The following is a 57,671-nucleotide window of genomic DNA, read 5'->3' on the forward strand; positions in this document are numbered from 1 at the left end:
ACCTGGTGGAGGCGTTCTGGCCGGGGGCGCTGACCATCCTGGTGAAACACTCGGCGAGCCTGCGGTGGGATCTCGGCGACGACAGCGGCACGGTGGCGGTGCGGATGCCGCTGCACCCGGTGGCGCTGGAGGTGCTGCGCGAGACCGGGCCGATGGCCGTGGCCTCGGCCAACAAGACCGGCCAGCCGGCCGCGCTCACCGCCGACCAGGCGCGCGACCAGCTGGCCTACTCCGTGCGGGCCTACCTGGAGGCCGGGCCGGCGGTGGATCCGGTGCCGAGCACGATCGTGGATCTGACCGGCGACGCGCCGGTGCTGGTCCGCGAGGGGGCCATCGACCTGGCCCGGCTGCGCGACGTGGTGCCGGAGCTGCGCGAGAGTCAGGTGGCGTAGGTGCCTCCCTTCACCGTCCTGCACGTCTGCATGGGAAACATCTGCCGCTCGCCGATGGCGGAGCGGCTGCTCAGCCTCGCCGTCGGCGAGCGGCTGGCCCGGCGTGAGGTCGATCCGGCCCGGGCCGAGGAGTTGCTGCACAGCCACAGCGCGGGCACCGGTGGCTGGCATGCCGGCGAGGAGATGAACCCGCCGGCGGCCCGCCAGGTGCTCACCCGGGGCGGCAGCGTCGCCGATTTCGCCGCGCGCAAGCTGCGTTCGGACCACATCGACGCCGCCGACCTGATCCTGACCGCCACCGCCGACCAGCAGGAGTACGTGGTCGCGTTGCGGCCGGACGCCGCCGCCCGCACATTCGTGCTGGGCGAGTTCGGCCGGCTGCTGGCCGTCCTGGATCTGGCCGCGTTGCCGGCGGCCGAGGCCACCGCCGATGCGGTCCACGGCCGGGGCGCGGCGCTGGTCGCGGCGGCGCACGCGGCTCGTCAGGGGACCACGTCGCTCGCCACCGACGATCTCGACGACCCGTGGGGACGCGGTGACCAGTGCTTCAGCCGGGTGGCCGACGAGATCGAGGAGACGGTCCATCCGCTCGCGGCGGCCCTGCTCCCCTGATCGGTGAATTTCATCCAGGTTTGAGGGAAAAGCGCGGCACAAAGGGTCATTAGCCCCATTCTGGGGGAGTCCTGACGGCTCCTGCGGGGAGAGCGGATGACCCGGGCATTCCTGCCGAAGATGTTCACCGTCCTGCTGGCCGGCGCGCTGGCCGGCCTGGTGCTGGCGGCGGCGGCCCTGCCGGCCGCGCTGGTGTTCGGCGTCGGCTTCTCGGCACTCTCCGCGCCGTACGCGGAGTTGCCCAACACGCTGCGTACGCCGCCGACGGCCCAACGATCCAACCTCTACGCCAACGACGGCACCACCCTGATCACCTCCTTCTACCAGGAGGATCGGGTGGACGTGCCGTTGGGCGAGGTGGCCACGGTGATGCGCCGGGCCATCATCGCCGCCGAGGACGCCCGCTTCCACGAGCACAGCGGGGTGGACCTGCGGGGCATCGTGCGGGCCTTCACCGTCAACCGGCGCGACGGCGCCACCCGGCAGGGCGCCTCCACGCTGACCATGCAGTACGTCCGAAACGTGCTCAGCAGCGATCCCCGGCTGACCGAGGCGCAGCGCAGCGCGGCGACCGAGGTGAGCACGGTCCGCAAGCTCCAGGAGATCCGGTACGCGCTGGCGTTGGAGCGGGAGCTGACCAAGGACCAGATCCTGGCCCGGTACCTCAACATCGCGTACTTCGGTGCCGGGGCGTACGGCATCGCCGCCGCCAGCAAGCGCTACTTCTCCACGTCACCGGCCGAACTCACGCTGGCCCAGGCGGCGCTGCTGGCCGGGCTGGTCCGTTCGCCGGACAGCGACGACCCGATCAACGGTGACGCGGACAGCGCGATGGTGCGCCGCGGGTACGTGTTGGACCGGATGGTCGAGTCGGGCCACGTCGCGCCCGAGGCGGCGGCCCGGGCCGGGGCCGAACCGCTGGACCTGCGCCCCAGCGAGACCCCGAACGACTGCACCGGGGTGCCCGAGGGGCACAACGACTGGGCCTTCTTCTGCGACTGGTTCACCCGCTGGTGGAGCGACCAGAAGGCGTTCGGCGGCAGCGTCGACGAGCGGCAGCGCACCCTGCGCCGGGGCGGCTTCACCATCGTCTCCTCGCTCGACCCGGGCGTGCAGCGGGCCACCACGGAGCAGGTGCGGCGGATCTATTCGGTCGAGCACCCGCACGCCATGCCGACCGCCGTGGTCGAGCCCGGCACCGGGCGGGTGGTCGCCATGTCGGTCAACCGCGTCTACAGCGTGGCGGCCAACCCGGCCGGCCGGAAGAACCACCCCAACACCGTCAACCAGCTCGTCGCCGGTGGTGGCACCATCGTCGGCTATCAGGCCGGCTCCACGTTCAAGCTCTTCACCGTGCTGGCCGCCCTGGAGGCCGGGCTGCCGCTGCGTACCCTGTACGACGCCCCGCAGCGGATCCTCACCGACTACCGGATCGACGGCGAGCCGAGTTGCGGCGGGTACTGGTGCCCGGAGAACGCCAGTTCGTCGTCGAGCGGCGAGCACGACATGTGGTCCGCGTTCGGCAACTCGGTCAACACGTACTTCGCCTGGCTGACGGAACGGGTCGGCGCCGACCGGGTGGTGGAGATGGCCGAGCGGCTCGGCATCGTCTTCCGGGCCGAGGACGACGCGCACCTGGCCCGGCACGGCGCACGCGAGTGGGGACCGTTCACCCTGGGCGTGGCCGCCACCACCCCGCTCGACCTGGCCAACGCGTACGCCACGCTGGGCGCCGAGGGAACGTGGTGCGCGCCCACGCCGGTCACCTCGATCACCGACTCGGCGGGCCGGCGGGTGGCCGCCGGGCAGCCGGACTGCCGGCAGGTCCTCGACGTCGACGTGGCCCGGGCGGCGGCGGACGCGGCCCGTTGCCCGGTCGGCGACCAGTCCATGTACCACGGCTGCGACGGCGGCACGGCGGCCGGGCTGCGGGTCCAGCTCGGCCGGCCGGTGGCGGGCAAGACCGGCAGCTCCGAGCGGTACGCCACGGAGACCGTGGTGGCCCTCACCCCGCAGCTGGCGGTCGCGGCGATGGCGGCCAACCCCGACGAGCCGCGCGACGCGGTCGGTCGGGCGGTGCAGGCCGCCATGGTGGAGGGAGTGGGGGAGATCCTCGCCTTCGCGCTGCGCGACGAGCCGGTCCGCGACTTCGTGCCGCCGAGCGAGGCGACCGCCTGGCGGGCCGCCGGGCAACGCACCGGCAACTGAGCCGCCACCGAACCGGGGTGCCGGCGGCCGGCCGGTGACCCCGGGTGACCCGCCTGGGCCGCCAGTCAGCGCGGCTGCCGCTGCCGGGTCTCGGCGGCGACCTGCTCGGCGCCCCGGCGATGTTGCGGGCCATGCCGCCGAAGACCAGGGCGTGAAACGGCGCCACCGCGGCCCAGTACGCGTGCCCGGCCAGCCCACGGGGCAGGAACACCGCCCGCTGCCGGTACCGGACCTGCCCGGCGTCGTCGCGCTGCACCCGCATCTCCAACCAGGCCCGGCCCGGCAATCGCATCTCGGCGCGCAGCCGCAGCAACTCGCCGGGCACGATCTCCTCCACCCGCCAGAAGTCCAGCGACTCACCGACCCGCAGGTGGTGCGGGTGGCGCCGGCCGCGGCGCAACCCCACGCCGCCGACCAGCCGGTCCAGCCACCCGCGCACCGACCAGGCCAGCGGGAACGAGTACCAGCCGTGCTCGCCCCCGACCCCCTCGATCACCTCCCACAGTGCCTCCGGCGAGGCCGCCACCGGCTGCTCCCGCAGGTCGGTGTACGCGGTGCCGCCGCTCCAGTCCGGGTCGCTGGGCAGCGGCTCGGCGGGCGCGTCCGGTCCGGCCGCGTTCGACCAGCGGGTCTCCACCTGGGCGTCGCGGACCATCGCCAGGGCCAGCTCGACGGCCCGGTCGAAGCCGATCAAACCGCCCGGCGGGTCGGGCAGGTACGCCGCGATGTCGCGCTCGTGCGCGACGGCCTCGTGCACCAGGCTCTCCACCAGCGGGCGGGCGAGCGCGTTGGGTACCGGGGTGACCAGTCCGACCCAGTACGACGAGAGCGTGGGCGTCAGCGGGCGTACCGGCAGCAGCAGCCGGTGGGAGAGCCCCGCCACCCGCGCGTAGCGCTGCATCATGTCGCCGAAGGTGAGCACGTCCGGCCCGGCGATGTCGAAGCCGCGGTGGACCTCCGGTGGCAGCTTCGCGCAGCCGACCAGGTAGCGCAGCACGTCGCGGACCGCGATCGGCTGGATCCGGTTGGCGACCCAGCGCGGCGTGACCATCACCGGCAGCCGCTCGGTCAGGTAGCGCAACATCTCGAACGACGCCGACCCCGATCCGATGATCACCGCCGCCCGGAGCACCACGGTCGGCACCCCGCTGTCCAGCAGGATCCGCCCCACCTCGCTGCGGGAGCGCAGGTGTGCCGAGGAGGCGTCCTCGCCGGCCGCCGGCGCCGGCCCGCCCAGATAGACGATCCGGCGTACGCCCGCGGCGCGGGCCGCCGCCGCGAAGGCCGTCGCGGCCTGCCGGTCGGCGGCCTCGAAGCCGGCCTGCCCGAGCGAGTGCACCAGGTAGTACGCCACGTCGACGCCGTCGAAGACCCCGGTCAGCGACTCCGGCCGGCTCAGGTCGCCCTCGGCGATCTCGACCGCCGGGGCCCACGGCACGTCGCGTAGTCGCCCGGCCCGCCGGGCCAGGCAGCGCACCTGGTATCCCTCCGCCAGCAGGCGGGGCGCCAGCCGCCCGCCGATGTATCCCGTCGCACCGGTCACCAGGCATCTCACGGTGTCCAGTCTGCGGCCGAATAGACTCTGGCGCTGTGGAGATCGCCGAGGGCACCTTCTGGGGGCCGGATTTCGAGCAGCTCAGCACGACCGACCCGGAGATCGCGGAGGTGGTGCTGGGCGAACTCGACCGGTTGCGCGGGGGCCTGCAACTGATCGCCAGCGAGAACCTCGCCTCGCCGGCGGTGCTCGCCGCCCTGGGCTCGACGCTGACCAACAAGTACGCCGAGGGCTATCCGGGCCGGCGTTACTACGGTGGCTGCGGGCAGGTCGACCGGGCCGAGGAGATCGGCGTCGCCCGGGCCAAGGACCTCTTCGGCGCCGAGCACGCCAACCTCCAGCCGCACTCCGGGGCGAGCGCCAACCTGGCCGCCTACGCGGCGCTGGTGCAGCCGGGGGACACCGTGCTGGCGATGGACCTGCCGCACGGTGGGCACCTGACCCACGGCAGCCGGGTGAACTTCTCCGGCAAGTGGTTCGATGCCGTGGGCTATACCGTCCGGCGGGACACCGAGCTGATCGACTACGACGAGGTGAGCGACCTTGCCCTCACCCATCGGCCCAAGATGATCATTTGTGGTGCGACGGCCTACCCGCGACTGATCGACTTCGCCCGGTTCCGGGAGATCGCGGACTCCGTCGGCGCGTACCTGATGGTGGACGCGGCACACTTCATCGGGCTGGTCGCCGGGCAGGCGATCCCGTCGCCGGTGCCGTACGCCGACGTGGTCTGCGCGACCACCCACAAGGTGCTGCGTGGCCCGCGGGGCGGCATGATCCTGTGCCGGGAGCCGCTGGCCGGGCGGATCGACAAGGCGGTCTTCCCGTTCACTCAGGGCGGGCCGCTGATGCACGCCGTCGCGGCCAAGGCCGTCGCGTTGCACGAGGCGGCGCAGCCGGACTACCGCAGCTACGCCGCACAGGTGGTCGCCAACGCGCGGGCACTCGCCGACGGGCTGGCGGCCGAGGGGATGCGGCCGGTCTCCGGCGGCACCGACACCCACCTGACGCTTATCGACCTGCGGGAGGCCGGGGTGACCGGGGCCGAGGCCGAGGCGCGGTGCGACGCGGCGACCATCACGTTGAACAAGAACGCCATCCCGTACGACCCGCAGCAGCCGATGGTCGCCTCGGGCATCCGGGTGGGCACCCCGAGCGTCACCACCCAGGGCATGGGCCAGGCGCAGATGCGCCGGATCGCGGAACTGATCGGCCGCGCCGTGCGGACCGACCCGGCGGTCGCGGGCGGGGCCGACGAACTGGCCCGGATCGCCGTCGACGTGGCCGAGCTGGTCGCCGAGTTCCCGGCGTACCCCCGATGAGCGCGCCCCGTGCGGGGGAACCCGGCGCGATCCGGGCCCGGCTGCCGTACCTGCGCCTGTCGTTGCTCGCCTGTGCCGCGCTGGCCGCGGTCGCGGTGCCGGCCGCCGCGCTGCTGCGCGGCCCGACCGGTGCGGCCGGGGTGGCGGCGGGGATCGCCCTGGTGATCGTCAGCTACCTGATCTCCGGACTCTCGGTGGCCTGGGCCGACGCGGTCCACCCGAGACTGATCATGTCGGTGGGCCTGGTCACCTATGTCACGAAGATCGTGATCCTGGGCGTGGTGATGGCGGCCGTCGCGGCCACCGGTTGGCCGGGTCTGCCCGACATGGGCGTGGCCATCATCGCGGCCGTGGTGGTGTGGACGGGTGCCCACCTGACCTGGGCGCTGCGCTCCCCGCTGCCCACCGTGGACCGATCGTCGGGTCACTGACCGTACGGCTGGCGTTTTCCCGGCGTTTCGTCGGCCTGCCCGGCGGGTGGGACAGGAGTAGGCTAGGTCCGGCTTGACGCGCCCGCACCCGCCGCCCGCACGCTGCTCGCAGTGTGGGGGGTGCCGCACACTCGCGAAACACCCGACTGATAGTGTTCGCCTCGTCATGGCCGACAACCCTCACCGCGAAAGCTCCGACGAACACTCGTCGGAAGGTGTGGCCGGAGCCGTTCTGGGCTACCTGCTCGCCGGCATCGTGGTGTGGGGATTCCTCGGCTGGTTGGCGGAGGGATTCCTCGGTTTGCCGACCGGCGCGGGGATCGCCGTGGGCATGATGCTCGGCGCAGCCGGAGCGATCTACCTGATCATGAAGAGGCTCGGTGCCTGAGTGCCGGCACGTGTGGGTCTGTCGAGTGCGGAGGATGACACGGTGAGCGGACAGCTTGTCGCCGCTGAGGGCCTTCCCTGGCCCCCCAGCGTCGGAGACTTCTACCCACCGGATCTCGCAGGTCCGTGGATTACCAAGTTCACCCTCATGGTCTGGCTGGCCGTCGGGCTTCTGATCATCTTCTTCATGGCGACCTACCGGAACCCGAAGCTCGTGCCGAGCAAGGGCCAGTGGTACGCGGAGTCGATCTACGGCCTGGTCCGGGACAACATCGCCCGCGAGCAGATGGGCAAGGACGGCATCCGGTTCGCGCCCTACTTCACCGTGCTGTTCTGCTTCATCGTGGTGACCAACCTCTTCGGCATCGTCCCGGGTTTGCAGATCTCGCCGAACTCGCACATCGCCTTCCCGATCGTGCTCGCCGTGATCACCTACGTGATGTACCTCTACCTGGGCGTCCGCAAGCACGGTCTGGGCCGCTACCTCAAGCAGAGCCTGATCATCCCGGGCGTGCCGTGGCCGATGCACGTTCTGCTGATTCCGATCGAGTTCCTACAGAACTTCATCAACCGACCGGTCACGCTGGCGGTCCGACTTTTCGCCAACATGTTCGCCGGTCACCTGATCCTGCTGGTCTTCACCGTCGGCGGCTTCGTGATGCTCGCCTCGGACAACATCTTCGTCCAGGTGACCTCGGTCTTCTCGTTCGCGATGGCGATCCTGATGGCCTTCTTCGAGGTGCTGGTCGCGCTGCTGCAGGCGTACGTCTTCGTCACCCTGACCGCCAACTACATCGGCACGTCGCTCGCCGACGAGCACTGATCCACACACCTCGGCGGGCCGCCCGGCCCGACCAAGCTTTCGGTACGACCGCGTACGCGTGAAGCCTCACGCGTCTACTAGGAGGAATACCCGCAATGAGCGCTATTGCCGCCATCGAGGGCAGCGTCAACACCATCGGTTACGGCCTCGCCGCCATCGGCCCCGGCATCGGTGTCGCCCTGGTCTTCGCGGCCTACATCCAGGCCAGCGCCCGCCAGCCGGAGTCCGCCGGCTACAACCGCACCTGGCTGGTCCTGGGCTTCGCGCTGGTCGAGGCGCTCGCCCTGTTCGGCCTGGTGCTCGCGTTCGCAGTCTGACACCTCGCCCGACGCGACCCGGAGGTCTGACATGAATCTCGCCGCCGAAGGCGTGGAGCACCACCCGCTCGTGCCGATCTGGCAGGAGCTCGTCGTCGGCACGATCGCCTTCGCCCTGCTCTGCTACGTCCTGATGAAGTTCGTGCTGCCGCGCATGGAGGCGATGTACCAGGCGCGGGTCGACGCGATCGAGGGCGGCCTCAAGCGTGCCGAGGCGGCTCAGGCCGAGGCCAACCAGCTTCTCGAGCAGTACCGTGCCCAGCTCGCCGAGGTGCGTACCGAGGCGGCCCGGATCCGGGACGACGCCCGCGCCGACGCCGAGTCGATCCGCACCGAGATCCTGGCCAAGGCCCGGGAGGAGTCCGACCGGATCATCGCCGCCGGCCGGGACTCGCTGGCCGTGGAGCGTCAGACCATCGTGCGCGAGCTGCGTGCGGAGATCGGCGGTCTCGCGGTCGACCTGGCCGGCCGGATCGTGGGCGAGTCGCTCGCGGACGAGGCCCGCCGCAAGGGCACCGTCGAGCGCTTCCTCACCGATCTCGAAAGCGCGGGGGCCCGCTGATGCGGGCTGCCAGCCGGGAGTCCTACTCCGTCGCGGTCACGCGGCTGGAGGAGTACGTCCGGGGGGCCGAGCCGCCGGCGGTCGCCACCACGGGCGCGGAGCTGCTCGCCGTCGCGGACCTGCTGCGGCGTGAGGTCCGACTGCGCCGGGCGCTGTCCGATCCGGCCCGTGCGGGCGAGGATCGGGCCGGTCTGTTGACCGGGGTGCTCTCCGGCAAGATCGGCGGGGATCCGCTCGACCTGCTCGGCACCCTGGTCGCCGGCCGTTGGTCGGTGCCGTCGGAGCTGCTCGACGCGGTCGAACGCCTCGGCGTGCAGGCCCTGCTCGGCAGCGCGGACCTGGCCGACGAACTCGGCGAGGTGGAGGACGAGCTGTTCCGCTTCGGCCAGGTGGTCGCGGCGGATCCGCAACTGTCCAACACGCTGTCCGACCCGATCGCCCCGGTGGCCCAGCGGGCCGAGCTGGTCGGGATGCTCCTGACGGGCAAGGCCCGGCCGGTGACCGTCCGACTGGTGGAGGCGGCCCTGGCCGGCTTCGGCGGCCGGTCGTTCTCCGCCGGGCTGACTCGACTGGTGGAGCTGGCGGCGGAGCGGCGCGACCGGCAGGTCGCGTACGTGACCGTCGCGGCACCGCTCACCGAGGACGAGGAACGCCGGCTGGGCGACCAGCTCTCGACCATCTACGGTCGGGCGGTCGCCGTGAAGTTTACGGTTGACCCGACGATCCTCGGCGGAGCGAGCGTCCGGGTGGGTTCGGACCTGTACGACGGGACGATCCTGCGCCGCCTCAACGAGACCCGTAACGCGCTCGCGAAGCGCTGACCAGCACTCCCGCGAAGTGCCCGGAATGACAGTCGACCCGAGGACCGGTCGGTACTAGGTATCCCGGGCCCCTGAAACTTAAGGAAGCAGAGGATGGCCGAGCTGACCATCTCGACGGAGGACATCCGCGGCGCCCTGGAGCGCTACGTCTCCTCCTACTCGCCCGACGTCTCCCGTGAGGAGGTCGGCACCGTCGCCGACACCGGCGACGGCATCGCCCACGTCGAGGGCCTGCCCTCGACCATGACCAACGAGCTGCTGGAGTTCGAGGACGGCACGCTCGGCGTGGCGCTGAACCTCGACGTCCGGCAGATCGGTGTCGTCGTCCTCGGCGACTACTCCGGGCTTGAGGAGGGGCAGCGCGTCAAGCGCACCGGCCGGGTGCTCTCGGTGCCCGTCGGCGACGGCTTCCTCGGCCGCGTGGTCGACGCGCTCGGCAAGCCGATCGACGGCCTCGGCGACATCACCGACGAGGGCTACCGCGAGCTTGAGCTCCAGGCCCCGAACGTGATGGCGCGGCAGTCCGTCTTCGAGCCGATGCAGACCGGCATCAAGGCCATCGACGCGATGACCCCGATCGGCCGGGGGCAGCGGCAGCTGATCATCGGTGACCGCAAGACCGGCAAGACCACGGTCGCCCTGGACACCATCCTCAACCAGCGGCAGAACTGGGCGTCCGGCGACCCGAAGAAGCAGGTCCGCTGCATCTACGTGGCCATCGGCCAGAAGGCCTCCACCATCGCCTCCATCAAGGGGCAGCTGGAGGAGGCGGGCGCGATGGAGTACACCACGATCGTCGCCTCCCCGGCGTCGGACCCGGCGGGCTTCAAGTACCTCGCCCCCTACACCGGTTCGTCCATCGGCCAGCACTGGATGTACAACGGCAAGCACGTCCTGATCGTCTTCGACGACCTGAGCAAGCAGGCCGAGGCGTACCGGGCCGTGTCGCTGCTGCTGCGTCGCCCGCCGGGCCGTGAGGCGTACCCGGGTGACGTCTTCTACCTGCACTCCCGGCTGCTGGAGCGCTGCGCGAAGCTCTCCGACGAGATGGGCGGCGGCTCGATGACCGGCCTGCCGATCATCGAGACGAAGGCCAACGACATCTCGGCCTTCATCCCGACCAACGTCATCTCCATCACCGACGGCCAGATCTTCCTGGAGACCGACCTGTTCAACCAGGGCGTCCGGCCGGCCATCAACGTCGGCACCTCGGTCTCCCGGGTCGGTGGCGCCGCGCAGGTGAAGCCGATGAAGAAGGTCTCCGGTTCGCTGCGGCTGAACCTGGCCCAGTACCGCGAGCTGGAGGCGTTCGCCGCCTTCGCCTCGGACCTGGACAAGGCCTCCCGCGCCCAGCTGGACCGCGGCGCCCGCCTGGTGGAGCTGCTCAAGCAGCCGAACTACTCGCCGTACCCGGTGCAGGACCAGGTGGTGGCCGTCTGGGCCGGTACCGAGGGCAAGCTCGACGACATCCCGGTCGGTGACGTGCGGCGCTTCGAGACGCAGTTCCTGGAGCAGTTGCGGCGCAAGCACAACGCCACGCTGCAGGCGATCGCCGACAACAAGTGGGACGACGACATCATCGCCACCCTCGAGACGGCCGTCGCCGAGTTCAAGCAGGGCTTCCTCGGCCGCGAGGACGAGCGCACGATCAACGAGGCGCCGGCGGCGCCGCTGGAGGGCGAGGCCGAGCACGAGACGGTCACCCGCTACAGCGGCGAGGCTCCGGCCCAAGAGCAGTAGGGTCGGGCCATGGCGGCGCAGGTACGTGTTCTTCGTCAACGGATCCGCTCGGCGAAGGGGATGAAGAAGATCACCAAGGCGATGGAGCTCGTGGCGACGAGCCGGATCGCCAAGGCTCAGGCCCGGGTCGGGGCGTCCCTGCCGTACGCCCAGGCGATCACCGGCGTCCTCACGGCGCTGGCGTCCAACGCCTCGGTCGACCATCCGCTGCTCACCCCGCGCGAGCGGGTGCGGCGGGCGGGCGTGCTGCTGGTGACCGCCGACCGGGGGTTGGCCGGCGGTTACAGCTCGAACGCCATCCGAACGGCGGAGTCGCTGATTGCCCGGCTGCAGGCCGACGGCAAGGAGCCGGTGCTCTATGTCATCGGGCGCAAGGGCGCGTCGTTCTACCGGTTCCGGAACCGGCCGCTGGAGGCCAGTTGGACGGGCTTCTCGGAGCAGCCGTCCTTCGCCGACGCGCGGGAGGTGGGCGAGACGCTGATCAAGGCGTTCGCGGCCGGGGCGGACGACGTCGACGGTGAGTCGGGTCCGGACGGGGTGCGCGGGGTGGACGAGTTGCACATCGTCTACACCGAGTTCAAGTCCCTGATGACCCAGAACCCGGTCACCCGGATCATCGGCCCGTTGCAGATCGAGGAGCGGCCTCGCTCGGAGGGCGCCCTTCCGGCGTACGAGTTCGAGCCGGACGCGGAGGCGCTGCTCGACGCGCTGTTGCCGAAGTACATCAACACGCGGATCTACGCAGCGTTGCTGGAGTCGGCGGCCAGCGAGTCGGCGGCCCGGCGGCGGGCGATGAAGAGTGCCACCGACAACGCCGAAGACATGATCGACAAGTACACGCGTGAGATGAACTCGGCCCGCCAGGCCGGGATCACCCAGGAGATCAGTGAGATCGTCGGCGGCGCGAACGCGCTGGCCGCGTCGGGAAGTGAAGTGTGATGACTGTATCCGCAGTTGCTGGTGGACCAGCTGAGACCAAGACGGCCACGGGTCGCGTGGTCCGGGTCATCGGCCCGGTCGTCGACGCCGAGTTCCCGCGCGACGCCATGCCGGACCTGTTCAACGCCCTCCAGGTGAGCGTGACCCTCTCCGGCGGCGAGAAGACGCTGACCCTGGAGGTCGCCCAGCACCTGGGTGACAACGTGGTACGCGCCATCTCGATGCAGCCCACCGACGGTCTGGTCCGCGGTGCCGAGGTCCGGGACACCGCGTTCCCGATCCGGGTGCCGGTCGGCGACGCCGTCAAGGGCCACGTGTTCAACGCGATCGGCGAGTGCCTCAACCTCACCGAGGGCGAGACCATCGAGGCCGACGACCAGTGGGGCATCCACCGCAAGGCCCCGGCCTTCGCGGACCTGGAGCCGAAGACCGAGATGCTGGAGACCGGCATCAAGGTGATCGATCTGCTCGCGCCGTACGTCAAGGGCGGCAAGATCGGTCTGTTCGGCGGTGCCGGCGTGGGCAAGACGGTGCTCATCCAGGAAATGATCACCCGGGTGGCCCGGAACTTCGGCGGCACCTCGGTCTTCGCCGGCGTGGGTGAGCGCACCCGTGAGGGCAACGACCTCATCCACGAGATGACCGACTCGGGCGTCATCGACAAGACCGCGCTGGTCTTCGGCCAGATGGACGAGCCGCCGGGCACCCGGCTGCGGGTCGCGCTCTCCGCGCTGACGATGGCGGAGTACTTCCGCGACGTGAAGAAGCAGGAGGTGCTGCTCTTCATCGACAACATCTTCCGCTTCACCCAGGCCGGTTCCGAGGTCTCCACCCTGCTGGGCCGGATGCCCAGCGCGGTGGGTTACCAGCCCACCCTGGCCGACGAGATGGGTGAGCTGCAGGAGCGGATCACCTCCGTCCGGGGTCAGGCCATCACCTCGATGCAGGCGATCTACGTGCCGGCGGACGACTACACCGACCCCGCCCCGGCCACCACGTTCGCCCACCTGGACGCCACCACCAACCTGGAGCGGTCGATCTCCGACAAGGGCATCTACCCGGCGGTGGACCCGCTGGCGTCCTCGTCGCGGATTCTGGCCCCCGAGTTCGTCGGCCAGGAACACTTCCAGGTGGCCAGCGAGGTGAAGCGGATCCTGCAGCGCTACAAGGACCTGCAGGACATCATCGCCATCCTCGGTATCGAGGAACTCTCCGAGGAAGACAAGATCACGGTCCAGCGGGCCCGGCGGATCGAGCGCTTCCTGTCCCAGAACACCTACGCGGCGGAGCAGTTCACCGGCGTATCGGGCTCGACGGTTCCGATCAAGGAGACCATCGAGGCCTTCCGCAAGATCAGCGAGGGTGAGTACGACCACTTCCCCGAGCAGGCGTTCTTCATGTGCGGTGGGCTCGACGACCTTGAGAAGAAGGCCGCTGAGCTGATGAAGGGCTGATCTCTCGACAGACCCGAACGAAAAGAGGGCCGTCCCGGTAACGCCGGGGCGGCCTTCTGTTCATGTTCACGACGTACCATCGCCGCTGCCCGGTCTCCCGTGCTCGGCGATCCCGCCGCCCGCGAGATACCGTCTAGCCACGCTCATGCGCCGATGAGCGGCGATCGTTAAACCATTCGGCCACGCGCGCCCGTATCTCCCCCGGGGGGCGCGACGAACGGAGATGCTTGTGGGTAAGGCCGGCAGACGCGGTAGGCGTGCTGGACGCTCGTCCGTGTGGCGCGGCGTGCCGCGCTGGGCACAACTCTGCACCGTCTTCGGCGTCATCCTGATGGTGCTCAGCGGGACGAGCCTGGTCGGCGCGGAGGCGCTGATGGCCCGCTACGAGGGTGCGGTCGGCAAGGCGGACCTCTTCGGCGACGAGGCGGCCGGCGCCACCCCCAAGAGCGACATCAAGGGCCCGCTCAACATCCTGCTGGTCGGCATCGACCCCCGCGACGACGACACGCCGCCGCTGGCCGACGCGATCATGGTCCTGCACGTGCCCGAGGAACTGGACCGGGCATACCTCTTCTCCCTGCCGCGTGACCTCTACGTCGACATTCCGGCGTTCCGCAAGGCGGATTTCCCTGGGCAGACCACCAAGCTCAATGCCGCGATGTCCTTCGGCAGCCGGGTGCCCGGCGAGAAGCCGGACGCGGCGCGTGGCTTCGAACTGCTCGCCATCACCGTGCAGAACGTCACCGGGATCGAGCGCTTCGACGCCGGTGCGATCATCAACTTCGCGGGCTTCCGGAAGATCGTCGACGCCATGGGCGGTGTCACGATGAACATCGAGCGGGAGGTCCGCTCCGAGCATCGTGAGCCGGACGGCAAGCACCGCCAGCTGGACCCCAACGGCGGGGGATACGTCGGCCCGCAGGCGGTCTACCCGAAGGGCAAGCAGCACCTGACCGGCTGGCAGGCGCTGGACTACGTCCGCCAGCGGTATCCGGAGAACGGCGTGCCGGACGGCGACTACGGCCGGCAGCGGCACCAGCAGCAGTTCGTCAAGGCGATGGCCGGACAGGCACTCAGCGCCGACGTGGTGACCAATCCGATCAAACTGGACAAGGTGCTCCGCGCGGCCGGCGAGTCGTTGATCTTCAGCGGTCGGGGGCACGGCGTCGTCGACTTCGGCCTCGCGCTCAAGGACATCCGCCCGGGCAACATCCAAATGATCAAGTTGCCGGGTGGTGGCATCGAGGAGAACGGCAAGTACCTCGGCGAGCGCTTCGCACCCGAGGTCGACGACTTCTTCGTCGCGTTGGAGCGGGAACTGCTGGATCCGTTCCTCCTCGAACACCCCAAGCTGGTGAGCAAGGGTTGACCGTGGCGCGGGTCTTGGCACCCGCCTGAAGAACACGTCCGGGGCGGGACTAGACTTTTCCCAATCCGCCGCCTCAGCAAGGAGACAGCGTGGCAGAGCAGCTCAACGTCCAGCTCGTGGCCGTCGAGGAGAAGGTCTGGTCCGGCCAGGCCGAGATGGTGATGGCCCGGACGACCGAGGGTGAGCTGGGTGTGCTGCCGGGGCACGCGCCCCTGCTCGGCCAGCTTGCCGAGCCCGGCCAGGTGCGCATCAAGCTCCCCGGGGGCGAGCAGGTCGCCTACGAGGTGGCCGGCGGGTTCCTGTCGGTCAGCGAGCAGGGTGTCACCGTGCTGGCCGAGAGCGCCACCCCGACCTCCGCCGCCCAGGGCAGCTGAGTCGACCCGCCGATGGAGATCGTCGAAGGGGTCGCGATCGGCTGCGCCGTGATCCTCGGCGCGATCCTGTTCCTCTTCGTCCGGCGGGCTCTGGTCACCCGTAGCGGTGGCATCATCCGGCTCAGCGTCCGGACCTCCACCATGCTCGACGGCCGCGGCTGGTCACCCGGCTTCGGCCGGTTCGCCGGTGACGAACTCCGCTGGTACCGGATGTTCAGTTTCGCCGTACGCCCCAAACGGGTGCTCTCCCGGGACGGGCTGACCGTGGAGCGACGGCGGTTGCCGGAAGCGCAGGAACGAATGTCCATGCCGGCCGACTGGATCATCCTCCGCTGTACCAGTCGACACGCCCCGGTCGAGATCGCGATGGCACGATCTACCGTCACCGGGTTTCTCTCCTGGCTCGAGGCCGCCCCTCCGGGGGCGGTCTCGCCGCGTATGGCCGCCCAGGACTGGCCCGCCGCCTGACTCGCGGCCGGTTCGCGGCCCGTGGTGGCGTCTTTCCTGACTCGCACCCGGTCCGCCGGGCCGGCCCTCGGTGTGGGCTGGGGCCGCTGGTGTGGGCTGGGTCCGCCGTTTCCGGCTGGCTCCGCATGTCCGCAGCTCGCTGCCGGCTTTGGCCGGCCTTGCTGGCTCAGTCCGCGGCGTCCGGATTGGCCAGCTGTGTCCGGGTCAGCTGGCGGCCGGCTCAGCTCGGGCATCGCCTGCCGTTCCGGATGCGGTGGAAGGGCTTGATTCGAGTGCCCATTGCGAGTGGTTCCACCCGCCCAGTGAGCAGATCTTGGACATTTCCTGTCAGTCGCTGACGGGAAATGTCCAAGATCCACGTTCTGGGTTCGGGCGGTGGGCGTGGGTGTGGTGCCGATCGTCCGGGTTCGTCGGGGCGGGCGGCGTCCCGGGATCGGAATGGTCGGGGGGTGGGTGGTGTTGTGGTGGGGTGGCTGGCCGTGGTGGCCGTCCCTGCCTGCGTCTTCGCCTTCGGGTGGGGGGCCGGGTGGGGGAATGGTGTGGGCGGGTCGGTGGTTGTATCAGGTTCCGGCGTTGCGGTAGCAGCCGTTGGCCCCGCCCCGCCGGTCAGCGAGTTCCCCTTCTTGTGAATCTTCTTTTCCCCCTTTTGTTTGGGCGCCTGTCGGTGCTTGCGTGCGCGTGCCTTCTCCCCCTTGGGGTGCGTGTGCGTCGACCCCCGAATGGAGCTTGGTGATGAACACGATCATTCGTAGGAGTGTGCTGGGTGTGGCGGGTGTGGCGTTCGCCGGTGGCGTGTTCGCCGGTCCGGTGGCCGGCCACGCCGATGTCACGGCGGTCCGGGCCGCGCCGGTCGCGGTGGTGCAGGCGGACAAGCCCGACGTGGGCAAGCTGTTGCCGCACGGCGTTCCGGGCGGCCAGTCGCGGATCGAGTTGAACGACGAGCAGACGGCGAACGCGAAGGCGATCGTCGCGGCGACGAAGAAGGCCGGGATGGACGAGCGGGCGGCCGTGGTGGCCATCGGTACCGCGTTGCAGGAGTCGAAGTTGGAGAACCTGGGTCATCTGGGTGACCGTAACGACCACGACTCGCAGGGCCTGTTCCAGCAGCGTCCGTCGAGCGGGTGGGGCACGGTGGAGCAGATCACCGACCCCGAGTACGCGACCCTGGCGTTCCTGAAGGGCCTGAAGCAGGTCGACGGCTGGCAGGACATGCCGCTGACCGAGGCCGCGCAGACGGTGCAGGTGTCGGCCTACCCGGACCACTACGCCCAGTGGGAACAGCAGGCCGCCGACCTGGTCGCCGCACACTGGACCAGCTGACCACCGACGACATTCCTCCACCGGGGGAGCAGGAAACCGCTGGCCGGCACCCGTACCCGGGGTGCCGGCCAGCGGCAGCTTCTTCTCCCGAGCCGGACGTTCAGGAGGAGGCGACCAACTCGACCTCGTACCCCTGCCCGTCGGCCAGGTATCCGGCGTATGTGTCGGACCCACCGGCGTACGGGTGACGGTCGGCGAAGAGCAACTCCCACCCGTACCCGGGAGCCTGCGCGACCAGCCGGTCCACGGCGGCGGGCGAGCCGGCGTGGAAGGCCAGGTGGTTGAGCCCCGGAGCGCGCCGGTCGTGCTGCCGGCCGGAGAGTGCCGGTGACTCCTCCAGCACCAGGTAGGTCGGGCCGAGCCGCCAGGACCGACCGGCCGGCCACTGCTGGAACGACGTCCAGCCCAACTCGCCGAGCAGCCAGCCCCAGCTACGCATCGCGGCGCTCAGGTCGGGTATCCAGACCTCCACGTGGTGCAGTGCACCGAGCGTCACCGGCCTCCGCCCGGCACCCATAGCACGTCTCCGGCCGGATTTGCCGTCCTTGCCAGGATAAAGAGCAGATCCGACAGCCGGTTGAGATACTTTGCCGGGAGGTGGCTGGTCCGGTCGGGGTCGTGTGCGACGAGAGCCCACGCCGACCGCTCGGCGCGCCGGGCGATCGTCCGCGCCGCGTGTAGCAGCGCCGCGCCCGCGGTGCCGCCGGGGAGGATGAAGGAGTCGAGCTTGCTCAGGCGCGCGTTGTACTCGTCGCACCAGCCCTCGATGCGCTCGACGTACCCCTCCGTGACCCGCAGCGGCGGGTACTTCGGCTCCGGCTCGACCGGGGTGGACAGGTCGGCGCCCACGTCGAACAGGTCGTTCTGGATCGGCCCCAGCACCGCCCGCAGTTCGTCGTCGAGCTGGCCGATGGCGAGCGCCACGCCGATGGCGGCGTTGCACTCGTCGACGTCGGCGTACGCGGCGATCCGTGGATCGTTCTTCGGCACCTGCTCGTTGTTGCTCAGCCTGGTCATGCCGGCGTCGCCGGCCTTGGTGTAGATGCGCGTGAGGTGGACGGCCATGACGCACAGCCTACGGATACCGGACCTGACGATCCCGGCACGTCCGGACGCCGGCACGGGGTGGTCCCACGGGGTCGGCCCTGGCGACGCGGGTGACGCCGCGGTCGCCGACATCGACGTCATCCGGGTACGCGGCGGTGCCCGGCTGGCCGGCACCGTGCACGTGGTCGGCGCGAAGAACTCGGCACTGAAGCTGATGGCCGGCGCGCTGCTCGCCCCGGGTCGCACGGTGATCACCAACGTTCCCCGGATCACCGACATCGCAATCATGGGTGAGGTGCTGCGTCGCCTCGGCTGCGGTGTCCGGTTCGACGCCGACGACCCGGTGGATCCGATGGTGGCGGTCGGCGGGGTGGCCCGATCCCGTTCGGTCACCATCGACGTGCCGGAGCAGCCGGGCGTGGAGGCCGACTACGACCTGGTCCGCCGGCTGCGTGCGTCGATCTGTGTGCTCGGTCCGCTGCTGGCCAGACGCGGATACGTGCGGGTCGCCCATCCGGGCGGCGACGCGATCGGCTCCCGGGGCCTGGACATGCACGTCTCCGGGCTGACGAGGATGGGCGCCGACATCTGCGGCGAGCACGGCTTCGTGATCGCCTCCGCCCCCGACGGTCTGCGCGGCGCGGAGATCATGCTGGACTTTCCCAGCGTCGGCGCGACCGAAAACCTGATCATGGCGGCGGTGCTGGCCGACGGCACCACCGTGATCGACAACGCGGCCCGCGAGCCCGAGATCGTCGACATCTGCACGATGCTCCAGCGGATGGGCGCGTTGATCGATGGCGAGGGCACGTCCACCATCACCATCGTCGGCGTGTCCCGGCTGCGGCCGGTCCGGCACGCCACGGTGGGGGACCGGATCGTCGCCGGGACCTGGGCCTTCGGCGCGGCGATGACCCGCGGCGACGTGACCGTGACCGGCCTCGACCCGGCGTTCCTGGAGGTCGCCCTGGACAAGGTGGTCGCGGCCGGTGGGCTGGTGGAGACCTGGGCGGACGCCTTCCGGGTCCGGATGGACGACCGGCCCCGGGCGGTGGACGTGGTGACGCTGCCCTATCCGGGGTTCGCCACCGACCTGCTGCCGATGGCGATCGGGCTCGCGGCGCTCAGCGAGGGCGCCTCCCTGATCACCGAGAACATCTTCGACGGCCGGTTCATGTTCGCCAACGAGATGGTGCGGCTGGGCGCGGACATCAAGACCGACGGCCACCACGCGGTGGTACGCGGCCGGGAGCGGCTGTCCGGCGCGCCGGTGCGCGCCACCGACATCCGGGCCGGCGCCGGGCTGATCATCGCCGGGCTCTGCGCCGATGGGCTGACGGAGGTGTCCCACGTGCACCACGTCGACCGCGGCTACCCGGACTTCGTCGCGGACCTGCGGGCGCTGGGCATCGAGGTCGAGCGGGCCACCGCGCCGGAGGAACCCGAACTGACCATCTGAGTCGAGGTCTCCTTAGCTGTCGTTCAGGCTCGCCGACTAGGGTGCAGGCAGACACTGAAATCGCAGCGAGGGAGAGGCAGATGGCGGGTCGACTCGCGGTCGTCGGCGCCGGGTTGATGGGCTCGGGCATCGCTCAGGTGGCGGCGCAGGCAGGCTGGCAGGTGACGCTGCGGGACCTGGACGACACGGCGACGCGGCGCGGCGTGGACGGGATCCGGAAGTCGCTGGAGCGGTTCGCCGAGAAGGGGACGATCTCCACGGACGACGTCGAGGCGGCGCTCGGGCGGATCACGCTCACGACCGACCTGGAGGCGGTGGCCGACGCGGATCTCGTGGTCGAGGCGGTCTTCGAGCGGCTGGAGATCAAACACGAGGTGTTCCGCTCGCTGGACAAGATCTGCAAGGCGGACGCCGTCCTGGCCACCAACACCTCCGCCATCCCGGTGACCCAGATCGCGGCGGTCACCGAGCGCCCCGAGGCCGTCGTCGGCACCCACTTCTTCTCGCCGGTACCGATGATGAAGCTCTGCGAGCTGGTCCGCGGCCACCGGACCAGCGACGCCACCCTGGACACGGCGAAGTCGTTCGCCGAGGGGATCGGCAAGACCGTCGTGGTGGTCAACCGCGACATCGCCGGCTTCGTCACGACCCGGCTGATCTGCGCCCTGGCCATGGAGGCGGTCAGGCTCGTCGAGGCGGGCGTCGTCTCCGCCGAGGACCTGGACACCGCCTGCCGGCTCGGCTTCGGGCACGCCATGGGCCCGCTGGCCACCGTGGACCTGACCGGGGTCGACGTGCTGCTCAACGCGACCCGCAACATCTACACCGACACGGCCGACGAGAAGTTCTTCCCGCCCGAACTGCTCCAGCGCATGGCCACCGCCGGCGAACTGGGCCGCAAGACCGGCCAGGGCTTCTACCCGTACTGACGCGAGGGGGGAGGCCGCCAGCGGGGCGGCCTCCCCGCGGCTCAGCCGTCGCGGCTGGTGGTCCAGCGGAAGGTGGTGAGGCAGAGCACCAGGCCGATCACGCACCAGGCACCGAGCACCAGGGCGACGCGGGTCAGCTCGAACGAGCCGCCGGGCTCGTCGGCGGCGAAGCTCTCCGGCAGGAAGACCGCGCGCAGCCCCTGGCACATCCACTTGAGCGGGAAGAGTGCCGCCACCTGTTGCATCCAGTCGGGCAGCCGGGTGAAGACGAAGAAGACCCCGGAGGTGAACTGGAGCACCAGCGCGATCGGGGTGACCACCGCCGAGCCGCTGCGGGCGGTGCGGGCCAGCGACGAGATCGCGATGCCGCAGAGGGTGCAGGCGGTGATCCCCAGGGTGGAGACCCAGGCGAAGGTCAGCCACGCCGTCGCGGTCCCCGGCAGGTCGAGACCGAACAGGGCGACCGAGACCGCGAGCAGCAGGGCGGTCATCACGACGCCGATCACCAGCACCATGATCACCTTGCCGGCGAACCAGACCCACTTCGGCATCGGCGTGCCCCGGTAACGCTTGAGCACACCCCGGTCCCGCTCGATCGGGATCCAGATGCCGAGGTTCTGGAAGCTGACGGTCAGCAGGCCGGTGGCGATCATTCCGGTGATGAAGTACTGCGTGTAGTCCACCCCCGGCGCGATCTCCTCGTCGAAGATCGAGGCGAAGATCAGCACCATGATGAGCGGGAAGCCCAGCGTGAACACGACGGACTCCCGGCTGCGCAGGAACTGCCGGATCTCCAGCCGCCCCTGACGCAGGGCGAGACCGGTCGGCCCGAGCCGACGGGCTGCCGCGGTGGCGGGCGCCGGCGCCGCCGGCTTCGTCGTGGTGGTCATCGGTGTCCGATCATCCTCAGGTAGATGTCTTCCAGGGTGGGTCGGGTGACGGTCAGGCCGGGGACCTCACCGTCGAAGCGCGCGCCCAGTTCCGCCACCAGCGCCGTCGGTGTCGCGCTCTGCGCGCTGGAGACGCGGCCGTCCGGGGTACGCCAGGAGACCGTGGCGAGCGCCTCCTGCCGGTCGCCGAGCCGGTTCGGGGCGGCCACCTCGACCAGCCGGCCGCCGGCGATCACGCCGACCCGGTCGGCGAGCGCCTCGGCCTCGTCCAGGTAGTGCGTGGTGAGCACGATGGTGGTGCCGGCGGCCGAGAGATCCCGGATCAGCTCCCAGAACTCGCGCCGGGCCTCCGGGTCGAAGCCGGTCGTCGGCTCGTCCAGGAAGAGCAGCTCCGGGCGGCCGATGATGCCGAGCGCCACGTCGAGGCGGCGCTTCTGCCCGCCGGAGAGGGTGTGCGTACGGGCGCGGGCCTTGCCGGTCAGCCCGACCCGCTCGATCACCTTGTCCGGGTCGTCCGCAACCGGATAGAAGCCGGCGAAGTGCCGCACCACCTCGGCGACGGTCAGCTCGTCGAACTCCCCGGTGCCCTGCAGGACGATGCCGACCCGCCCTCGCCAGTCACGGGTCGGCAGGGCCGGGTCGCTGTCGAGCACGCGTACCTCGCCGGCGTCGCGGTGGCGGTAGCCCTCCAGGATCTCCACGGTGGTGGTCTTGCCGGCGCCGTTCGGACCGAGCAGGGCGAAGACCTCGCCCCGGCGGACGTCCAGGTCCAGTCCGGCCACCGCGACGGTGTCGCCGTACGCCTTGCGAAGCCCTCGGACCTGGATCGCGACGTCGTCACTCATGCCGTCAAGTGTGCGGCCCGCGGCTACCCACCGTGCGCACCGGGGTGGTGGTCCGCACCACCGGGGGCCGCTCCGGGCGTCACCTCCACCGGGCTGTGGGTTTTGGCACAACCCGTTTTACTGAACGGTAACTTAAACTCCGGCCATGGACGAGAAGGCACTGCCGGGCCGGCTGCCGGAGCGCGACCGCCCCTGGGTGATGCGCACGTACGCGGGCCACTCGTCGGCCGCCGCGACCAACGCGCTCTTCCGCCGCAACCTGGCCAAGGGCCAGACCGGCCTGTCGGTCGCCTTCGACCTGCCCACCCAGACCGGCTACGACCCCGACCACGAACTCGCCGCCGGCGAGGTCGGTCGGGTCGGCGTCCCGGTGTCGCACCTGGGCGACGCGCGGGCGCTGTTCGACGGCCTCCCGCTGGCTGGGACGAACACCTCGATGACGATCAACGCGCCGGCCATGTGGCTGCTCGGCCTCTACGGCACGGTCGCCACCGAGCAGGGCGCCGCGCTCGCCCGCTGTGCGGGCACCACCCAGAACGACATCATCAAGGAGTACCTCTCCCGGGGGACGCACATCTTCCCGCCGGCCGCCTCGTTGCGGTTGACCGCCGACGTGATCGCCTACACGCTGCGCGAGATGCCGCGGTGGAACCCGGTCAACATCTGCTCGTACCACCTCCAGGAGGCCGGTGCCACGCCGGTGCAGGAGGTCGGCTTCGCGCTCGCCACGGCGGTGGCGGTGCTCGACTCGGTACGCGACTGCGGTCAGGTGTCGGCCGAGCGGATGGGCGACGTGGCGCAGCGGATCTCGTTCTTCGTCAACGCCGGTGTGCGGTTCGTCGAGGAGATCGCCAAGATGCGCGCCTTCGGCGTGCTGTGGGACGAGATCACCCGCGACCGGTACGGCGTGCGGAACCCGAAGCAGCGCCGCTTCCGGTACGGCGTGCAGGTCAACTCGCTCGGCCTGACCGAGGCCCAGCCAGAGAACAATGTGCAGCGCATCGTGCTGGAGATGCTCGGCGTCACCCTCTCCCGGGACGCGCGGGCCCGGGCGGTGCAGTTGCCCGCCTGGAACGAGGCGCTCGGCCTGCCCCGCCCGTGGGACCAGCAGTGGTCGCTGCGGATGCAGCAGGTGCTCGCGTACGAGTCGGACCTGCTGGAGTATCCGGACCTGTTCGCCGGTTCGCACGTGATGACCGCGCTGGCCGACGGGATCGTCGGCGGTGCCCGGGTCGAGTTGGCCACGGTGTTGGAGATGGGCGGCGTGGTAGCCGCGGTGGAGTCCGGCTATCTCAAGAGCGCCCTGGTCGCCTCGCTGGCGCGGCGGCGGCGCCGGATGGAGGCCGGCAGCGAGGTGGTGGTCGGCGTCAACCGGTTCACCGAGACCGAGCCCTCCCCGCTGACCGCCGCCGGTGCCGAGGCGGTCCAGCAGGTGGACCCGGCGGTGGAGGTGGCCGCCTGCGACGCCGTACGCCGGTGGCGGGCCGACCGGGACGCGGCGGCCGTGGACGCGGCACTGGCCCGGCTACGCGCCGACGCGGCGAGCACGACGAACCTGATGGCCGCCACCCTGACATGTGTCCGTGCCGGGGTGACCACCGGCGAGTGGGCGGCGGCGCTGCGGCAGGTCTTCGGCGAGTACCGGGCGCCGACCGGGCTGGCCGGCGGGGTCACCACCGGCGGTGACGACTCGCTGGTCGAGGTCCGCGCGCGGGTCGCGGCCACCGCCCGCGAGCTGGGCGGTGGGCGGCTGCGACTGCTGGTCGGCAAGCCCGGTCTGGACGGTCACTCCAACGGCGCCGAACAGATCGCGGTACGCGCCCGCGACGCCGGCTTCGAGGTGGTCTACCAGGGCATCCGGCTCACCGCCGGGCAGATCGTGGCCGCTGCGGTGGAGGAGGACGTGGACCTGGTCGGGCTCTCCGTGCTCTCCGGCTCGCACCTGGCGGTGGTGCCCGCGGTGCTCGACGGCCTGCGCTCCGCCGGCCGGCCCGACCTGCCGGTGGTGGTCGGCGGCATCATCCCCGCCCCGGACGCCGAGCGGTTGCGGGCCGCCGGGGTGGCCCGGGTGTTCACCCCGAGGGACTTCGCCCTGACCGCCATCATCGACGAGTTGGTCACCGTCGTCCGCGAGGCCAATGACCTCTGACTGCGACTCCGGGCCTCGGGGCGGCGATCCGGCTGTGGCGGCCGGTGAGCGGATCAGACGCGGAAGCCCGCCTCACGCGCCGCCTGCCGCTCCCGGCGCCGCTCGGCCCGTCGGCGCAGCAACCAGGGGAGGAAGAGCACCGACCCGACCAGGAACACCAGCACCAGCACCGGCAGGATGATCGCGACGAGCGACATGACCACGCTGGTGGCGTCCTCGGCGGTGCTCGCCACCGGGGCGCCCAGCCCGGCCGTGGTCGCGTTGATGACCGGCCGGGCGGCCGACTTGAGCAGATGCACGCCGAGCGCGATCAGCACCCCGACCAGCACCGGCAGCCACTGGCCGCCGCCGGCGAAGAAGCTGTCCGGGTCGCTGACCGTCACCGTCTCCGACGCCGAGCCGGCGCCGAACGCCAGGCCGCCGGCGGTCGGTCGGACCACCGTCTGCACCACGTCGTTCACGTGGTCCACCACCGGTACCTTGTCCGCGACCACCTCGACGGCGAGCAGCACCGCGAGGATCCCCAGCACCCAGCCGTTGCCGAGCCACTGCCAGCCGCCGGGCAGGTCGATGACGCTGGTGTAGCGGGCCAGCAGGCCCGTGATCAGCAGCGGGATGTAGGCGTTCAACCCCGCCGAGGCGGCGAGGCCGGTACCGGTGAGCACTTCGAGCACGATCTCAGCATCGCACCGGCACGCCAGTGCCGCTCGATGGCGATGCCCGGTGACTCCGCTACCCTCTCTCGGGTGCGGTTGGTGATTGCGAAATGCTCGGTGGACTATGTCGGACGGCTCTCGGCTCACCTGCCGCCGGCGACCCGGCTGTTGATGGTGAAGGCGGACGGGTCGGTCTCCATCCATGCCGACGACCGGGCGTACAAGCCGTTGAACTGGATGAGCCCGCCGTGCCGGTTGGAGGAGGCTCCCGGCGTCTGGCGGGTGGTCAACAAGGCCGGCGAGGAACTGCGGATCACCCTGGAGGAGATCTTCCAGGACACCTCCTACGAGCTGGGCGTCGACCCGGGGCTGCGCAAGGACGGCGTCGAGGCGCATCTGCAGGAGTTGCTGGCGGCCAACCCGGAGACGCTGGGCGAGGGGTTCACCCTGGTCCGCCGCGAGTACATGACCGCCATCGGCCCGGTCGACCTGCTCTGCCGGGACGCCGGCCTGGGCGCGGTCGCGGTAGAGGTGAAACGCCGTGGCGAGATCGACGGTGTGGAGCAGCTCACCCGCTATCTCGAACTGCTCAACCGGGATCCGCTGCTCGCTCCGGTCGCCGGGGTCTTCGCCGCCCAGGAGATCAAGCCGCAGGCCCGGGTGCTCGCCACCGACCGGGGAATCCGCTGCGTGGTGGTGGACTACGACCGGCTGCGCGGCATCGAGCGCGACGAGCTGACGCTCTTCTAGTCACCGGCCGTAGAGCAGCTTGACCGCCTTCACCAGGCGGGCGATGTCGGCCGGGGTGCGCTCGAACGTGGTCGACGGCAGCAGTGACCGGGCCCGGCGGCGGGTGATCGCCTTGGCCCGGCCGAACTCACGCAGCCCGTCCTCGCCGTGGACCCGGCCGAAGCCCGACTCGCCGACCCCGCCGAACGGCAGGGTGGACATGCCGGCGAAGGTGAGGGTCGAGTTGACCGACGCCATGCCGGAGCGCAGCCGCCGGGCGATCGCGACCGCGCGCCGCTGGCCGAAGACCGAGCCACCCAGCCCGTACGGCAGCGCGTTGGCCCGGGCGAGAGCCTCGTCGGCGTCGCGGACCCGGTTGATGGTCAGGGTGGGGCCGAAGGTCTCCTCGCGGACCGCGGCGGCATCCTCCGGCACCTCCACCAGCACGGTCGGGCGGGCGTACGGGGCTGCACCGCGTCCGGACCGCCGAGCACGGCACGGCCGCCCCGGGCCAGCGCGTCCTCGATGTGGCGCCGGATGACGTCGAGCTGACCGGGCATGGTGATCGGGCCGAGGTCCGCGCCGTCGGGGCCTACGGTGAGGCGGCCGGCGCGTTCGACGACCCTGCCGACGAAGGCATCGAAGACCGGCTCCACGGCGTAGACCCGCTCGATGCCGACGCAGCTCTGCCCGGCGTTGGTCATCGCACCCCAGACGCACGCCTCGGCGGCCGCGTCCAGGTCGGCATCCGTGTCCACGATCATGGCGTCCTTGCCGCCGGCCTCCAGCAGCACCGGTGTCAGCGTCTCGGCGCAGGCCGCCATCACCTTCTTGGCGGTGGCGGTCGAGCCGGTGAAGGCGAGCTTGTCGACGCCGGCGCGGCACAGTGCGGCGCCGACGTCGCCGAGCCCGTGCACGGCGGTGAACACCGGCTGCTCGGGCACCACCTCGGCGAAGGTGTCGACGAGCCACTGACCGACGATCGGCGTGTACTCGCTGGGCTTGAAGACCACGGCGTTGCCGGCGGCCAGCGCGTACGCCACGGAGCCGAGGGGGGTGAGGACCGGATAGTTCCACGGCCCGATGACGCCCACCACTCCGTGGGGTTGGTACTCCAGGTGGGCCGAGAACTCGGCCAGCACCAGCCGTGAGCGGACCCGGCGGGGGCCGAGCACCCGACGGGCGTTGCGGGCCGCCCAGTCGACGTGCTCCACGGCGCCCACGATCTCGACGAGTGCGTCGGCGACCGGCTTGCCGCTCTCGGCGTGCATCAGCTCCGCCAGCTGTTCCATCCGCTGGGCGAGCAGGCGGCGCCAGCGCAGCAGGCGGTCCCGCCGCCCGGCGAAGCCGAGCCCCGCCCACCACTGGCCGGCGGCGCGCCCGCTCGACGGCACGTTCCACGTCCACCGCGGCGGCGACCGGGACGCGACCCGCCTCGTCTCCCGTCGCCGGGCTGGTCGAGACCAGCTCGGCGGCCTCGATGGCCGGGGTGCCGGGGGGTCGCACAGCCGTCATGGCGGAAGTCTAGACCCGAGAGCTACTCGCCGGTAGGGGTGCCGAACCCGGGCGAGTCCCGAGGGAGCGGTTGGGAGTTTCGCCGTATGTTCGCCGAAAGGGGCGAGCGGAAGGTGCCCGCCCGGTCACCCAGAGACGGCCGGCCGGTGGTGGAGACGGCCACCTGGTGGTGACAGGCTGGCCGGGGGTGGCCGCGCGGGGTGGAGGTGTGACTGTTCATGGAGAAGCATCCGCAACTGGTTCCGCTGCTTACTGTCGCCGCCGGGCCGATGAGAGGGCTCAGCTTCCGGCTGGGCCACCGGCCGCAGGTGATCGGCCGCGACCCGGCGGTCGACATCGTTGTGCACGACCCGCACCTGAGCCGTCGGCACGCGGAGATCTGGCTGGCCGGCGAGGGCGTGTCCCTGGTGGACCTGGGATCCACGAACGGCACCTGGGTCAACGATCTCCGGGCTGCCGGCGTGGCCCGGCTCACCGACGGTGACGTGATCCGCATCGGGCATACCGAGCTGAGGTTCGTCGACCCGGGTCTGGCCCGGACCGACCCGGTGGGCCTGAGCTTCGAACTGCCCCGCCAGGGGCGGCGACCGGCCGTGCCGCGGCCCGCCGCACCCGGCCCGGCAGCGGTGGTGACCGCGCGCCGCTGACGGCGACGGACGCCATCGGCCGGGCGTGGTTCGTGGCGGTCGGACACATGGACCGGTCGTGACGCCCGTGGCATCATCCGGCGGATGAAGACCGAGCAGCACGTCGTGTCCGTGAACGGGATCACCCAGGCCGTCCGGGTGGCCGGCCCCGCCGACGGGGCGCCGGTGCTGCTGGTCCACGGCAACTGCTCATCGGCTGCCTTCTGGGAGCCGCTGGTGCGGCGCCTGCCGGAAACGCTGCGGGTCGTCGCGCCGGACCTGCGCGGCTACGGCGGTACGCAGACCGCGCCGGTGGACGGCAGCCGCGGGCTGACCGACTTCGCCGACGACCTGGTGGCGCTGCTCGACGAGCCGTCCCTCTTCGCCCTGGGCGCCCGGCCCGTGGTGGTCGGCCACTCGCTCGGCGGAGGGGTGGCGATGCGGCTGCTGGTGGACCACCCCGACCGGGTGGCCGGGCTGCTGCTCGCGGCGCCCGTGTCGCCGTACGGCTTCGGCGGCACCCGGGACCTGGCGGGCACTCCCACGACGCCGGACTTCGCCGGCACCGGCGGCGGTACGGCGAGCGCCGACTTCGTCACGCGGCTCGCCGCCGGTGACCGCAGTGCCGAGGCGCGGACCAGCCCGCGCAGCGTGCTCCGGGCCGCCTATGTGGCGGACCCGTCCTGCCTCGGCGACGACGAGGAGATGCTGCTCGACAGCCTGCTCTCCACCGCGACCGGCACCGACAACTACCCCGGCGACGCGGTGGCATCGCCGAACTGGCCGGGGACGGCGGCGGGTCGTCGCGGAGTGCTCAACGCGCTCGCCCCGGCACATTTCCGGATCGCCGACCAACTGGTCGCCGTGGCGTCCAAACCCCCGGTGACCTGGATCCGCGGCGACTCGGACGTGATCGTCTCCGACACGTCCCTGTTCGACCTGGCCCAGTTGGGGGCGCTGGGCGCGCTGCCCGGCTGGCCCGGGCCGGAGGAGTGCCCGCCGCAGCCGATGGTGGGGCAGACCCGGGCGGTGCTCGACCGGTACGCCGCCGCCGGTGGCAGCTACCGCGAGGTGACGTTGCCCGGCTGCGGACACAGCCCGCACCTGGAACGGCCGGCGGAGTTCGTCGCGGAACTGCTCGCCCTCGCCGGCGTCGGTCCGGCCTGACCTCGTCGGCGGGCCGGCCGCACCACGCCGGCCCGCGGGGCCGGTGAAATATGCCACGCCGCCTCGACAACCATGCGGCGCGTGGCAGACTCGCGCGCATAACCTTAGCGGCCGTTCATGTCCGGCCGTACGGACGCGGACAGGGGAGGCCGGGTCGTGGCGCGCGAGTTCACCAGCGTGGGCGTGGTGGGTCTGGGCACCATGGGTGCCGGCATCGTGGAGGTCTTCGCCCGCAACGGCATCGACGTGGTCGCCGTGGAGATCTCCGACGCCGCCCTGGAGCGTGGCCGGGCCAACCTGACCGGCTCGACCGATCGCGCGGTGACCAGAGGCAAGCTCGCCGAGGCCGACCGGGACGCCCTGCTGGCCCGCGTCGACTTCCAGGTCGGGCTCGACGCGCTGCACGCGGTGGACCTGGTCATCGAGGCGGTGCCCGAGCAGCTCGACCTCAAGCAGCGGATCTTCGCCGAGCTGGACCGGGTGTGCCCGCCGGAGGCCATTCTCGCCACCAACACGTCGTCGCTGAGTGTCACCGAGGTCTCGGTCGCCACGGCCCGGCCCAAGCAGGTCATCGGCCTCCACTTCTTCAATCCAGCGCCGGTGATGAAGCTGGTCGAGGTCGTTCGCACGGTGGTCACCTCCGCCGACGTCGTCGCGGACGTGGAGGCGCTCTGCGGGCGGCTCGGCAAGGTCGACGTGACCATCAGCGACCGGGCCGGGTTCATCGCCAACGCGCTGCTCTTCGGCTACCTCAACCACGCGGTCGGCATGGTCGAGTCCCGGTACGCCACCCGCGAGGACATCGACGCCGCGATGAAGCTCGGCTGTGGGCTGCCGATGGGCCCGCTCGCGCTGATGGACCTGATCGGGCTGGACACCGCGTACGAGATCCTGGACACCATGTACCGCCGTGGCGGGCGGGACCGCCGGCACGCCCCGGTGCCGCTGCTCAAGCAGATGGTGACCGCGGGTCTGCTCGGCCGGAAGTCCGGCCGGGGCTTCTACACCTATCAGCGGCCGGGCTCACCGACGGTCGTACCGGACGAGCAGACGCCGGTCGCGGTGGGGCCGGTAGGCGCCGACGGCGGCATCGCGACCGCCGGTGCCGGCAGCGCGAGCCCCGTGACCAAGGTCGGAGTCGTCGGTTCCGGGACGATGGCCACCGGGATCATCGAGGTCTTCGCCAGGGCCGGGATCGAGGTCGTCTCGGTGACCCGGGGGGCCGAGAGGTCCGCCCAGGTCTTCGAGGCGGTCCAGACCTCGCTCGACAAGGGCGTCGTCCGGGGCAGGCTCGGCGAGGCGGACCGGGACGCCGCGCTCGGCCGGATCAACTGGTCGGCGACGCTGGAACACCTGGCCGACGTCGATCTGGTCATCGAGGCGGTGGTCGAGGAGTTGAGCGTCAAGAAGGCGATCTTCGCCAGCCTGGACGAGATCTGTAAGCCGGGCGTCGTGTTGGCCACCACCACCTCCTCGCTGCCGGTGATCGACGTGGCGATGGCCACCCAGCGCCCGGCCGACGTGGTGGGCCTGCACTTCTTCAACCCCGCTCCGGTCATGCCGCTGGTGGAGATCGTCCAGACGATCCGGACCTCGGCGGAAACCACGGCAACCGCCCGTGCGGTCTGTGCCGCGCTCGACAAGACCGCGGTGGTCTGCGGCGACCGGTCCGGTTTCGTCGTCAACGCGCTGCTGTTCCCCTACCTCAACGACGCGGTACGGATGCTGGAGACCAGCTATTCCACCGCCGACGACATCGACCACGCCATGAAGCTCGGCTGCGGCTACCCGATGGGGCCGTTCGAACTGCTCGACGTGGTCGGCCTGGACGTGGCGCTGGCCATCCAGCGGGAGTTGTACCTGGAACTGCGCGAGCCCGGCTTCGCGCCGGCACCGCTGCTGGAACACCTGGTCACCGCCGGCTACCTCGGTCGCAAGGCCGGCCGCGGATTCCGCGACCACACCCACCGGTGAGCCGGCCGTCGCTGGTACGCCCGTACCCTGGATGACGTGAGTCCTCGTCGCAACCGGCCCCGTCGTGACGACGCCGAGCGGTTGGACGCCGAGCGGGCCCGGCACGGCGTCGCCTCGGTGCAGCAGTGGCGTGACGGTGACTGGCAGGTGCGGGGCATCAGCGGCGGCGCGTCCACCAAGACGTACCGTTGCCCCGGTTGCGACCAGGAGATCCGGCCCGGCGTGGCGCACGTCGTGGCCTGGCCGGCGGACGGCCGGGGCGACCTGACCGACCGGCGACACTGGCACAGCGGCTGCTGGCGGGCCCGGGACCGGCGGGCCCCGGCGATCCAGCGCGGTCGGCGGGGCGGGAGACTGGAGGCATGAGCAAACCGATCCGTGCGTCCTCGATCCTGCCGGGGCACCGGGAGGAGATCGAGCTGCACACCGCGGACGGCCTGCGCCTGGTCGGCGAGCTGGCTCGCCCGGCCGACCGGGCGCCCGCGGCCACCCTCGTCTGCCTGCACCCGCTGCCCACCCACGGCGGGATGATGGACAGCCACGTGTTCCGCAAGGCGGCCTGGCGGCTGCCCGCGCTGGCCGACCTGGCCGTGCTCCGGTTCAACACCCGGGGCACCAGCAGCGTGCGTGGCACCAGCGAGGGGGCGTTCGACTCGGCCGTCGGCGAGCGCTTCGACGTCGCCGCCGCCATCGAGTACGCCGAGTTCCACGAACTGCCGAACGTCTGGCTGCTCGGCTGGTCGTTCGGCACCGACCTGGCGCTGCGCTACGGCTGCGACCCGGCGGTGACCGGGGCGATCCTGCTCTCCCCGCCGCTGCGCTTCGCCGGCGCCGCCGACCTGGGCCAGTGGGCCGAGTCGGCCAAGCCGCTGACCGCGCTGGTGCCGGAGTTCGACGACTACCTGCGCCCGGAGCAGGCTCGCGAGCGGTTCGCGGCGGTGCCGCAGGCCGAGGTGGTCGGCGTGCCCGGCGCGAAGCACCTGTGGGTCGGTGACGCCGAGACGGTCCTGGACGAGGTGGTCCGGCGGGTCAATCCGGCGGTGCCGGTGCCGTTGCCGACCACCTGGGACGGCCCGATGGAGACCGGCGACGCCAGCGCGTACGCAGACCGTACGGTCGCCGCGTTCGCCGACACGCCGGTGTCGGGCCCGCCGCAGCGCCGCGCCGACTGATTTCTCCGCCCGGTCCCGCAAGCCGGGTCGCCCGCGCCGCCGCGGATCGATCGCCGCCATCGCCACCGGCGTGCCCTGCCGCGCCTCAGTCGGAAGTGACCTTGCTCGGCTTGGCGCTGCGTTCGTCGATGGTCGGCTTGGTCGGGCGCTTGCCGTTCTCGCCGGTGCTGGTGATCTTGGTCGGGGTGGCGCCCCGGCCGCCTTCCCCGGGCACGGCCGCCACCGTCGGCTCGCCCTCCACCCCGCGCTCGCGGTGCCGCCGTCGACGCTGGTCGGCTCGGTGGCCGGCTTCGCCGCCGCGGAGTCCTCGACGGTGGTGACCGGCTCGCCGACCGGCTTCGTCTCGGGGCCGGCGTCGTCACCGGCAGGGCCGCCACCATCGGCCGGAGCGTCGCTGGGAACGGCGGCATCGTCCCCGGTCGGTCGTCCGCCGTTGGCCGAGGCCCCGGTGGGAACGGCGGTGCGATTCTCCCCGGCGGGACGTCCGCCGTCGGCCGGGACCGCAGTGGGGATCACGAGGGCATTCTCCCCGGCGGGGCGTCCGCCGTTGGCTGACGGGCTGCCGGCGGCCGCCGCGACCGAGCCGGCCGCCGTGGTCGGACCCGTCGGCGTGGTCGAGCCCGCCGGTGGCGGCGAGGTCGGCACCGGCGGAGCCGATGCCGACTGCAGACGCAGGTCGAGCAGTTTGCGCTGCAACTCGTCGGACTCCTGCCGGAACTTCCAGGTTTCCTGGCGCAGGTCGGCGAGCTGCTGCTGGGCCTTGGCGATCTCCAGCATCACGTGGGCGAGCTGCTGACGGCCGGACGCGGCCTCCTGCTGGGTCGCCGCCAGGTGCTGCTGGGTGGTGGCCAGGTGTTGCTGGGTGGTGGCCGCGTACTCCTCGAACTGGCGGCGGGAGGCGGCGACGTGCTCGTCCGCCTCGCGCCGCACGGTGGTGACGTGCTCGTCGGCCTCGCGCCGGGTCGTGGCGGCGTACTCGTCGGCGTCGCGCGCCAGCTCAGCGGCCTGTTCCTCGGCCCGCCCGCGCACCGTGGCCGCCTCCTGCTCGGCGGCCCGGCGGATCTGGTCGGCGCCCTGCTCGATCTCGTTCTTCCGCGCGGTGTACTCCGACTCCAACTGCGCACGGCGGGTCTCGAAGCCGGACTCCAACTCGGCGGTGCGGGTGCGGATCCGCTCGTCCAGCTCGGCGTTGCGGCTCTTGTACTGCTTCTCCAGCTGGTCGCGGCGGGCGGTGAACTCGCGTTCGATGGTCCCCTGGCGCTCGGCCAGTTCCCGGTCGACCGCCTCGCGCCGACCGTTGACCTCCTTCTCCACCCCGGCCCGCCAGGCACCCAGCTCCTGCTGGGCCTGCGCCCGAGCGTGCTGGACGTACGCCTCGGTCTCGCCGCGCATGCGTTGGGCGTACGCCTCGGTCTCGGCGCGGGTGCGCTTGGCCGCCTCGGTCGCCTGGGTGCTCAACCGCTCGGCCTCCTGGCGGGCCTTGTTGCGGGCCGCCCGACCGGCCTCGGAGGCGTCGTCGATGATCTGTTTGGCCTCCTGGCGAGCCTTGGCGTGGGTGGCCCGCCCGGCCTCGGTGGCCTGGTCGACCAGGCGCTTGGCCTCCCGCTGGGCGTTGGCGTGCATCTCCTTGGCCGCGTCGCGCAGCTGGGTCGCCTCCTGCTGGGCGGTGGCGTACGCCTCGCGGGCCGCGTCGCGCAGCTTGGTCGCCTCCTGCTGGGCCCGGGTGTGGATCTCCTTGGCCCCGTCCCGCAGCTGGGTGGCCTCCTGCTCGGCGCGGGCCAGCGCCTCCTGGGCGGTCTTGCGCAGCCGGGCGGCCTCCTCCTCGGCCGCCTTGCTGGCGGCCTCCGCCTCCGCCCGGCGTGCCGCGGCGTGCCGTTCCTCCTCGGATCGGCGGGCGGCCAGGGCGATCTCGAAGTCCTTGAGCGCCGTGGCCGCTTCGGCGCGGGCCTCGTCGATGATGTGCTCGGCGGCGGCCCGGCGCGCCTCGATCTCCTCGTTCGCGGCGGCGAGGATGTCCTCGGCCTGCTCCTCGGCGAGGGTGAGGATCTGCTCCACCCGCGGACCGAGGTGCCGGAATGCGGCTCGGTCGACGACCGCGACCTGCTTGCGTACCTGAGCCAGGTCGCGCTGCAACACCTCGACCTGGCCGGCCAGCTTGTGGATCTGCGTGTAGGCCTGTTCGCGTTCGGCCGCGAGCGCGGCGATCTCGTGCTCCGCACGAGCGACGTACCGGTCGACTTGCCGTTTCTCGTACCCCCGCAGGGCTGACTCGAAGCTGGGCTCCGTGGTCACGTCCCCGCCGAGCGCGAACAGTTCCTCGCCGTGCGACATGCTCCCATCCTCACACGCATCGGGCCCTCCTGGGGCGATACGGACGCCCCTGTTGGGACCTACTTCACGGCGGTGGAAGGGCGGCGCAGGTAGCCGCCGCGAAGGCAGGGCGACGCGGGGTGCCACCGGTCATCCCGGTGTCACCCCGCGCCGTGGATCATGCCCCGGTGGTCCTGGTCAGCTGGTGGTGTCGGCGGCCACCTTGTCGTCGGCGCCGTCCGCCTTCTTGGCCGGCTTGTCCGCCGCCGCGGCGGCGTTCGCGTTGGGCACGCCCGGAACGATGCCGGCCAGGCCGGAGAGCATCTGCCCGAGCTGCGAGGTGACGGCGTCCTTCTGCCGGGTGAGGTCCTCGACCTCGCGGCGGGCCGCCTGGGTGGTCAGCTCGGCCTCGGTGCGAGCCTCGTTGAGCTGGCGCTGCGACTCGGCGCGTGCCTCGTTCAGCGTCCGGTCCGCAAGCGCCTTGGCCTTCTCGACCGTCTCGGTGGCGTTGCGCTCCGACTCGACCCGGCGGGCCTCGGCCCGCTGCTCGATCTCCTTGGCGCGGTCCTGCGCGGCCCGAGCCCGCTGCTCGGCCTCGCTGACCAGCTTCTGGGTCTGCGCGACCTGCGCGGCGTGCCGCTCCGACTCCTCGCGCTCGGCCTTCTCCCGCCGCTCCGCGAGCTGCAGCTCCAGCGCCTGAAGATCCTTGTCGCGCTTGTCGCGGGCGTCGGTGAGCAGCTTGGTCGCCTCCGCGCGCTTGTCCTCGGCCTCGCGGGCGGCCTTCGCCCGCTGCTGGGTGATCTCGCGTTCGGCGGTGGCGCGCAGGGTGGCGACCTCCCGCTCCACGGTCGATTTCAGCTCGGCGACCTCGTGGGCGGTCACCGTACGCAGCTGCTTGGTCTCCCGCTCGGCGTCGGCGCGCAACGTGTCGGCCTCACGACGGGCCTGGACGCGCACCTCGGCGGCCTCCCGCTCGGCGGTGGTGCGGACGTTGCCCGCCTCCCGCTCGGCGGTGGCCTTCATCGCCGCCGCCTCGGCGCGCGCCTTGTCGGTGATCTCGCGGGCCTCGAGGCGGGCGGCGGAGAGGATCCCTTCCGACTCGCGCTTGGCCTCGTTGCGGTGGTCGTTGGCCTGCTCTTCGGCGAGCCGGAGGATCTGCTCCACCCGGGTGCCGAGGCCGGACAGCGTGGGCCGGCTGTTCTCCTCCAGCTGCTTGCTGGTGTCGGTGAGCTTCTGCTCGAGGGCGGTGAGCCGCTGCTCGGACTGCCGGAGCCGGCGCTGCGCGTCGTTGAGTGCCTGCTCGGCGTCGGCGCGGTCCTTGTTGGCCTGGCTGAGCGCGGCGTTCAGCCGGCCGATGAAGTCGTCGACCTGACCGGTGTTGTATCCGCGCAGGCCAACCGTGAAATCGGGCTGCGAGTTCGCGTTATCGAAGAACGCGAGAGGGGAGGACTGCTGCTGGGGCATTGGGACATACTGGCAGACCCCCCGGGGTGCTTCGCAAGAGCGTGCCACCCTTTGCCGTCCTCATTACATGGTCAACTCCGCAGGGTGTCGGGCCAACGGGTCGACCGGCGGATCTTGCCAGCTCCGGGGCGAGCCGGGCGGCACGGAGCGTGACATGGAAAAGGACCACGGGGCGTACCCGCGGTCCTTTGTTTCCATGCCGGCCCGATCACACGAATGGGCGCCCGGGCCGGGCATGTGGAAAGCCAATCGCGGTTCACCGAATGGCCATCGGTGCCTCGTCCGTCAGGTCAGCGCTCGCGGAACCGGTCGACGGCGTCGGCGTGTCGCGCGCGCAGTTCGCTCGACGAGCGGACGGGTTCAGTGCTCGGCCGCCGGCTGCACGAGTTCGACCAGGATGCCGCCGGCGTCCTTCGGGTGCACGAAGTTGATCCGCGAGTCGGCGGTGCCGCGCCTCGGCTGGTCGTAGAGCAGCCGCAGGCCACGCTCGCGCAGCGCCGCGCAGGCCACGTCGATGTCGGTCACCGTGTACGCCACCTGCTGCACGCCGGGGCCGTTGCGGTCCAGGAACCTCGCGATCGTCGAGTCCGGGGTCAACGGGGCGAGCAGCTGCACGCAGCCGCCCTCGGCCGTCGGCCCGACCGCCAGCATCGCCTCGCGGACACCCTGCTCGGTGTTCGTCTCGACGTGCACGCAGCGCATCCCGAAGGTGCGCCGGTAGAAGTCGATCGCCGCGTCGAGGTCGGCCACGGCGACCCCGACATGGTCGATGCGGCGCAGGCCGACGTCTGTGAGATAGTCGGCAGCGGGCTCGGCGGGGGAGTTCTCAGGCATGACGTTAGTCTGGCCGAGCAATCGTTAAGGCGTAAAGGTCGGCACCCCCTCGGAGGCAGGTATGGCTTCGGTGATCGTCAGCGGCGCGCGGACCCCGATGGGGCGCCTGCTCGGCAACCTCAAGGACGTACCGGCGACGAAGCTCGGCGGCATCGCGATCTCCGCGGCGCTGCAACGCGCCGGGGTCGCCCCCGACCAGGTGCAGTACGTGATCATGGGGCAGGTCCTCCAGGCCGGGACCGGGCAGATCCCCGCGCGGCAGGCGGCCGTGGAGGCGGGCGTCCCGATGTCCGTGCCGGCCCTGACGATCAACAAGGTCTGCCTCTCCGGGCTGGACGCGATCGCCCTGGCCGACCAGCTGATCCGGGCCGGTGAGTTCGACGTCGTGGTGGCCGGCGGCATGGAGTCGATGACCAACGCGCCGCACCTGTTGCTCGGGCAGCGTGGTGGCTACAAGTTCGGCGACGTGGTGGTCAAGGACCACATGGCGCTCGACGGGCTGACCGATGCCTGGGACTGCTGCTCGATGGGGGAGTCCACCGAGCGGCACGGCGGCACCCGGGGCATCACCCGCCAGGAGCAGGACGAGTTCGCCGCCGCCAGTCACCAGCGGGCCGCCGCGGCGCAGAAGAACGGCCACTTCGCCGAGGAGATCGCCCCGGTGGTCATCCCGCAGCGCAAGGGTGACCCGCTGGTGATCAGCGAGGACGAGGGGATCCGCCCGGACACCACCGCCGACTCCCTGGCCAAGCTCCGCCCGGCGTTCACCTCCGGCGGCACCATCACCGCCGGCAGTTCCTCGCCGATCTCCGACGGCGCCGCGGCGGTGGTCGTGATGAGCAAGGCGAAGGCGAACGAGTTGGGGCTGACCTGGCTGGCCGAGGTCGGGGCGCACGGCAACGTCGCGGGTCCGGACAACTCCCTGCACTCGCAGCCGGCCAACGCCATCCAGCACGCCCTGCGCAAGGGTGGACTGACCGTCTCCGACCTCGACCTGATCGAGATCAACGAGGCGTTCGCCCAGGTGGGTATCCAATCCGTGCGTGATCTCGGGATCAGCCCGACCAAGGTCAACGTGAACGGCGGCGCCATCGCGCTGGGTCACCCGATCGGCATGTCCGGCGCCCGGTTGGTGCTCACCCTCGCGCTGGAACTCAGGCGGCGTGGCGGCGGCACCGGGGCGGCGGCGCTCTGTGGCGGCGGCGGTCAAGGCGATGCGTTGATCATCCACGTGCCGGCCGGCGCCGAAAGTGATCTGTGAGCGGGGAGTCGAACGGCGGAAGCCCGGCCGCGGCCACCGGCTCGGTGCGTCGTAGTCGGGACGTACCCGTCCTGGTCGGGCGGGCCCGCGAGGGTGACCCTCGTGCGGTCGCCCGGCTGATCACGCTGGTGGAGTCGGGCGACGAGACGTTGCCGAGCATCGCCGCGGCGCTCGCCCCGTACGCCGGCCAGGCGCAGGTGGTCGGCCTGACCGGTTCGCCGGGGGTCGGAAAGTCGACCACCACCAACGAGTTGGTGCGTGCGCTGCGGGTCCGGGGCCACCGGGTCGGCGTGCTGGCCATCGACCCGTCCAGCCCGTTCACCGGTGGCGCGATCCTCGGCGACCGGGTGCGGATGCAGGATCACGCCACCGATCCGGGCGTCTACATCCGGTCGATGTCCAGCCGAGGACACCTCGGCGGCCTGTCGGCGGCCACCCCGCAGGCGGTGCGGGTGCTGGAGGGCGCCGGCTGCGACGTGGTGCTGGTGGAGACCGTCGGTGTCGGGCAGGCCGAGGTCGAGGTGGCCTCGCTGGCCGACACCACGCTGGTGCTGCTCGCCCCCGGCATGGGCGACGCGATCCAGGCGGTGAAGGCCGGCATCCTGGAGATCGCCGACATCTTCGTGGTCAACAAGGCCGACCGGGACGGCGCGGACGCGACCGCCCGCGACATCCAGGGCATGATCGCCCTCGGCGAGCGCGGGCCGGGCCAGTGGCGCCCGCAGGTGGTGCGGGCGATCGCCACCCGGGGCGAGGGGATCGACGACATCGCCGCCGCGATCGACAAGCACCGTGGCTGGCTCGTCGAGCACGACGAGCTGCGCCGTCGCCGCGAGGCCCGGGCCGCCGCCGAGATCGAGGCGATCGCCCTCGGTGCGCTCCGGTCCCGGATCGGCTCGCTGCGCGACGGTACGCAGCTGCCGGCGCTGGCGGCCGAGGTGGCGGCCGGCGCGCTCGACCCGTACGCCGCGGCCGACGCGTTGCTGGCCCAGCTCGCCGCCTAGTTGCTAGGCCCTGGGCCGAAGTCCCAGGCCGGCCGGCCTGCGGTCGTCGACCGCCGGCCGTGAGGCGGGGCGGGTGTCCACTGCGGACCGGCTGGGACGGTTACGCTCGCACCGTCCCGCGGATGCGGGTGGGGTGGTGCGACGGCCGCTGGGGGAAGCATGGATGCCGCTGGGGGAAGCATGGATCACGAGATGACGCAGGAGTTGCCGATGACGCCGGACGCGGTGACGGGTGGTCGTACGCACATCGCGGACGAGGTGGTGGAGAAGATCGCGGTGGCCGCGGCGAAGGCGGTTCCCGGCGTGGTCGAGCTTGGTGGCGACGTGGCCCGGTTCTTCAACGCGGTGCTCGACCGGGTCGGGCTGGACCAGGTGGGTGACGCCCGACGGGGCTGCTCGGCGCACGTCACCGACGGCGCCGCGCTGATCAACCTGGTCATCGTGATCGACGCGGGGCATCCGGTGCCCGAGGTGACCACGGCGGTACGGGTCGGGGTGACCCAGGCCGTCGAGTCGTACGGGGTGCGGGTCGATGAGATCAACATCCGGGTGGACGACGTGGCCATCGGCGGCCCGGTCGCCTGAGTCCACGCAGCTCGGGTTACCCGTCGGTACGGACTGCCTTATCGATCGTTCAGGTGGGGGCTCTAGACTCGACGTGCAGTCGAGGACTCGAGGAGGAGCCCGGGGATGAACGCCGACGAGATCGCTGCCGGGCGGGCCCGCTGGCAGGCCCGCTACGACGCGGCACGCAAGCGGGACGCCGACTTCACCACGCTGTCCGGCATGCCGGTCGAGCCGGTCTACGGGCCGCCGGAGGGGACCGCCTACCCGGGCTTCGAGCGGATCGGCTGGCCGGGCGAGTATCCGTACACCCGGGGGCTGCACCCGACCGGCTATCGCGGGCGGACCTGGACCATCCGGCAGTTCGCCGGCTTCGGCAACGCCCGGCAGACCAACGAGCGTTACAAGATGATCCTGGGCGCCGGCGGCGGCGGGCTCTCGGTCGCCTTCGACATGCCCACCCTGATGGGCCGCGACTCCGACGACCCGCAGGCGCTCGGCGAGGTCGGCCACTGCGGCGTGGCGATCGACACCGCCACCGACATGCAGGCGCTCTTCGACGGAATCGACCTGGCCGGTGTCACCACCAGCATGACCATCTCCGGCCCGGCCGTGCCGGTGTTCTGCATGTACCTGGTCGCCGCCGAGCGGCAGGGCGCCGACCTGTCCAAGCTGGACGGCACCCTCCAGACGGACATCTTCAAGGAGTACATCGCGCAGAAGGAGTGGCTCTTCGACCCCGAGCCGCACCTGCGCCTGATCGGCGACCTGATGGAGTACTGCGCCGCCGAGATCCCGCGCTACAAGCCGCTGTCGGTCTCCGGCTACCACATCCGCGAGGCCGGCTCGACCGCCGCGCAGGAGCTGGCGTACACCCTCGCCGACGGTTTCGGCTACGTCGAGCTGGGGCGCTCCCGCGGGCTGGACGTCGACGTCTTCGCCCCCGGGCTGAGCTTCTTCTTCGACTCGCACCTGGACTTCTTCGAGGAGATCGCCAAATTCCGGGCGGCCCGCCGGATCTGGGCCCGGTGGCTGCGCGACGTCTACGGCGCCACCAGCGAGAAGGCGCTGTGGCTGCGGTTCCACACGCAGACCGCCGGGGTGTCGCTGACCGCGCAGCAGCCGGTCAACAACGTGGTACGCACCGCCGTGGAGGCGCTGGCCGCGGTGCTCGGCGGCACCAACTCGCTGCACACCAACGCCCTGGACGAGACCCTCGCGCTGCCGACCGACTCCTCCGCCGAGATCGCCCTGCGTACCCAGCAGGTGCTGATGGAGGAGATCGGGGTGACCAACGTGGCCGACCCGCTGGGCGGCTCGTGGTATGTCGAGGCGCTCACCGACCGGATCGAGGCCGAGGCGGAGGAGATCTTCGCCCGGATCCGCGCCCTCGGCGGCGAGGGCCCGCACGCCATCGGCCCGATGACCTCCGGCATCCTGCGCGGCATCGAGGACGGCTGGTTCACCGGCCAGATCGCCGAGTCGGCGTTCGTGTACCAGCAGGCGCTGGAGAAGGGCGACAAGAAGATCGTCGGCGTCAACTGCCACACCGGCACCGCCGCCAAGGAACTGGAGATCCTCCGCATCTCGCACGAGGTGGAACTGGAGCAGCGGCGGGCACTCGCCGAGCGCAAGAGCGCTCGGGACGACGCCGGGGTGCGTGCCGCGGTGGCGGCGATGGTGGCGGTGAGCCGCACCGGAGAGAACATGATCCCGGCGATGCTCGACGCCGTCCGGGCCGAGGCCACCCTCGGCGAGATCTGCGACGCGCTGCGCGCCGAATGGGGCGTTTACCGCGAGCCCGCACGTTTCTGAACTCCGCCCGGCCAGGGCGGATGGGCAGGGGTGACAGTGGCAACTGTGCGGGCCGGGGGTGATCTGAGTTCGGCAGATTGCGTGCGAGACTAGGTAACCATGAGCGACCCACGGATCACCTCGTCGATCTTCACCCGCGGCGCGGTCGACCTCAGCGCGCTGCGCACCCCCGCAACCGGTTCCACCTCTGCTCCGGTCCAGGCCGGTCCCCCCGCCGGCGTACCCGGCGGAGCCGTCGGCGGAGCCACCGCCGTCGACGTGACGGAGGCGACCTTCCAGTCCGAGGTCCTGGAGCGCTCGCTGACCACACCCGTCGTGGTGGACTTCTGGGCCGAGTGGTGCGAGCCCTGCAAGCAGCTCTCCCCGGTGCTGGAGCGGCTGGCCGTGGAGGGCGGCGGCGCCTGGGTGCTGGCCAAGGTCGATGTGGACGCCAACCCGCGACTCGCGCAGATGTTCCGGGTGCAGGGCATCCCGATGGTGTACGCGGTGGTCGGCGGGCAGCCGGTCGACGCCTTCTCCGGCGTGGTGCCCGAGGCGCAGCTGCGCCAGTGGATCCAGGCGGTGCTCAAGGCCGGCGGGGTCACCGTGGCCGAGGCGGAGGATCCCCGCCTCGACGAGGCGGACGACGCCCTGATGAGCGGCGACCTGGACGCCGCCGAGCGGGCGTACCGGAAGATCCTCGCCGAGACACCGGCGGACGCCGCGGCGGAGGCCGGGCTGGCCCAGGTGGGGCTCGCCCGCCGGGTCGCCGGAGTCGACCCGCAGGCGGCACTCGCGGCGGCGGCCGACCCCGACGACGTCGACGCCCAGCTGCTCGCCGCCGACATCGAGGTGCTCAGCGGCCTCGCCGAGCAGGCGTACCAGCGCCTGGTCGGGCTGGTCCGCCGCACCGCCGGCGACGACCGGGAAAAGGTCCGCCAACACCTGGTCGGCCTGTTCACCATCGCCGGGCCGGAGGATCCCGCGGTCGCCTCGGCCCGCCGGGCCCTGGCCAGCGCCCTGTTCTGAGCCACCTGCCACGCCAGCGCGGGCCGGTGTGCCGCCGGCCCGCCCGAGACCAGAGGACGGGAGCCCATGACGCGCCGGATCGCCGTCCTCGACGCGCCGAGCAACCTCGGCCTGCGTCCGCCCACGCCGACGTCGGTCCCGGGCTGTGGCAAGGCGCCCGGCGCACTACGTGACCAGGGTCTGCTGCCCCGGCTACGGGCCCGCGACGCCGGTTGCCTGACCGCACCCCGCTACGACGCCGGTGACTGGCGCCCGGGTGACGGCGTCTGCCACGCGCGGGAGATCGCCGACTACTCCGCGGTGCTGGCCGACCGGGTCGGCGCGATCATCGACCGTGGAGAGTTCCCGGTGGTGCTCGGCGGCGACTGCTCGATCCTGATCGGCTCGGCGCTGGCCATGCACCGACTGGGCGAGGCGGTCGGCGGGCGGATCGGGCTGATCTTCGTCGACGGCCACTCCGACTTCCGGCACCCCGGCAACGCGTCGTACGTGGGCGCGGCGGCGGGCGAGAACCTGGCCCTGGTCACCGGCCGGGGCCAGGCCGACCTGGCGGCCATCGAGGGGCGGCGCCCATACTTCCGCGACATCGACGTGGTGGTGCTCGGCATCCGTGCGCAGGACGAGTACCGGCTCGACCTGCAGGCCGCCGGGATCACCACCAGACCGGTGCCGGCACTGCGCGCCGAGGGGGCGGCGCGTACCGCGCAGTGGGCGCACGAGCAACTCGCCGACTGCGTCGGCTACTGGGTGCACATCGATGTGGACGTGCTCGACCCCGCCGTGATGCCGGCGGTCGACGCACCCGACCCGGGTGGCATCGCCTTCGCCGAACTGGAGATCCTGCTCGCCGGGCTGGTCGACACGCCGCACTGCCTCGGCGTCGAGTTGACCGTCTTCGACCCCGACTACGACCCGGACGGCGAATACGCCGCCGAGATCGTCAACACCGTGGTGGCCGGCCTGCGTCCGGTCACCGCCCCCGGCTCCATGCCGCCCCGGTTGCGCCCCGAACAGCCCGAGCGTCCCGCACCCGCTCCCCGCCGGGCCGGTGGCCGCCCGGTCGTGCCGCCCGTGCCGGACGGGCACGCCCCGGTCGCCGGGGATCCCGGCCGGACCGGCACCACCACCACCGAGGCGGACGGCGCCCGCCCCGCGCCCGCCCCGGGTGGCCTGACCGCCTGACCGTCGCGGCGGCGGGTGCTCCGGTAGGCCCCGCGGTGCGGGGCCCGACCCGGTCAGCCGGCCAACGCACGCAGGAAGCGTTCCGCGATCGGTACGGCGGTGCCGCTGCCCGAGCCGCCCTTCTCCACGAAGACCGCCAGGGCGAGGTCGCCCTGCCAGCCGACGAACCAGGCGTGGGTGTTCTCCGGGTTGTTGTCGTACTCGGCGGTGCCGGTCTTGCCGTACACCGGCCCGCCCGGGGTGTCCTTCAACGCGGTGCCGGTGCCGCTGACGACCACCGCGCGCATCATCTCCCGCACGGCCGCCACCGCCTCGGGCTGCAACTCCGGGCCCGGCTCGGCCGCCGGCTCCGGAGCGGGGTCGAGGAGCAACTTCGGCGGGACGAAGCCGCCTTTGGCCACCGCCGCGGTCGCCGCGGCCATGGCCAGCGGGCTGACCACGGTCGTACCCTGCCCGATCGCCGCGGCGGCCTGCTCGGTGGCCCCACCACCCGCGGAGACCTTCCCGGTGTACGCGTCGAGCCCCACCTCCCACTGCCCCTCCAGACCCAGGGTCCGGCCGGCGACGGCGAGCCCGTCGGCGCCCAGCTGTGGGGCGAGCGCGGCAAAGGCGGTGTTGCACGACTTGGCGAAGACGGTGCGGAACGGCACTTCGCCGAGTTCGAAGTCGTTGGAGTTCTTGAAGGAGCGCCCGTCGACGGTGCGCGTCCTTGGGCAGTCGACGGTGGTGTCGGGGGTCACCGCGCCGCGCTCCACCAGCCCGAGCGCGCTGACCATCTTGAACGTGGAGCCCGGCGGCACCTGCGCGGTGAAGGCGAGATTCTCGCCGGCGGCACCGGGCCCGTTGGCGACGGCGAGCACCGCGCCGTCGCTGACCCGGACGGCCACCAGGGCGGCGCGGCGGCGCTCCCGCGCAGCGCCTGGTCGGCGGCGTTCTGGGTGGCCACGTCGAGAGTGGTGCGTACCGGCTGGCCCGGCTGCGGCTCACGCCGGAAGACCTCCGTGCCGGTGGGCTCCAGCGTGCCGTCCGGCCCGGCGTGTTTGATGATCACGGTCAGCCCCGGTACGCCGCGTAGCCGCTCGTCCCACCGACCCTGGAGCCCGCCGTGCCCGACCAGGTCGCCGGGGGAGTAGCGATCGGGATGGTCGGCGAGGTCCTCGGCGTAGGCGGGGTCGACGGTGCCGAGCACCGCCCGGGCGAACTCGCGGGTGGGGGCGAGGTTCAACGTGTCGGTCGGAAACTTCGTCCCCGGCAGGTGGTGGATGCGTGGCTTGATCTGCCGGTACGCCTCGTCGCGCAGGGTGACCACCTCGACGAGAGCGTCCGGTTTCGCCTCGTCGAGCCGCTTGGGGAGGTCCGACAGGTCGACTGGCGGGGTGATCGCCGGCCGAATGGCGCGGAAGGCGGCGTCCAGTTCGCGGATCATGGCCTTGACGTCGGTCACCTCGTTGGGCTGCAACCCCACCCGGACCACGTCACGCGGCGCCACGATCGGCTCGCCGGCACCGTCGAGCACGGTGGCCCGGGGTGCCCGGTCCCGCCGCAGCCCCAGCCGGTCACCCCGGGTGAGCTGTTCCTGGACGATCTGTGGCTCCCAGATCACCTGCCACTGGTCGTCGCGGCCCTGGGCCAGCCGCACCGGCCGGTCGTACCCCCAGGTCGTCTCGTCCGGTAGCGCCCACTCCACCCGGATCGTGGCGGTCGCGGTGTTCTGGACCACCTCGGGGTCACCCTGCCGGGTCAGCCTGGGCGGTGTGCCGGCCAGCTCGCCGGACAGATCCTTGATCTCCCGCGCCACGTCGGCGGCGGCGATCTTCGCGCCGGTCGGGTCGACGAAGCCGACCGACTGCAGGTCGCCCGAGCGCCAGCCGGCCAGGAAGGCGTCCACGCTGCGCTGCGGCCCGTCCTCGCCCGAGCAGGCGACCAGGCCGGCTGCGGCGATCAGGCAGGCGGCGACGGTGGCGATTGGTGACCTGGCGTGGCCGTATCGGTGCGGACGGTGCATGGGGGTGCTTTCCTCCTGGTCGGGCTGCCCTGCACGCTAGTACGCCGAGCCGCTCGGCACTGTCCCGCGCCGGGCCGACCGGGCGAAAGACGGTCCCGTGACGGTGTGATGAACAACATCAGGCTGGGTACTCCGGACCCGGCCGAACCTCGTACCGCAACGGGGGAAAGGACGGCGTCGGAGATCCGGACGTCCGGCCGGTGGTCCGCCGACGGAGGAACTGGTCGGTCGGCCTAGGCTGGCGGCAGAGTGACCCACAGCGTTGTGGGTCGAGGGGAGTGGCACCGATGGACCGGCGTCCGGCGATCAAACCGGGACCCGACCTCCGGCAGACTGACGACGGCCGGGACGACAGCTTCGACACGGCGACCGACGGGGACGGGCTCGACACGGGGGTGACCGGGATGACCGGTTCGAGTATCGACACCCTCTACGACCTGGGTCTGCCGCCGGAGGCGCTGGCGGACGACGTGGAGGACGCCGAACTCGACGAGCCGGTGCCCAACGCCGAGCGCCTGGTGGCCCAGGCGGTCGCGCTGGCCGGCGACGACCACGACGTGGCGACCCTGGTGGGCCGGTTCTGGCGGTTCGCGCCGGACGAGGAGCTGATCGGGTTCACCGCCGAGGAGATGCTCGACGCCGCCCGCGCGCATCGCGAACTCGCCCGGCAGCGGGTACCGGGTGAGTTGAAGCTGCGGATCCACTCACCCGACGCGGAGCAGCATCACAGCGTCGTCGAGATCGTCACCGATGACATGCCGTTCCTGGTCGACTCGGTGACCGCCCTGCTCAACACCCACCACCTGGACGTGCACCTGCTGGTGCACCCGCTGGTCGTGGTGCGCCGGGAGCCGTTGGGCCGGCTGGTCGAGGTCGCCGCCGACGTGGAACCGGACGACGCGATCTCCGGCGACCTGGTCGAGAGCTGGATGCGGATCGAGATCGACCCGGTCCGCGCCCCGGAGGAGCGCGACAAGCTGCGCCGCGAGTTGCAGCGGGTGCTCACCGACGTGCGGGAGGCCGTCGAGGACTGGCCGAAGATGCGCCAGCGGGCGCTGGCCCTCGCCGAGGAACTCGCCGCCGCGCGGACCAGCGACAACCGTCCGCCGGTGCCGGAGAAGGACATCACCGACTCGGTGGAGCTGCTGCGCTGGCTGGCCCACGACCACTTCACCTTCCTCGGCTACCGGGAGTACCGTCTCCTGCCGGACTCGGCCCAGGGCGGCCCCGCCCTGGAGGCGGTGCTCGGCACCGGGCTCGGCATCCTGCGGCAGGACTCACCGGAGGCCCGCGCCCTGTCGTCGATGACGCCGGAGGCGCACGAGAAGGTCACCGAGAAGCGCCTGCTGATCATCACGAAGGCGAACTCGCGGGCCACCGTGCACCGCTCGGCGTACCTCGACTACATCGGTTTCAAGATCTTCGACGGCAACGGCGAGGTGGTGGGCGAGCGGCGGTTCCTGGGGCTGTTCTCCACCGCCGCGTACCGGACCAGCGTCCAGGAGCTTCCGGTGGTCCGGCGCAAGGTCGCCGAGGTGCTGGACCGTTCCGGGCTGAGCCTGCGCAGCCACTCCGGCAAGGATCTGATGCAGATCCTGGAGACCTACCCGCGCGACGAGCTGTTCCAGATCAAGACCGACGACCTCTACCACGCGGTCATCGGTGTGCTGCGGATGGCCGGTCGCCGGCAGCTGCGGGTGTTCCTGCGCCGGGACGCATACGGGCGGTTCATCTCCTGCCTGATCTACCTGCCCCGGGACCGCTTCACCACCCAGAACCGGCTGCGCATGCAGGACATCCTGCTGCGCGAGCTGAACGGTGTCGGGGTGGACTACACCACCCGGGTGACCGAGTCGATGCTGGCGCGGGTGCACTTCATCGTCCGCACCGACCCGACCAGCCCACCCGGCGACATCGACGCCGACCTGCTCGCCGAGGAACTGGCCGACGCCACCCGGCTGTGGGACGACGACTACCGGCTGGTGCTGGAGCGCAAGCTCGGCGACGAGCAGGCCAAGCACCTCTTCGGCCGGTACGCCGACGCGTTCCCGGAGGGCTACAAGGACGGGCACACGCCGTACGAGGCGATGAAGGACCTGGCCAAGCTGGAGCTGCTGGAGGAGCCCGGCCAGCTGGAGATGCACCTGTTCCGCAAGCAGCAGGCACCCCGCCCCGCCGATCGGGTGGCGGACCTCGACGAGTCGATGGACGTCCGGTTCAAGGTCTACCGCTACGGCGAGCCGATGATGCTCTCGGCGGTGCTGCCCGTGTTGCACTCGCTCGGTGTGAAGGTGGTCGACGAGCACCCGTACGAGGTGGAACGTCTCGACGGCCGGATCTGGCTGTACGACTTCGGGCTGCGTCTGCCCGAGGGGCACCAGCAGTTGGCCGAGGTGCGCCCGCACGTGGAGAACGCCTTCGCGGCGGCCTGGCGGGGCGAGGCCGAGGTGGACGGCTTCAACGAGCTGGTGCTGCGCGGCGGGCTCACCTGGCGTCAGGTGGTGGTGCTGCGGGCGTACGCGAAGTACCTGCGCCAGACGGGGACCGTGTTCTCCCAGGACTACATGGAGTCGACCTTCATCGCCTATCCGGGCGTCGCCACGCTGCTGGTGCAGCTCTTCGAGGCGCGGTTCGAGCCCGGCCGGCTCACCACCGAGCAGCGGCAGCACCGCAGCGCGGAGCTGGTGACGGAGATCCGGGCCGCGCTCGACGACGTGGCCAGCCTCGACCAGGACCGGATCCTGCGGTCGTACCTGAACCTGATCCAGGCCACCCTGCGGACCAGCTTCTACCAGAAGCCGGTCGGTGGACGACCCAAGCCGTACGTGGCGTTCAAGCTCGATCCGCAGGCGATTCCCGAGCTGCCCGCACCGCGGCCGAAGTTCGAGATCTTCGTGTACTCGCCACGCTTCGAGGGCGTACACCTGCGGTTCGGGCCGGTGGCCCGGGGTGGCCTGCGCTGGTCGGACCGGCGGGAGGACTTCCGCACCGAGGTGCTCGGCCTGGTCAAGGCGCAGATGGTGAAGAACGCCGTGATCGTGCCGGTCGGTGCCAAGGGTGGCTTCGTGCTCAAGCGGAAGCCGGGCGACCGGGACGAGGCCGTCGTCTGCTACAAGGAGTTCATCTCGGCGCTGCTGGACGTGACCGACAACATCGTGGCCGGTGAGATCGTGCCGCCCGAGGACGTGGTGCGGCACGACGGTGACGACCCGTACCTGGTGGTGGCGGCGGACAAGGGCACCGCCACGTTCTCCGACATCGCCAACGAGATCTCCGTCGCGCACAGCTTCTGGCTGGGTGACGCCTTCGCCTCCGGCGGTTCGGCGGGCTACGACCACAAGAAGATGGGCATCACCGCCCGGGGGGCCTGGGAGTCGGTCAAGCGGCACTTCCGCGAGCTGGGCCACGACACCCAGAGCCAGGACTTCACCGTGGTCGGCGTCGGCGACATGTCCGGTGACGTGTTCGGCAACGGCATGCTGCTGTCGGAGCACATCCGGCTGGTGGCCGCCTTCGACCACCGGCACATCTTCCTGGACCCGGACCCGGACGCGGCCAGCTCGTACACCGAACGGAAACGGGTGTTCGAGATGTCCCGCTCGACCTGGGAGGACTACGACGCCGAGCTGATCTCCGCCGGTGGTGGGATCTATCCGCGTACGGCGAAGTCCGTGCCGGTGTCACCGCAGGTCCGTGCCGTGCTCGGGCTGAACGACGACGTCGAGCAGCTGAGCCCGCAGGAGTTGATGAAGGCGATCCTCACCGCGCCGGTCGACCTGTTCTGGAACGGCGGCATCGGCACCTACGTCAAGGCCGCCAGCCAGACCAACGCCGAGGTGGGTGACAAGTCCAACGACGCGATCCGGGTGGACGGCCGCAGCATGCGCTGCCGGGTGGTCGGTGAGGGCGGCAACCTCGGCTTCACCCAGCACGGCCGGATCGAGTACGCCCAGGCGGGCGGCCGGATGTACACCGACTTCATCGACAACGCCGCCGGAGTGGACTGCTCCGACCACGAGGTGAACATCAAGATCCTGCTGAACACCGCGGTGGCCGATGGTGAACTGACCGTTCCCGAACGGGACGAACTGCTCGCCCGGATGACCGACGAGGTCGCCGAGCTGGTGTTGCGGGACAACTACGACCAGGCCCGTGCGATCAACAACTCCCAGGCGCAGGCCACCTCGCTGGTGCCGGTGCACCGACGGATGATCACGGACCTGGAGCGTTCCGGAACGCTGGACCGGGCGCTGGAGGCGCTGCCGCCGGACGAGGAACTGGCGATCCGGGCCGAGTCCGGCCTGACCGCGCCGGAGTTCGCGGTGCTGCTCGCGTACGTGAAGATCGCCTTGGAGAAGGAGATCCTCACCGACGGGCTGGCCGACGAGGAGTGGACCAACGAGGTGCTGGTCAAGTACTTCCCGACGCCGATGCGGGAGCGGTTCGCCGACCGGATGGGCCGGCACCGGCTACGCCGCGACATCGTGACAACGGTGCTGGTCAACGAGGCGATCAACCGGGGTGGCATCTCGTTCGTCTTCCGGGTGGTGGAGGAGACCGCCGCGTCGGCGGCCGACGTGATCCGGGCGTACGTGGTGGTCCGGGAGGTGTTCGGGCTGCGCGAGCTGTGGGCCGAGGTCGAGGCGCTGGACAGCCGGATCGATCCGGAGTTGCAGACCAGCGTCTACCTGGACACTCGGCGGCTGCTCGACCGGGCGGTGCGCTGGCTGGTGACCAACCGTCGCTCACCGATCGACGTGCCGGCGGAGATCGCCCGGCTGCGCGACGGGGTGGCCCACCTGCTGCCGGAACTGGAGACGTTGTTCTACGGCCGTGAGCGGGAGGCCATCGCGGCGCACATCGACTCGATGACCGCGCGGGGCGTGCCGCGCGAACTGGCCGAGCGGAGCACCCGCCTGATGTACAGCTTCGGCCTGCTGGACGTGGTGGAGACCGCCGCGGGTACCAAGCGGCAGGTGAGCGAGGTGGCCTCGATCTACTTCGTGCTCTCCGACCGGTTCCGGGTGGACTCGCTGCTGTCGAAGATCTCGTTGCTGCCCCGCGAGGACCGGTGGCAGACCCTCGCCCGGATGGCGCTGCGTTACGACCTGTACGCCGCGCTCGCCGCGCTCACGGCGGAGGTGCTCGACTCCACGCCGGGGGATCTCCCGCCGCACGAGCGGGTGCAGCAGTGGGAGCAGTCGAACGCCACCTCCATCCACCGGGCCGAACGGGCGATGGGCGAGTTCGACGAGTCACGGGCGGACCTGGCGGCCCTGTCGGTGCTGCTGCGCCAGATCCGGACCCTGGTCCGCACCTCCGCCGCGAGCTGACCGCAGCCGCCCACCGCGTGGCCCGGCGGTGTCGATGCCGGGCCACGCGGGTCGTGGTGGGTCAGGCCACCATCGTGGGTCAGGCCACCATCGAGGCGAAGACGATCACGTTGTCCGGGTAGTCGCCGGTTGCCTCGTCGAACTGCCCACCGCAGGTGACCACCCGCAACCCGGGTCGATCGCTGGGGCCGTACACCCGTTCGGTGGGAAAGGCGTCCTTCGGGTACGAGGCCACCGAGTCGACCCGGAAGGCGGCTGCCCGGCCGTCGGCACGGCTGACGGTGATGGTGTCGCCGGCCTGCAGGGCGCCGAGGGAGAAGAAGACGGCGGGACCGATCGCGGCCGAGTCCACATGCCCCACGATGACCGCGTTGCCCGGCTCGCCCGGGCTCGGACCGGGCTCGTACCAGCCGGCGAGCAGCGCCTGTTCCAGCGGGGGAACCTCGACCGTGCCGTCCGCGTTGGTGCCCAGCGCCATGATGTCCGCGGCGACGCCGATGCGAGGGATGTCGATCGTGGTGGGTGCGGAGCGGGGCAGGCCCGCCGGACCCGGTTCCGCACCATCGAGGTCGGCGTCCGCGAAGGGGGCGGTCGGGGCCGGATCGGGCGTGCCCACCCGCGCCAGGGGCTGCGGTGGACGGACCGCCCCGCCGGTCTTCAGCGAGGCGCCGATCAGCCCGGAACCGACCATGGCGAGCAGGACGACGACGGCGGCGCCGACGGCGCGCCCCGGTCTACCGTGGCGGCCGTCGGCCCCTCTCACCGTCGCGTCAGGCCGCGAACTCATCGGCCCTGCGGCGGCGCATCAGCACGAGGCCACCGAGGGTGGCCGCGCCGACCAGGCTCGCCCCGGCGGTGGCCAGGCCACGGTCGGCGCCGGTGGCCGGGCCGCCGTCACCACCGTCGACCCCGCCGTTCGGCAGGACGACCAGCTCACCCTCGCCGCAGGAGCCCTTCAGCTCGTACGTGCCGGGCTTGGCGTCCTCGGCGACGAGGGCCTCGCCGTAGTAGACGAAGTCCTTCTTGTGCTCCCAGCGGTCCTCCGAGCCGTACTCGCCGGACTCCTCGCCGGTCCACTCGCGCTCGCCCGACCAGCCGCCGGCGTCCGAGCCGTTCTCCTCGTAGCCCTTCCACTCGCTCTCGGACTCCTCGCCGGTCCACTCGCGCTTGTCGCCCTCGTGGCCCTTCCACTCGCTCTCGGACTCCTCGCCGGTCCACTCGCGCTTGTCGCCCTCGTGGTCCTTCGACTCGCGCTTGTCGCGCTCGTGGTCCTTCTTCTCACGGCCACCTTCGGCGTCCTGGCCGTGCTCCTCGCCCTTCCAGTCGCGGCTGGCGTCGTCGGCCATGTCGTCGGCGGCCGCGCCGCCCCCGGCACCGTTGGGGGCCGACCGCGGCGCCGATTCGTGCGCCTCCGGCCGGTCGCCGCCCTGCCAGTCCTCGCCGTTTTCGGCGTCCTTGCTGTCCTTGCCGTCCTTGCTGTCCTTGCCGTCCTTGCTGTCCTGCCAGTCCTTGCCGTCCTCGTAGGAGCCGTCCTCCTCGGCCCAACTCCCGCGGTCGTCGCCCCGGTCCGCACCCTTGTGTGCCGGCTTGAGTTCGACCTTGCCGGTGACCTTGGACCAGACGAAGGCTTCCTCCTGCGGCTCGGCGCAGATCTGCACCAGCTTCACCTCGTCGCCGGCCTTGACGGCGTGTGGCTTGGCGAAGACCTTGCCCTCTTCCTCGTGTGGGTGGCCGTCGGCGAGCGCGACCGACGGCGCGAACGCCAGCAGGGAAGCGCCGCCCAGGGCAGCACCCGCAACGACCTTCCCCAGCATCTTCTTAGCCATGACCTGTGTCACTCCATCCCTGGTTGTCCTGCGGCCGGCAACAACCGAGCCAGAACCGACGTTAGACCGTTTCATGACTTATGCAGGGAAAAATTCGTGTTCTGCCATTAGTTCGATTTGCGGGATCACGGGGCCACTTGACGGGCCCGTGCCGACCTGTCGGGGATAGGGTTGGGCGGGCGCTGTGCCGCTTTGGCTCGTGGACTGCTGGGCGAGGCAAGGCGGTATGGGGTGTTTGTCCGATAGGGTTTCGAAAATATCGAACCATTGCCATGGAAGCGCTCCCATGCAAGAATCGCAGCACGCGGTTGGGAGCCACACCGCACAGGCAGGGTGTCGAGGGCAGCCGGTTCACCGGACGACCACCTGGCCGCCGACCGGCCTGCCGGTCGTCGCACCACCACCAACGCCCGTCCGGGTCGGGCGCTCCCGAAGAATCCCGTTGGCACCGGCGGTCGTCCATGCAGGGCGCCCTCGGGCCACGTGCCGGGCCGTACGCGGATCCGGTCTCGCCCAAGGAGATCAGTGGCATGAATCTGTGGAGAAGGCTGTCCGGCCGACGCCGGGCCGTCGCGCTGGCTGGCGCGAGCGCGCTGGTCGCGGGCGGTTTGGTGACGCTTCCGGTCACCGCGGCGCACGCAGCGACGCAATGCGACGTCGCCTACACGACCAACGACTGGCCGGGCGGCTTCACCGCCAACATCATCATTCGGAACATCGGCGACCCGCTCAACGGGTGGACGCTCGGCTTCACCTTCCCCGACGCCAACCAGCGCGTCACGCAGGGCTGGTCGGCCCGATGGAGCCAGTCGGGCCGCAACGTCACCGCGCAGAACGAGTCGTGGAACGGGTCGCTGGCTACCGGCGGTAGCGCCAACATCGGCTTCAACGGCTCGTGGAGCGGCAGCAACCCGCGGCCGACCTCCTTCACGGTCAACGGGGTGACCTGCAACGGCGGCACGCCGCCGCCGACCACGCCGCCGCCCACGACGCCGCCGACGACCACGCCGCCGCCCACGACGCCGCCGCCGACCACGCCGCCGCCCACGACGCCGCCGCCGACCACGCCGCCGCCCGGCAACAAGGTGGACAACCCGTACGTGAACGCCCAGGGCTACGTGAACCCGGAGTGGAAGGCGAAGGCCGAGTCGGTCAGCGGTGGTAGCCGTATCTCGGACACTCCGACCGGGGTGTGGCTGGACCGGATCGCGGCGATCGAGGGCACCGAGGACAGCCAGTCCAACGGCCCGATGGGCCTGCGTGACCACCTGGACGAGGCGCTACGTCAGAACGCCCAGTACATCCAGGTCGTGATCTACAACCTGCCCGGCCGCGACTGCTCGGCGCTCGCCTCCAACGGCGAACTCGGGCCGGACGAACTGCCCAGGTACAAGGCCGAGTACATCGACCCGATCGCGGCGATCCAGGGTGACGCGAAGTACCGCGACCTGCGGATCATCAACATCATCGAGATCGACTCGCTGCCCAACCTGGTGACCAACACCACGGGCAACGCGGGCGGCACCGCGATGTGCGACACGGTCAAGGCCAACGGCGCGTACGTGGAGGGTGTCGGCTACGCCCTCGCCACGCTGGGCGCGATCCCGAACGTCTACAACTACATCGACGCCGGCCACCACGGCTGGCTCGGCTGGGACAGCAACTTCACCCCGAGCGCCCAGATCCTGCGGGACGCCTCGCGTGCCTCCGGTGCCACCGCCGCCCACGTGCACGGTTTCATCGTCAACACGGCGAACTACTCGGCCCTGCGTGAGCCGTACGCGCTGGTCACCGACTCCGTCAACGGGCAGTCGGTGCGCCAGTCCAGCTGGATCGACTGGAACCAGTACAACGACGAGCTGTCCTTCGCCCAGGCGTTCCGCCAGGAACTGATCGGGCAGGGCTTCGCCAGCAACATCGGCATGCTGATCGACACCTCCCGCAACGGCTGGGGCGGCAGCGCCCGGCCCACCGGTGCCGGCCCGACGACCAGCGTGGACGCCTACGTGGACGGTGGCCGGGTCGACCGCCGCATCCACAAGGGCAACTGGTGCAACCAGGCCGGTGCGGGTCTGGGCGAGCGGCCGACGGCCGCGCCCGAGCCGGGCATCGACGCGTACGTCTGGATCAAGCCCCCGGGTGAGTCGGACGGCTCCAGCCGCGAGATTCCCAACAACGACGGCAAGGGCTTCGACCGGATGTGCGACCCGACCTACACCGGGAACGAGCGCAACGGCAACAACCCCAGCGGTGCCCTGGCGGACGCCCCGATCTCGGGCGCCTGGTTCTCGGCGCAGCTCTCCGAGCTGATGGCGAACGCCTACCCGCCGCTGTCCTGACGGCCAGAGGCACACCCGCCGCCGACAGTAGGTGAGGCGCTGCGGCGGCAGGTCACCCGGGCCCCTGGTCCGACCGCACCGGTCGGACCAGGGCCCTCGTGCCGCCCGCCGCTGCCACCCGCGCGACGTCCGGATGCACCACCCGGCCACCGCGCACGGCGCGGGCTCGGCGTGGGCGTGGTCAGGGCACGGTCTTCTCGATGGCCGCGCGACCGATCTCGTCCAGGTCGCGCCGGGCCCGTGCCACGTTCTCGGCGGTGAGGTCCTGACCCCGCGCCAGCACCAGATCCTCCGGCTCCCAGGGCTGCTCCGCACCGGTACGGATGTTGTCCCCGCCGGCACCGGTGCCGGTCCCCGTCGCCCCCGTGCCGGCCGCGTACGGGTCGGCGATGATGTCCTCGGTGGATCCGTCCCGGGCGGTCTGGTCGTCCGGTCCGGTAAAGGCCGGGGTGTCCGGGTCGGGCCCGCCTCCGGTCATCAGCTGGGGGACAGCGGTGTCGTCGTCCACTGCCGCGGCCACCTCGGGGCGCTCCTCCAGCGGCCGTTCCCGGTCACGATCCGTCATCGTTGCTGCCCTCCTGACTGCCGCGATCTCTCCGGCCCGGGTACCCCCGTGGCGGGTCGCCATGCCTGGCGGCGGCAGGGCGAAGGCGGGCACCCCGATCCGGGACGCCCCCCTTCGTCGACGGTCAGCGGCCGAGCACCCGGTCGAGGAAGTCCCGGTACTCGCGTACGGCCATCCGTAGCCGCTCGGTGTCGGTCGAGCTGGCCTGCTGCCAGCCGCCGAGCTTGTCCTTGTGCTCCGCCAGCGCGGCGGACAGGGCCTGCATCGCCTCGTCGACCAGGGACTGCGCCTCACCGGCCGCCGCCCGGGGGTCGTCCACGAAACGCAGCTGGACGTCGCGCCAGCGGTCCCGGAACCCCTGCGCCGTCCCGTCGTCGAACAGGGTCGCCGCCCCGGCCGGCACGGCCGCCTCGGGCGTACCGTCGTTGCGCGGCTCGGCGTCCGGATCGACCATCGTCGGGGTGGCGCTGCCGTAGCCGGCTCCACCGGCCGCCGCCACGTCGTCGGCGCGAGGTGTCGTCTCCGGCGACGGCGGCCCGGCCCCGGTCACGCCGGGCTGCCCGTCCACATCGTCGTCCGTGCGGCGGTCGCCCGCCCGGTGCGCGTCCGTCCGGTCGGCGACCGCTGCCGGCGACGCCACGTCGGTGTCGTCGAGGTCGTCGGCCAGGTCGTCGTCATCCCGGTCGAACTCGGCGGTCGGGTCCGCGCGCCGTCCCACCCGGTCACCGTCGACCGCGCCGTCGCCCGGCTGCGCGGTGCTCTCCTCGCGCGGGTCGGGCTCGTTCTCGGGGCGCGGATCGGCCAGTGCGGACGCGGCGACCGCCCCACCGACGGTGGTCGCGCCGAAGGCGGTCGGCACGGGGGCCGGTTCGTTGACGTCGGACTGATCCGGGTCGCCGCCCGGACGGCCGTCCCACGGGCGGGCCCGGTCGGCGGCCTCCGACCGGTCACGGTCCGCCGGCTCGTCGACGGCGTCGACGTCCTCGGTCACGTTCCGGTCCTCCGGGTTGGACGGTACTTCCACCGGATCGGAGCGGACGGCCTCCGGGTGGTCGTTGTTGAGCTGTTGCTCTTCCTGCCGCATGGTGGTCTCCTCAGCGGTTCGTGGCGTCGTGGGCGGCGTCGGGGTGGCGCTGTTCCGGCGTCCCGGCCTCGGCCGGCTCCTCGCCGAGCAGGTCGGCGAAGAGGGCGCGGTAGTGGACGACGGCCTGGCGGAGGTCCTCGGTGCTGGCCTCGCCCCGCGAGTTGCGCAGGTGGATCTCGTGGGCGTCCCGGTAGTGGCCGAGCGTGCGGGCGTGCGCGACCGAGAGATGAGCGATCTGGTCGGAGAACTCACCGGTGGGGTAGCCCCGCTCGGCCACGAGCCGGGTGACCAGTTCGTCGGCCTGACCGACGGTCTCGGCGGGGGAGTCGACGAAACGTACCTGGAGTTCCTCCCATGCCTCGGCGTACCGGGCGCGGGCTTCGGGGTCGAGCGGGACCAGTTCGAGTTCGGCGTGCCGGCGTTCCCGGTCCCGCAGCTCCCGCTCGGCCGCGCCGCGGCTGTCCTGCTCGGCGACGACGTGGTCGTACTCCGGACCGAAACGCTGCCGGAGCGCCCGGCGGCGGCCGGCCACGACGAAGGCCGCGGCGACGGCGGCGACCACCAGGATGACAAGGACGGTGACGACTATCTGCGTGGGCGACATGGCTCCTCCTTCGCCTGCAGGTATTCCCTCCCCACACTGATCGCCAATCCCGTTCCGGAACACTTTCCTGGCCCAACCCCGCCCTGGCCGCAGGGGCGGCCGGTCACCGGAAACCGACAGGGTGTGCGGCACCCGGACGTTCGGCAACGTACCGGTAGTCTCGACGGACGGTAGTGCGTCCGGCTCGGATTACGTATCCTGCCCAAGGCGCCCGAGCCGGC

47 protein-coding genes and 4 pseudogenes (1 of these 51 only partly in view) are annotated in these 57,671 nt (G+C 71.5%); 34 read left to right on the forward strand and 17 right to left on the reverse strand.

Annotated elements, in window-relative coordinates:
- From KIF24_RS04885 to KIF24_RS04895, 3 genes are all read left to right on the forward strand, one after another.
- A protein-coding gene (locus tag KIF24_RS04885; protein WP_221083185.1) for an L-threonylcarbamoyladenylate synthase crosses the window boundary here: on the forward strand, positions 1-392 show its 3' portion. The gene continues 253 nt to the left of window position 1, outside the view; the window shows 392 of its 645 coding nt (coding positions 254-645); the start codon falls outside the window, past its left edge; the stop codon is at positions 390-392.
- Positions 393-1,004 (forward strand): arsenate reductase/protein-tyrosine-phosphatase family protein, encoded by a 612-nt coding sequence (locus KIF24_RS04890; RefSeq protein ID WP_221082923.1) that lies wholly within the window; start codon positions 393-395, stop codon positions 1,002-1,004.
- Between the two features lie 96 nt (positions 1,005-1,100).
- A complete protein-coding gene (locus tag KIF24_RS04895) occupies positions 1,101-3,212 on the forward strand; it encodes a transglycosylase domain-containing protein (RefSeq protein WP_221082924.1) in 2,112 nt (703 codons plus the stop codon).
- 115 nt (positions 3,213-3,327) lie between these two features.
- On the opposite strand, the pseudogene KIF24_RS04900 reads toward KIF24_RS04895, so the two are convergent.
- A pseudogene (locus KIF24_RS04900) lies at positions 3,328-4,767 on the reverse strand (SDR family oxidoreductase); the annotation flags it as partial.
- Between the two features lie 35 nt (positions 4,768-4,802).
- On the opposite strand from KIF24_RS04900, the gene KIF24_RS04905 reads away from it, so the two are divergent.
- The 14 genes from KIF24_RS04905 to KIF24_RS04970 all read left to right on the forward strand — a co-directional run bounded on the left by KIF24_RS04905 (position 4,803) and on the right by KIF24_RS04970 (position 17,094).
- Positions 4,803-6,089 (forward strand): serine hydroxymethyltransferase, encoded by a 1,287-nt coding sequence (locus KIF24_RS04905; protein WP_221082925.1) that lies wholly within the window; start codon positions 4,803-4,805, stop codon positions 6,087-6,089.
- Positions 6,086-6,520, forward strand: a complete 435-nt coding sequence (locus tag KIF24_RS04910) for a hypothetical protein (protein ID WP_221082926.1) — start codon at positions 6,086-6,088, stop codon at positions 6,518-6,520. Before KIF24_RS04905 ends, KIF24_RS04910 begins: the two co-directional genes overlap by 4 nt.
- Positions 6,521-6,686: 166 nt before the next feature.
- Entirely contained in the window at positions 6,687-6,908 is a 222-nt protein-coding gene (locus tag KIF24_RS04915; RefSeq protein ID WP_221082927.1) for a hypothetical protein, read from the forward strand.
- Positions 6,909-7,730, forward strand: coding sequence for a F0F1 ATP synthase subunit A (gene atpB / locus KIF24_RS04920; RefSeq protein WP_221082928.1), 822 nt, complete (start codon positions 6,909-6,911; stop codon positions 7,728-7,730).
- Positions 7,731-7,825: 95 nt separating this feature from the next.
- On the forward strand, positions 7,826-8,047 hold the full coding sequence (gene atpE / locus KIF24_RS04925) for an ATP synthase F0 subunit C (RefSeq protein WP_221082929.1): 222 nt from the start codon (positions 7,826-7,828) through the stop codon (positions 8,045-8,047).
- Positions 8,048-8,078: 31 nt separating this feature from the next.
- A complete protein-coding gene (locus tag KIF24_RS04930) occupies positions 8,079-8,609 on the forward strand; it encodes a F0F1 ATP synthase subunit B (protein WP_221082930.1) in 531 nt (176 codons plus the stop codon).
- Entirely contained in the window at positions 8,606-9,430 is an 825-nt protein-coding gene (locus tag KIF24_RS04935) for a F0F1 ATP synthase subunit delta (RefSeq protein WP_221083186.1), read from the forward strand. The genes KIF24_RS04930 and KIF24_RS04935 overlap by 4 nt, the downstream gene beginning before the upstream one ends.
- A 93-nt stretch (positions 9,431-9,523) precedes the next feature.
- Positions 9,524-11,170 carry a F0F1 ATP synthase subunit alpha gene (gene atpA / locus KIF24_RS04940; protein ID WP_221082931.1) on the forward strand — a complete coding sequence of 549 codons (1,647 nt, stop codon included), beginning with the start codon at positions 9,524-9,526 and terminating at the stop codon, positions 11,168-11,170.
- Positions 11,171-11,179: 9 nt separating this feature from the next.
- The gene (locus KIF24_RS04945; RefSeq protein WP_221082932.1) at positions 11,180-12,109 is read left to right on the forward strand and encodes a F0F1 ATP synthase subunit gamma; all 930 of its coding nucleotides are present in this window, start codon (positions 11,180-11,182) and stop codon (positions 12,107-12,109) included.
- Positions 12,109-13,563, forward strand: a complete 1,455-nt coding sequence (gene atpD / locus KIF24_RS04950; RefSeq protein ID WP_221082933.1) for a F0F1 ATP synthase subunit beta — start codon at positions 12,109-12,111, stop codon at positions 13,561-13,563. The genes KIF24_RS04945 and atpD overlap by 1 nt, the downstream gene beginning before the upstream one ends.
- Before the next feature lie 223 nt (positions 13,564-13,786).
- Positions 13,787-14,932 (forward strand): LCP family protein, encoded by a 1,146-nt coding sequence (locus KIF24_RS04955; protein ID WP_221082934.1) that lies wholly within the window; start codon positions 13,787-13,789, stop codon positions 14,930-14,932.
- A gap of 89 nt (positions 14,933-15,021) precedes the next feature.
- Complete coding sequence (locus KIF24_RS04960) at positions 15,022-15,306, forward strand: F0F1 ATP synthase subunit epsilon (protein WP_221082935.1); 285 nt, start codon at positions 15,022-15,024, stop codon at positions 15,304-15,306.
- A gap of 12 nt (positions 15,307-15,318) precedes the next feature.
- Positions 15,319-15,774, forward strand: coding sequence for a DUF2550 domain-containing protein (locus tag KIF24_RS04965; RefSeq protein ID WP_221082936.1), 456 nt, complete (start codon positions 15,319-15,321; stop codon positions 15,772-15,774).
- 732 nt (positions 15,775-16,506) lie between these two features.
- Positions 16,507-17,094 (forward strand): hypothetical protein, encoded by a 588-nt coding sequence (locus KIF24_RS04970; protein ID WP_221082937.1) that lies wholly within the window; start codon positions 16,507-16,509, stop codon positions 17,092-17,094.
- A gap of 100 nt (positions 17,095-17,194) precedes the next feature.
- On the opposite strand, the gene KIF24_RS04975 is transcribed toward KIF24_RS04970, so the two are convergent.
- Both KIF24_RS04975 and KIF24_RS04980 read right to left on the reverse strand, forming a co-directional pair.
- Entirely contained in the window at positions 17,195-17,611 is a 417-nt protein-coding gene (locus tag KIF24_RS04975; protein ID WP_221082938.1) for a VOC family protein, read from the reverse strand.
- The gene (locus KIF24_RS04980; RefSeq protein WP_221082939.1) at positions 17,587-18,159 is read right to left on the reverse strand and encodes a cob(I)yrinic acid a,c-diamide adenosyltransferase; all 573 of its coding nucleotides are present in this window, start codon (positions 18,157-18,159) and stop codon (positions 17,587-17,589) included. The genes KIF24_RS04975 and KIF24_RS04980 overlap by 25 nt, the downstream gene beginning before the upstream one ends.
- Between KIF24_RS04980 and murA the strand changes: the two genes are divergently transcribed.
- Entirely contained in the window at positions 18,158-19,600 is a 1,443-nt protein-coding gene (murA, locus tag KIF24_RS04985; RefSeq protein WP_221082940.1) for a UDP-N-acetylglucosamine 1-carboxyvinyltransferase, read from the forward strand. The two genes, KIF24_RS04980 and murA, sit on opposite strands and share 2 nt — an antisense overlap.
- 80 nt (positions 19,601-19,680) lie before the next feature.
- On the forward strand, positions 19,681-20,529 hold the full coding sequence (locus tag KIF24_RS04990; protein ID WP_221082941.1) for a 3-hydroxyacyl-CoA dehydrogenase family protein: 849 nt from the start codon (positions 19,681-19,683) through the stop codon (positions 20,527-20,529).
- Between the two features lie 41 nt (positions 20,530-20,570).
- On the opposite strand, the gene KIF24_RS04995 is transcribed toward KIF24_RS04990, so the two are convergent.
- Positions 20,571-21,419: an ABC transporter permease gene (locus KIF24_RS04995; RefSeq protein WP_221082942.1), complete on the reverse strand. Its 849-nt coding sequence runs from the start codon at positions 21,417-21,419 to the stop codon at positions 20,571-20,573.
- The gene (locus tag KIF24_RS05000) at positions 21,416-22,264 is read right to left on the reverse strand and encodes an ABC transporter ATP-binding protein (RefSeq protein ID WP_221082943.1); all 849 of its coding nucleotides are present in this window, start codon (positions 22,262-22,264) and stop codon (positions 21,416-21,418) included. Before KIF24_RS05000 ends, KIF24_RS04995 begins: the two co-directional genes overlap by 4 nt.
- A gap of 145 nt (positions 22,265-22,409) precedes the next feature.
- On the opposite strand from KIF24_RS05000, the gene KIF24_RS05005 reads away from it, so the two are divergent.
- On the forward strand, positions 22,410-24,413 hold the full coding sequence (locus KIF24_RS05005) for a protein meaA (protein ID WP_221082944.1): 2,004 nt from the start codon (positions 22,410-22,412) through the stop codon (positions 24,411-24,413).
- A 53-nt stretch (positions 24,414-24,466) separates the two neighbouring features.
- Here the strand turns inward: KIF24_RS05005 and KIF24_RS05010 are convergent, their stop codons facing one another.
- Positions 24,467-25,087: a DUF4126 domain-containing protein gene (locus KIF24_RS05010; RefSeq protein WP_221082945.1), complete on the reverse strand. Its 621-nt coding sequence runs from the start codon at positions 25,085-25,087 to the stop codon at positions 24,467-24,469.
- 72 nt (positions 25,088-25,159) lie between these two features.
- On the opposite strand from KIF24_RS05010, the gene nucS reads away from it, so the two are divergent.
- Positions 25,160-25,819: an endonuclease NucS gene (gene nucS, locus KIF24_RS05015; protein ID WP_221082946.1), complete on the forward strand. Its 660-nt coding sequence runs from the start codon at positions 25,160-25,162 to the stop codon at positions 25,817-25,819.
- On the opposite strand, the pseudogene KIF24_RS05020 reads toward nucS, so the two are convergent.
- A pseudogene (locus tag KIF24_RS05020) lies at positions 25,820-27,313 on the reverse strand (aldehyde dehydrogenase family protein).
- 218 nt (positions 27,314-27,531) lie between these two features.
- Here KIF24_RS05020 and KIF24_RS05025 point away from each other — a divergent pair.
- From KIF24_RS05025 to KIF24_RS05045, 5 genes are all read left to right on the forward strand, one after another.
- Entirely contained in the window at positions 27,532-27,960 is a 429-nt protein-coding gene (locus tag KIF24_RS05025; protein WP_221082947.1) for an FHA domain-containing protein, read from the forward strand.
- Between the two features lie 84 nt (positions 27,961-28,044).
- A complete protein-coding gene (locus KIF24_RS05030; protein WP_221082948.1) occupies positions 28,045-29,106 on the forward strand; it encodes an alpha/beta hydrolase in 1,062 nt (353 codons plus the stop codon).
- 156 nt (positions 29,107-29,262) lie between these two features.
- Positions 29,263-31,080 (forward strand): 3-hydroxyacyl-CoA dehydrogenase family protein, encoded by a 1,818-nt coding sequence (locus tag KIF24_RS05035; protein ID WP_221082949.1) that lies wholly within the window; start codon positions 29,263-29,265, stop codon positions 31,078-31,080.
- 36 nt (positions 31,081-31,116) lie between these two features.
- Positions 31,117-31,446, forward strand: coding sequence for a hypothetical protein (locus tag KIF24_RS05040; RefSeq protein ID WP_221082950.1), 330 nt, complete (start codon positions 31,117-31,119; stop codon positions 31,444-31,446).
- Positions 31,443-32,252, forward strand: a complete 810-nt coding sequence (locus KIF24_RS05045; RefSeq protein WP_221082951.1) for an alpha/beta hydrolase — start codon at positions 31,443-31,445, stop codon at positions 32,250-32,252. Before KIF24_RS05040 ends, KIF24_RS05045 begins: the two co-directional genes overlap by 4 nt.
- An 85-nt stretch (positions 32,253-32,337) precedes the next feature.
- Here KIF24_RS05045 and KIF24_RS05050 read toward each other — a convergent pair.
- From KIF24_RS05050 to mce, 3 genes and pseudogenes are all read right to left on the reverse strand, one after another.
- A pseudogene (locus KIF24_RS05050) lies at positions 32,338-34,583 on the reverse strand (hypothetical protein).
- 177 nt (positions 34,584-34,760) lie between these two features.
- Entirely contained in the window at positions 34,761-36,026 is a 1,266-nt protein-coding gene (locus KIF24_RS05055) for a DivIVA domain-containing protein (protein ID WP_221082952.1), read from the reverse strand.
- A 360-nt stretch (positions 36,027-36,386) separates the two neighbouring features.
- Positions 36,387-36,860, reverse strand: coding sequence for a methylmalonyl-CoA epimerase (gene mce, locus KIF24_RS05060; protein ID WP_221082953.1), 474 nt, complete (start codon positions 36,858-36,860; stop codon positions 36,387-36,389).
- A 61-nt stretch (positions 36,861-36,921) separates the two neighbouring features.
- On the opposite strand from mce, the gene KIF24_RS05065 reads away from it, so the two are divergent.
- The 6 genes from KIF24_RS05065 (at position 36,922) to KIF24_RS05090 (ending at position 43,694) form a co-directional block, all read left to right on the forward strand.
- Positions 36,922-38,121: an acetyl-CoA C-acetyltransferase gene (locus tag KIF24_RS05065; RefSeq protein ID WP_221082954.1), complete on the forward strand. Its 1,200-nt coding sequence runs from the start codon at positions 36,922-36,924 to the stop codon at positions 38,119-38,121.
- Positions 38,118-39,125 (forward strand): methylmalonyl Co-A mutase-associated GTPase MeaB, encoded by a 1,008-nt coding sequence (gene meaB, locus KIF24_RS05070; RefSeq protein ID WP_221082955.1) that lies wholly within the window; start codon positions 38,118-38,120, stop codon positions 39,123-39,125. The genes KIF24_RS05065 and meaB overlap by 4 nt, the downstream gene beginning before the upstream one ends.
- A 192-nt stretch (positions 39,126-39,317) precedes the next feature.
- Entirely contained in the window at positions 39,318-39,710 is a 393-nt protein-coding gene (locus KIF24_RS05075) for an Asp23/Gls24 family envelope stress response protein (protein ID WP_230414871.1), read from the forward strand.
- Positions 39,711-39,815: 105 nt separating this feature from the next.
- Positions 39,816-41,504, forward strand: a complete 1,689-nt coding sequence (locus tag KIF24_RS05080) for an acyl-CoA mutase large subunit family protein (RefSeq protein ID WP_221082957.1) — start codon at positions 39,816-39,818, stop codon at positions 41,502-41,504.
- Between the two features lie 99 nt (positions 41,505-41,603).
- Positions 41,604-42,512 (forward strand): tetratricopeptide repeat protein, encoded by a 909-nt coding sequence (locus KIF24_RS05085; RefSeq protein ID WP_221082958.1) that lies wholly within the window; start codon positions 41,604-41,606, stop codon positions 42,510-42,512.
- 66 nt (positions 42,513-42,578) lie between these two features.
- Positions 42,579-43,694 (forward strand): arginase family protein, encoded by a 1,116-nt coding sequence (locus tag KIF24_RS05090; RefSeq protein WP_230414873.1) that lies wholly within the window; start codon positions 42,579-42,581, stop codon positions 43,692-43,694.
- A gap of 53 nt (positions 43,695-43,747) precedes the next feature.
- Here KIF24_RS05090 and KIF24_RS34305 read toward each other — a convergent pair whose 3' ends face one another.
- Positions 43,748-44,581 (reverse strand): penicillin-binding transpeptidase domain-containing protein, encoded by an 834-nt coding sequence (locus KIF24_RS34305; RefSeq protein WP_331461007.1) that lies wholly within the window; start codon positions 44,579-44,581, stop codon positions 43,748-43,750.
- Positions 44,582-44,796: 215 nt separating this feature from the next.
- Positions 44,797-45,699, reverse strand: a pseudogene (locus KIF24_RS34310) (NTF2-like N-terminal transpeptidase domain-containing protein); the annotation flags it as partial.
- Positions 45,700-45,986: 287 nt separating this feature from the next.
- Here KIF24_RS34310 and KIF24_RS05100 point away from each other — a divergent pair.
- Positions 45,987-51,032, forward strand: coding sequence for an NAD-glutamate dehydrogenase (locus KIF24_RS05100; RefSeq protein WP_221082959.1), 5,046 nt, complete (start codon positions 45,987-45,989; stop codon positions 51,030-51,032).
- Positions 51,033-51,111: 79 nt separating this feature from the next.
- Here KIF24_RS05100 and KIF24_RS05105 read toward each other — a convergent pair whose 3' ends face one another.
- Both KIF24_RS05105 and KIF24_RS05110 read right to left on the reverse strand, forming a co-directional pair.
- On the reverse strand, positions 51,112-51,819 hold the full coding sequence (locus tag KIF24_RS05105; protein WP_221082960.1) for a class F sortase: 708 nt from the start codon (positions 51,817-51,819) through the stop codon (positions 51,112-51,114).
- Positions 51,803-52,858: a hypothetical protein gene (locus tag KIF24_RS05110; protein WP_221082961.1), complete on the reverse strand. Its 1,056-nt coding sequence runs from the start codon at positions 52,856-52,858 to the stop codon at positions 51,803-51,805. The genes KIF24_RS05105 and KIF24_RS05110 overlap by 17 nt, the downstream gene beginning before the upstream one ends.
- A 530-nt stretch (positions 52,859-53,388) precedes the next feature.
- Here KIF24_RS05110 and KIF24_RS05115 point away from each other — a divergent pair.
- On the forward strand, positions 53,389-55,197 hold the full coding sequence (locus KIF24_RS05115; protein ID WP_221082962.1) for a glycoside hydrolase family 6 protein: 1,809 nt from the start codon (positions 53,389-53,391) through the stop codon (positions 55,195-55,197).
- A 181-nt stretch (positions 55,198-55,378) separates the two neighbouring features.
- Here the strand turns inward: KIF24_RS05115 and KIF24_RS05120 are convergent, their stop codons facing one another.
- The 3 genes from KIF24_RS05120 to KIF24_RS05130 form a co-directional block, all read right to left on the reverse strand.
- Positions 55,379-55,762, reverse strand: a complete 384-nt coding sequence (locus tag KIF24_RS05120; RefSeq protein ID WP_221082963.1) for a hypothetical protein — start codon at positions 55,760-55,762, stop codon at positions 55,379-55,381.
- A 124-nt stretch (positions 55,763-55,886) separates the two neighbouring features.
- A complete protein-coding gene (locus KIF24_RS05125; RefSeq protein WP_221082964.1) occupies positions 55,887-56,846 on the reverse strand; it encodes a hypothetical protein in 960 nt (319 codons plus the stop codon).
- Between the two features lie 10 nt (positions 56,847-56,856).
- Complete coding sequence (locus tag KIF24_RS05130; protein WP_221082965.1) at positions 56,857-57,450, reverse strand: hypothetical protein; 594 nt, start codon at positions 57,448-57,450, stop codon at positions 56,857-56,859.
- Positions 57,451-57,671: the final 221 nt, after the last annotated feature.

Source organism: Micromonospora tarapacensis (assembly GCF_019697375.1).
In the GTDB taxonomy this organism is placed as follows: Bacteria; Actinomycetota; Actinomycetes; order Mycobacteriales; family Micromonosporaceae; genus Micromonospora; species Micromonospora tarapacensis.

What these genes read in the sequence shown, in the direction of transcription:
- KIF24_RS05090 (WP_230414873.1), top strand. Translation starts at nt 42,579, where the DNA reads ATGACGCGCCGGATCGCCGTCCTCGACGCGCCGAGCAACCTCGGCCTG.
- KIF24_RS05055 (WP_221082952.1), bottom strand. Translation starts at nt 36,026, where the DNA reads ATGCCCCAGCAGCAGTCCTCCCCTCTCGCGTTCTTCGATAACGCGAAC.
- KIF24_RS05115 (WP_221082962.1), top strand. Translation starts at nt 53,389, where the DNA reads ATGAATCTGTGGAGAAGGCTGTCCGGCCGACGCCGGGCCGTCGCGCTG.
- KIF24_RS05110 (WP_221082961.1), bottom strand. Translation starts at nt 52,858, where the DNA reads ATGGCTAAGAAGATGCTGGGGAAGGTCGTTGCGGGTGCTGCCCTGGGC.
- KIF24_RS05000 (WP_221082943.1), bottom strand. Translation starts at nt 22,264, where the DNA reads ATGAGTGACGACGTCGCGATCCAGGTCCGAGGGCTTCGCAAGGCGTAC.
- KIF24_RS05080 (WP_221082957.1), top strand. Translation starts at nt 39,816, where the DNA reads ATGAACGCCGACGAGATCGCTGCCGGGCGGGCCCGCTGGCAGGCCCGC.
- KIF24_RS04895 (WP_221082924.1), top strand. Translation starts at nt 1,101, where the DNA reads ATGACCCGGGCATTCCTGCCGAAGATGTTCACCGTCCTGCTGGCCGGC.
- atpD (WP_221082933.1), top strand. Translation starts at nt 12,109, where the DNA reads ATGACTGTATCCGCAGTTGCTGGTGGACCAGCTGAGACCAAGACGGCC.
- KIF24_RS04915 (WP_221082927.1), top strand. Translation starts at nt 6,687, where the DNA reads ATGGCCGACAACCCTCACCGCGAAAGCTCCGACGAACACTCGTCGGAA.
- KIF24_RS05030 (WP_221082948.1), top strand. Translation starts at nt 28,045, where the DNA reads ATGAAGACCGAGCAGCACGTCGTGTCCGTGAACGGGATCACCCAGGCC.
- KIF24_RS05045 (WP_221082951.1), top strand. Translation starts at nt 31,443, where the DNA reads ATGAGCAAACCGATCCGTGCGTCCTCGATCCTGCCGGGGCACCGGGAG.
- KIF24_RS05100 (WP_221082959.1), top strand. Translation starts at nt 45,987, where the DNA reads ATGGACCGGCGTCCGGCGATCAAACCGGGACCCGACCTCCGGCAGACT.
- KIF24_RS05025 (WP_221082947.1), top strand. Translation starts at nt 27,532, where the DNA reads ATGGAGAAGCATCCGCAACTGGTTCCGCTGCTTACTGTCGCCGCCGGG.
- KIF24_RS04945 (WP_221082932.1), top strand. Translation starts at nt 11,180, where the DNA reads ATGGCGGCGCAGGTACGTGTTCTTCGTCAACGGATCCGCTCGGCGAAG.
- KIF24_RS04955 (WP_221082934.1), top strand. Translation starts at nt 13,787, where the DNA reads ATGCTTGTGGGTAAGGCCGGCAGACGCGGTAGGCGTGCTGGACGCTCG.
- KIF24_RS05075 (WP_230414871.1), top strand. Translation starts at nt 39,318, where the DNA reads ATGACGCAGGAGTTGCCGATGACGCCGGACGCGGTGACGGGTGGTCGT.
- atpA (WP_221082931.1), top strand. Translation starts at nt 9,524, where the DNA reads ATGGCCGAGCTGACCATCTCGACGGAGGACATCCGCGGCGCCCTGGAG.
- KIF24_RS04995 (WP_221082942.1), bottom strand. Translation starts at nt 21,419, where the DNA reads ATGACCACCACGACGAAGCCGGCGGCGCCGGCGCCCGCCACCGCGGCA.
- mce (WP_221082953.1), bottom strand. Translation starts at nt 36,860, where the DNA reads ATGCCTGAGAACTCCCCCGCCGAGCCCGCTGCCGACTATCTCACAGAC.
- murA (WP_221082940.1), top strand. Translation starts at nt 18,158, where the DNA reads ATGACGCACAGCCTACGGATACCGGACCTGACGATCCCGGCACGTCCG.
- KIF24_RS04965 (WP_221082936.1), top strand. Translation starts at nt 15,319, where the DNA reads ATGGAGATCGTCGAAGGGGTCGCGATCGGCTGCGCCGTGATCCTCGGC.
- KIF24_RS04970 (WP_221082937.1), top strand. Translation starts at nt 16,507, where the DNA reads ATGAACACGATCATTCGTAGGAGTGTGCTGGGTGTGGCGGGTGTGGCG.
- KIF24_RS04980 (WP_221082939.1), bottom strand. Translation starts at nt 18,159, where the DNA reads ATGGCCGTCCACCTCACGCGCATCTACACCAAGGCCGGCGACGCCGGC.
- KIF24_RS05120 (WP_221082963.1), bottom strand. Translation starts at nt 55,762, where the DNA reads ATGACGGATCGTGACCGGGAACGGCCGCTGGAGGAGCGCCCCGAGGTG.
- KIF24_RS05105 (WP_221082960.1), bottom strand. Translation starts at nt 51,819, where the DNA reads ATGAGTTCGCGGCCTGACGCGACGGTGAGAGGGGCCGACGGCCGCCAC.
- KIF24_RS05005 (WP_221082944.1), top strand. Translation starts at nt 22,410, where the DNA reads ATGGACGAGAAGGCACTGCCGGGCCGGCTGCCGGAGCGCGACCGCCCC.
- KIF24_RS05130 (WP_221082965.1), bottom strand. Translation starts at nt 57,450, where the DNA reads ATGTCGCCCACGCAGATAGTCGTCACCGTCCTTGTCATCCTGGTGGTC.
- KIF24_RS04990 (WP_221082941.1), top strand. Translation starts at nt 19,681, where the DNA reads ATGGCGGGTCGACTCGCGGTCGTCGGCGCCGGGTTGATGGGCTCGGGC.
- KIF24_RS05065 (WP_221082954.1), top strand. Translation starts at nt 36,922, where the DNA reads ATGGCTTCGGTGATCGTCAGCGGCGCGCGGACCCCGATGGGGCGCCTG.
- KIF24_RS05125 (WP_221082964.1), bottom strand. Translation starts at nt 56,846, where the DNA reads ATGCGGCAGGAAGAGCAACAGCTCAACAACGACCACCCGGAGGCCGTC.
- KIF24_RS04975 (WP_221082938.1), bottom strand. Translation starts at nt 17,611, where the DNA reads ATGGGTGCCGGGCGGAGGCCGGTGACGCTCGGTGCACTGCACCACGTG.
- KIF24_RS05085 (WP_221082958.1), top strand. Translation starts at nt 41,604, where the DNA reads ATGAGCGACCCACGGATCACCTCGTCGATCTTCACCCGCGGCGCGGTC.
- KIF24_RS04910 (WP_221082926.1), top strand. Translation starts at nt 6,086, where the DNA reads ATGAGCGCGCCCCGTGCGGGGGAACCCGGCGCGATCCGGGCCCGGCTG.
- KIF24_RS04930 (WP_221082930.1), top strand. Translation starts at nt 8,079, where the DNA reads ATGAATCTCGCCGCCGAAGGCGTGGAGCACCACCCGCTCGTGCCGATC.
- atpE (WP_221082929.1), top strand. Translation starts at nt 7,826, where the DNA reads ATGAGCGCTATTGCCGCCATCGAGGGCAGCGTCAACACCATCGGTTAC.